Genomic DNA, 57,671 nt, shown 5'->3' on the forward strand with positions numbered 1-57,671 from the left:
AAAGTGCCGATTGAATCGGATGAGGCCAGCTTCTTTGACCTTGGCGGTCACTCACTGGCTGCCATCCATGCCATCGCACGGCTCAATCAGCATTTCGGTTTGAGCCTGCCGCCGACGTTGCTGTTTGATTTTGCCAGCATACGCCAGTTGAGCAGTGCGATTACCGCCTTCCGTGAGGGACAGTCTGAACAAGAGGTCATGGAACAGGCCTCACTGGATGAGGCTACCAGTCGCCAGGTGGATGCCATTCTGGAAGCAGTGAAGGAGAAGAAAGACGCACTGGACATGCCGGACTTCCCCCACGGGATGAAGATGCGGGAATCACCATTTGCCAGAAAATGGCTGGCCCCACTATTTGCGATCAGAAGCGGTTTCCTGCGTATCCTGTTGCAGAAGTTGATCCTGAAGCTGGAAGGCGGTTCTACGTTCAGTGTCACGATGCGCAAGCTCTATCGCCAGCACTACGACATCCATGTGGCTGATTTTTCCAGCGTGCCGTTTGAGCCGACTCGTCTGAAAAGAACAACCAGGATCGGCAAATACTGCACGATCTACCGCACAGTGAATTTCCAGAATGCCGATCACCCGCGGAATACACTGTCGACCCATGGTCTGTTCTACTCCAGGGGGCTGGGCTTCAGTACGGGCTATGAATTGGATCGAGTCACTATTGAGGTGGGCAATGATGTCTGGATCGGTGACGGAGCCAAGATACTCTATCCCACTAGAAAGATTGGTGACGGTGCCGTGATCGCCGCTGGCGCAGTGGTGGTGGAGGATGTACCGCCATATGCGATTGTGGCCGGTTATCCAGCCCAGGTGGTGCGCTATCGCTTTTCAAGGGAGACCATTGCCAAACTGGAATCCCTGAAGTGGTGGGAAATGTCCGACCGCAATCTCTTCCATGCCCGGGGTGAGTTTCTACGACCATTGGAAGGTGATCGGGTGCACTGACCAAGCCCCGGTGCCACTCACAGGGAGCTGGCGCCGGGTTTCCACAGCTGTACATTCGACTCAGAGGGCGAGGGTAAGAACAGATAGTCGATTCAGCCGGCCTAAAAAATTTGAAGGGGCAGTTGACGCCCAGATTATCCAAGTCCTGATTGGACTACGCTGAATGTCGCGAGGTTTCGTCACGGAGCCAGTGAGAGCGACCTCGCTTACCCATCAGTCGGTGTGCATTGATCAAGGCGAACAGGTTTACCCCACCGTAGACCAGTCTTTCCATCAGTGGCGGCCGCTGCAGAAAACGCTGGCTGAACTCTGGGCCGTCACCGATCTTTGTTTCACTGTTCTTGATTTCCAGGCTGCCGAGCTTGCTGCGGGTCTTGATACGGATCAGCCCGGCGAAATCCCGTGGCGACTTGACCAGGCTCTTGGCCGACTCGACCACGTGAATATTGTCGTAATTCAGTATCTGCCGTACAAAGCCGTCATCAGAGATCAGGTTGGGGAAGCGATCAAATTTTTCTCTGGCTGCTCGATTCAGTGCATAGACTCCCGAACCAAAGCCGTGCAATTGGAAGAAGATGGTCTTCTGCCACGCTTGGTAGTAGGTCCGTACTAGCCACTCACAGCCTTCTGTTTTGGGTACAGCGCGGGGGGCTACCACGGCCGGTCGGTCAGTATTCCGGCAGGCTTCAATCAGGGCTTCGACCGCGCTACTACTGATCACGACATCGGCATCGATATAGACCCGCGGATAACCAAGATCCGCATTTTCGGCCGCATTGAGCGCTGCCACCTTTGAGGCCTGCTCGAGCTCGATACAGCAAACTTCCGGAAAGTGGTAGCGGACAATTTCCGCAGTGCGATCAGAGCAGCCGTTGCATGCCACTGTGATTGTATAACCCTTTTTCTGAACACCAGGCATCAGAGCCCGGAGTAGCGTCGCGATCGATAACTCCTCGTTGTGCGCGGGAATGATCACTGCGGGAAGAATGTCCGACATATCAGAATTTCCAGCTGAGCTGTTGCTTGAAGAAGTTCCACCAGGCTTTACGCCGGTGATTGAAATCTCGGCGTAGTGGCGCCAGTAGAGAGAGCGCTGAGAGCCGCAGAAGCGTGCCAGCATTCAGCATCATGCGTGCGATTCGAAATGGCAGCGGTCGCCAGTGCTTGCGAAAATAAAGCAGCTTGGAATAGTAGAGGTGGCGAAGTTTTTTCTCGCTGGTCAGCGTAACACTACCTGCATGCGTGACGCGCGCAGCAGGAACAATCCGCGGCCTCGCACCGAGCAATCGCCCCCGGCGACATAAATCAATTTCTTCCGAGTAAAGAAAAAAGCGTTCATCAAAACCGCTGAGTCGGTGAAAGAGCGCACTGTCGATGAGAAAGAAGCAGCCGGAGACGGCATCGACCTGTGAACCATGCAGTAGTTTGCGCCGAGAATAGGACTCAAAGCCGGCAAAGCCGAATGGTCGCAGCGCGGCATCAAAAAAGAAGCTCCAGGCCGCGAGTCCCAGCAGAGAGGGCTCGCGCCATGCACTTTTGTCATCGGGGCTGCCATCCGGTCCATAGGTGATACCACCCCAGATTCCGCTCAGTGGGTATTTGCGGGTACCGGAGACCAATTCGGTCAGGCTGTCCGGATACAGGCGGACATCCGGATTGAGAAAAAGGATGAGATCGTCACCCTCGAGATGCCGAACACCGAGGTTACAGCCGGCTCCGAAGCCCAGATTACGACCCGATTCAATCAGCACATGCCGGACACCCTGGATACCGCGCAGCAACTCGACTGAATCATCAGCCGACGCATTATCGACAATGGTGAGGCTGAGTTTCTGCAGCGGATAATTACCAGCACGAATATCCCCAACCAGCTTCAGGATGTCGCGCCCGCAGTTGTAGCAGACGATAACGATATTGATCGGTGGCAGCATGGCTGCCTCCCTGCTTTCCATCAACCCGGGCTCCCGATGGGACCAGCCTGGTGTGGCATGGCAGGTGCTTGCCGTATGGCTGTGCGGCGCTTGGTTTCGGAAACAGCGACAGCACTACCCAGGAAAATAAAGAACAGGCACACCAGCTGGCCGAAATAAGAAACGGCCAGGAAGCTCATACAGTGTACAAACAGGGTGACGCCGACGCCCCATAGCAGCCAGTAGGCGGCCCGACTTCTGGTCTGCCGTAATTTGCGTCCGAGGCGCAGGAAGATACAGGTCAGCAAAGCAATGAATAGCAGCATTTGTAATAGGCCGCCGCTGACCCCTTCGAGTATGTACTGGTTAGTGATGTCCTGCAGGCCCCAACCCCAGTGCCCGGTGGACTCGGTCCCGAACGCCCACCACTCATTGAAGTGGTTGATCGATTGCTGGATGAGGTTGTAACGATGCCAACCGGTGGAACCATTGGAGAGATCGATTCTGGCGATCAAATGCCAGATTGGCATTTCCATAACCATGTGCAGACCGAGCATGGCGGCAAAGACGCCGGTGACCAATACTCGCAGATAATGGCGGAGCGGAAATAGGGCCATGCCGAAGATGCCGAACAACACCGCCATGATAGGGGTACTGGATGCCGTATTGACGACGATCAGGCCCATACAGAGGATGGAAAGCACCAGCGCGGGACGGCTGCCGGCGCGAGCAATCCAGAGTGCGCCGATACAGGGCAATAGGCTTGCCCAGAAGACACCGGCCATGATCGGGTGGGAGAAAGGTCCCTGTGCACGCATTCGACCATTTCGGATGATGGTTTCTTCTGGCACGCCGCCGAAAAAGCCAAACACATTGCGACCGGTGAATTGCTCCACCAGGAAGAAAGCCAGCATTGGGATTGCAATGAACGACAACCAAAGAAGGTAACGACGCAGGTCGGCCAATGAGCGGATATAAGTGCGGCCGATAAGATAAGCGCCAAAGGTGCCGATGGCATGGCCTGCTGCACCAATAATTCCACTTGAATCTCCGCTCAAGATTCCGCCTGCAATAATACCCCAGCATACCCACAGTCCGATCAGGAAATCTGGCATCCCAAAGCGCAGACCCCGTGTGTGCCCTCTAAAGGCCGCCAGAGCCAGAGTGGCAAGTATCACAATACGGATGAAAGTGAAGTCCAGGGTCAGTACGGCGATGCGCTGGGCACCCGGGAGTGCTACGGCAATGAAGATCAGCGGTAGCATTGCGTAGCGCCGCGGCAACAGAAAAAGCGCTACGAGGGCTGCAATCAAAGCCGCAATACCCAGTGGGTGCGCCATGGTCTGATCGGCCCAGAGGGCGCCGCCGAAGTGATCCGGCATCTGGCGTTCAAACATGGACATCGACCTCCTGTTTCGATTGGTCGCTCTGGCGGAGCTGAACCGGTGTCGAAACCCGTTGTGGTGTTATTTGGGGATGCGCTGTTGTTGGAGCAGGGTGTAACAGGCGTTTGCGGAAAATCCGCTTCACGGTCCCAAGTAGGGAATGCAACTTTTCGGCAATGCTCAGTTCGCTAAGCCAGAATCGCAGCAGGGCGAATCCTGAGTAGTTGGGTGTGCACGCCCCGAATAGTCGCAGCACGCTCAGGCGGGCCCAGAGGTTCCCACGGGCGCCGATCAGGTTTGGCTGGGAGCGGGGTAAGAGGCTCGGATCATCCCTGACTTCTTCCAGATAACCGGCATCGACTGCGGCCTGCAGCAGTTCGAGTCCACGCCGCGTGCGTGCCACGATCAGGGAGCTACCCATCTCGCCGGCCTCGATCTCACGATGCCATGGATCACCCACGGCGATATCGGCAAACTCACCGGTATGATCCGCACAGACATAGCAGCGCCACTGACGGTGCTTTTGCAGGAAATGCCAGGACTCGGCATAGGTCGTGCGGCTTGACTGTCTGTTGTTATGCTCATCGTCATAGCCGAGAGTCCATTGCCCCGGCCAGCCGTTGCCACGGTAACGAAGAGACTTGATGTGGGCGGCGCTGGGTGCGCCCTGGCGTTTTGCCAGTGCGAGCGTGGCCGCAGTGCTGGGCACGCCGGCACAAAAGAAGGCGATGGAGAGACCAATGTTGTCGCGCAGAGGGGGGGAGTTTTTCTGCGCACGTCGCAGCGCCGCCACATCACAGGGCTTGCCGATAAAGACACAGGGGCCGTCGGCAGCGAGGACCTGGTCCAGGCTGTCGCAGGGGCTCGATGGGGCATAGCGGGAACCGGTGGCAGCCAATAGCCCGGAGCGGTCACGGCTGAAGACCGTACGGTTTAGATAGGGATGCTCAGGGTCTGCCGCCGTGTGCAGAACGCCATGCATGGCACGTTGCTCCAGGCAGAAGAGGGCGAGTGCAGTGGCCGCACCGCCACTGGAGCCTGCGAAGCGAACAGCTGGATCCCCGGCGTGGCCCTCGATTACCCGGTATACCGGCCCCCAGGCCGGGCCCAAATCGGACAGGAGCTCCGTGTCCGTGACATCGTAGTCATGTTGCAGGCCCACCCCGGGGCAAGCTGCCATGGCAAGCCCCGTCTCTGGCGGTGCATTGGTCTGCACCACGGGGCGCCGGCCTTCCTCGATGAAATCAACCATTTTGAATCGCTGGGGCTCAAGCGAGGCACAGACACCACAGCCAGTACAGAGATGGCTGCGCCGCACTTCCTCAATGGTCTTTATCTTGCGCATTGGCGGCGGTCTACTCCGGCTGGGACATATTCGATCGATCTAAAAACGTGCAAAAAATTTTAGAGCGCTTGTAAAAAAACGTGACTGAATAGGTGAAGGGTGCAGGCGATCAGACGCCAAAATTTTCTGCTGCTGCAGGATGAAAGCCCACATTCGCTATTCCGACACACAGCACTGGGCGATTTCATCCATTTGCCTCGATGCCTTGTCGAGCACCTTCGGCAAGTGGTCATTAAGCGATTGGCGAACACTATCGCGGCGCTGAAAGGCGTCAAAAACCCGCTCAGATAGTTCGACGCTGTCGAGCTGTCGCGGATCGAAAACCTCTGCCCGCTGGCCACAGCTTTCGAAGACACCGATGGCTTTGTCACTATAGGAAATCGTGGTGGTGGGCACACCGCTGGACAGGGAAGCGATGGTGGCATGCATACGGGTGCCACAGAACCAGTCCATCTGTGAAATCACCCATTTGATGCCGGATTCATCGAGGTGATCCTCGAGCAAATAAACCCGCTCACGTTCAGCTGGTCTCAGGGTTGTTACCAGGTGCCGGCATGCATCCAGATCCGACTCGGGATGGCCGAACGGAGCGTGTACGTGTGGTACGAGCAGAATCCCAGCATCGGTCTCCCGCAGGAAGCGTTTTAACAATACCTGCACTGCGGCACGGTAGTCGGCCTTCAGGCCATAGCGCTGACTGGCTTCCCGGGGACTGTTATAGATCAGTCCACTGATATTGAGGCCAACCAGCTCGAAAGGGGACTCGGTCAGCCAGGAGCAGAACCCCGCGTTCAATCCTGCCGGTCGCCTGCTGGGTAGTAGGAAAGCGACGTCAACGCCGCATTTGTGTCGCGCCGGATCGAGGTCGCTGCCGAGCAATTCGGCCATGCGCTGGAAGCTATCCCGATCCCTTGCCCACGCACAGTGGCTCCGACGCAGAATGTCCTCTGCAATCTTACGCCGTGACCGAGAGCGAAATGGTCCATAAGTTTGGGGAAGCAGAATCAGTCGTCCCTTTTTCTCCAGCACCAGCTGCTTCGGGCGTGTGATCAGCGAAAACCGCTTTGCACCATAGAGGTCAGTAAAACTGTCACCACCGCTGATATCCAAAACGGCCTTCGAAGTGCTGAGTAACTCCATGCCGGGATTGGAAAGCCCGGGTAACAGCGTCGACAGCCGCATATGGGCCAAGCTCTCGGGTCGGTAAAAACGCCGGCTGTTGCTCAGGCCGCACAAATTGTAAGGCACTGTGTCGTGGCCAGCCTGATAAGATGCCTGTCTGAGTCCGCGTCCATTGTCAAAGATGCAGATTTCCGCTTCAGGAATCCGCTTGGCGATGCCCAGCATAGTTGAACGTGACAGGGCGTTTACGCCCAGATTGCCGGTATCTGGGGCGGCTCCGAGCAGGGAGATTCTCGTCATGTGGTGCAAACTCGTACCTATTCATCTGGCGGATATCGAAATCTCGGAAAACCTGTCGCGATGCACTAGCTCTCGAGCGGCTCCGGCTCATGGTGCTGTTCAATAAAGTCCGTTACGAATTGCGCCAGCTCAAGCTGGCGGGTGTTTTTTTGTGGCTTTTCGGGCGCTATCAGGCTGTGATGGGTATCAAGTCGCCGAATGAGTTCGGCGGCGTTGTGGGCGATATAAATTCCTGGTAGGCAGGCCATGCGCCGTGCGGTGCCGAATTGGTGATCACTGATGCACTCCCCCAACTGTTGATCACGTGGCATCATCAGCAGCGGCTTGCCGTACTCGAGTGCAGAGAGAACACTGCCCATACCCGCGTGAGACAGAATCAATGTGCAATCCCTGGCCAGAGCCCGATACTCGCTGCTGTCGAGGAATGGCTTTGCCTCGATGTGTCGCGGCCGATAGCGCCCTCTGCCGATCTGACCGACGATTCGTGCATTGGCGTTTTTCCCCGCCCAGTCATCCACAATCCTGACAAACCGATCAAACGGCGCCCGGGTGCCGGTGGTGAGCAAAATCAGGCTCATAGGATGGCGCCCCGGTATTCCACCCCGGATGCACGACCAATTTCTGGCCACTGTGACAGAGTTTTTGTCGCAACATGCCGCGCGAGTCGCCCACTCAGGGACAGGCGGTCGGTATTGGCGATACTATCGATCCACAGGGAACGCGCGCCCAGAAACCGTCCCCAAATTATGCAGGCGAGGCCGGGCAGGGAGCCTGTGGAGATGATCACTTCCGGACGCAGGCGAACAACTAGCCATGCAGAGGCGAGAAAGAGCCAGATAATATGAAGCGGGGCGCGGCGGTTTGCTGCGGGCAGGAAGTGATAATGATAGGGCTCGCCGATGCCGGGGTTTTCCCTGGTTGTGGAGGCAAAACTGGCCTGACAGCTCTGGAACGCGGGCGCCAACGTCGTTAATTGTTTCCAGTGTCCCCCTTGGGATGCCACAGCCAAGACTCTTCTGTCCATTTCATTCCCACCCTGAGAGTTATAGGAAGTTTTTCATTCTCTCTTGCGCCATCAAACCAATCGATCCGCGAAGCCACGAAACTATAGCTAAACTCTCTGTGCCGGGCGGAAACTCTGTCAGGTAATGCGTCGTTATTTTTCATTTCAAAACCAGTGGTAACAAGCCATCCCTTCACGATAACAATAGCGGGGCAATGTTCGCCCTGATTGCACGCCCCAATGGCGAACCCCACTGTCAGTACCATGGAGTAACCGTTGTCTCTACGGCTCAGTCTATTAAAGGGTGCGTCCGTGCTGACGTTGAGTCAGGCACTGGTGGCAGCCTGTACACTTTTGCGCAATATCATCATCGCCAGGCATATTGGTCTCGAAAATTTTGGTATCGCTACTACCTTCGCGCTCACCATTTCTCTCGTAGAAATGACCAGTAACCTGGCCCTGGACCGGGTCCTGGTGCAGGACCACGATGGCGCCAGCGATGATATGCTCGGCTCCGCACACTTTTTGCAATTTTTGAAGGGTTTGCTGATCTCCATCATATTGTTGGCGCTTGCCTACCCGATCGCACATCTATTTGGCGCGCAAGACAAGGTGTGGGCGTTCCAGTTATTGGCGATCGTGCCGGTGCTGCACGGGATGATGAATTTTGACTATGTCGTGCGACAGCGGAATCTTGAGTTTGTGCCAACGGCACTTTTCGACACCATACCGCAGCTGCTGACTCTCATCGTCGCCTTTGGTGCCTCGCTGATGTTCGAAGATTATCGAGTGATGCTGGCCGTGATTCTGCTGCAGGCAGTCATGCAAGTTATGCTGTCTCACCTGCTGGCACGTCGGCCTTATCGCTGGGTCCTGCGCTGGCCGCTGGCGAAGAGAAAGTTGACCTTCGGCTGGCCGCTACTGGCTAACGGTTTTCTGATGTTTGGAATTTTTCAGGGTGATCGCGCCATCATCGGCAGCCTGTACAACATGGAGACCCTGGCCTGGTACAGTGTTGCATTCTCGCTGTGCATGCTGCCCACCCTGATATTTGCAAAATTAAGTGCCTACCTATTGATGCCGGTGCTTTCCCGAAGTCGCGATGATGCCGCGCTCTTTTACCGCTGCTCGGAATTCGCGTTGATCGGCTGTTTCGGATTTGCTGTGCTGGTGGTGGTCTTCTTCGGTGTGGGCGGGCACGGACTGATCCGCCTCAGTTTTGGAGAGCAGTACCTACAGGCTGTGAGTGTTATCACCTGGCTGGCTGTCATGCAGGCATTGCGTGTTATACGCATTGCCCCCTCGATCATTGCCAATAGCCAGGCGCATACAAAAAACGCGATGATTGCAAATATCTTCCGCTGTATCAGTCTCGGTTTCGCTGTGATGTTTGGTCTCAACGGCGCCCCGGTAACATGGATTGCAGCGACCGGAATCGGCGGGGAAATGATCGCCCTTGCTGTATCGGTTTATCTCGTGCAAATCGGTAGCGGCAAGGCACGGTTTGTACGTGCTCTGGCCCAGTTAATGATGTTGAGTGGCGTGCTGTGTTATGCCTTTGTCGCCCTAATCCCCAATCTGCTCCCTCATCCTGACAGCACTGTCGTATTTGGACTATTACAGATCGCAGTGGCCGGCTTCGCCGCACTGCTTGCCGCTATGCTATTGGCAGTTGCCCAGTCATCCGTGCGCAAGGAAATAGTGACACTCATACGCAGTCGCAGGAAGGGCGGTAGCTTCACCAATGGCCTCGGGAGTAGACAAGGAACCTAGTTCCCAATACTCATGGAAACCAAAAAAAGGTGATTTCCATGGACTATCCAAAACAATTTGCGCTGGCATCACGTCCGTTGAATCAGTTGCCGGGCTGGAAGCATTGCCAGCTCCGAGACTGGTGGCTTTCCGTTGCTCGCGATGTTCCCATATTGAAAGTCTTTAACGAGCGCGGCGCGCTGATCAGCATGATTATTGGCTGGGCGATTTTCCGTGGCCGATTGTTGCACGACGGCGATTCGATCACATCGCAGCTGACCAGACACGGAGCCCCGGACATCTTTGATGAACTGTGTGGACGGTTTGTCTGTTTCAGTATTCTCGGAGAAGAAGTTCTGGTCCGGCCCGATCCAGCGGCCATGATGGGCGTGGTTTATAACGCTGGTCAGCAGTTACTCGCTTCTTCACCAACCATTTTGTCACTCTTCGATGAGCAGGAGCCAGACCCAGAAGTCCGGCGGGCACTGTCCGGAGGTAAAGGTGAAGTCTGGTTTCCAATGGGCCTGACTCCCTATCTGGGGGTCAAGAGACTCTTGCCCAACCATACGCTGCCATTGAACAGCTGGGCGGCAAAGCGAGTATTTCCTCTGCCTGGTGGTGAAGGCCGTCACGGCAACAAGAAAGTAAACCCTGAAGAGGCAGTTGCCCGTCTGGGGGACATCATCCGCCGTAACATCAAGGCACTGCTGGACGATGGGCACTGCATTGCCCAGCTCACCGGCGGTCGCGATTCCAGAATCGTCCTAGCCGCGTGTCGGGATTGGCACCAGCAGATGCAGTTTCAAACCGTGGTGCTTGATCAATATTCCTGTCGCCTCGATTGTCATATCGCTGCAGATATTGCTGATCATTTTGACCTGAACTATCGGCAGTTGCCATTCATCAAGCCATCAAAAGAGGAGCTGGGAGCCTGGCTCCACCGGGTTGGGTATTGTGTTGAGGATACCGTGGCTGCCATGTGCGCCACTGCCCGTATCCACGACAGTCACAGTCATGAGCTGACAGGCACTTGCGGTGAAGCTCTGCGCGCACCCTACTGGTACTCAAGGGATGCAAAACTTGATGTCTTATCTGCCGAGGGTTTACTGGAGCGGATGGGAATCGTTGCTAACCCCTATACGGTCTCCCTGGCGGAGAAGTGGCTCGCGAGCTTTCCTGCGGGTATGAGCGTTGGCAATATCCTAGAGTTCGCTTACGCAGAGATCCGCGCGGCAGGCTGGGCCGGACCGACGCTATACGGGCATGAACTCTCCCTGCCGTCTATCAGCCCGTTCAATAGTGGAGAGTACTATCGTGAGATCCTCGCAATTTGCGAAGGCTACCGCGGTGCCAAGAAAGTGATTCCAGCCTTGATGGATTACCTGTGGCCTGAGCTCCGGGAAATTCCTTTTAACCGCGCCCGGGGGCTTGGGAAATTTCGTTTTCTGCGGCAAGAAATTCGTCTAAGCATGCCAATCCATGTTCGCGACAGGATCAAACGGCTGATTCAGCCAATTGGCTTGTACAAAAACCCGCTGCGTCGATACCTTACCTAATGCCATAAAGACAGAGTGTTTCTGGCGATGATAGTATCCTAACTGCATTGGTTTTCTTATCGTTTTATAAACGGCATTTCTCGACTTCTCTGCCTGGGGAACACGAAAAGTATCACTATCTATTTCCGTATAATCGGTCGTCTGAGGAAACCATATTTACTCACCGTACCGGTGAAAACTGGTGCTAGAAGCGGAAGATTGTTCAGTCTCTGTTAGCTGCCGGGGAGGGAGCCTCGCTCATGGGGCATTAACAGAGCGTCTGCTACACCAATTCATTATCATCTGTCAATTTCTCTATTTCTATGCCGCGGCGCAGTCACGAGATAGCAACTCAATGCAGTCTCCGAAAAAGGCTTGCAGTCAATGTGCTGGAGAGTGGTGCCCTCGATCAATGGGCGGGTGAAACCGCAGGGACGATCGCCTGCCAGTAGCAGTTCAACTTCGGTGGGTGGCAGGGATAAGCCCAGACCAGTCAGCTTCATCATTGCTTCTTTAGCGGTCCAGAAGTCGTAAAACCTCCTGCGTCGTTCCATGCCACTGCTTTCATCTAGGTGGCAGCGCTCGGTCTCTGTAAAGACCATGGATAACAGTGAGCCAAAACAGAAGGCCTCCTGATGCACCTCCAGATCGATACCTACCGAGCGCGAGTGCGAGAGCGCACAGACCGCCAGGCCTTCGGAATGGGAAATGTTGAACGAGAGGCTGCTACCAGCCAGATAGGGTCTACCGTGGGAGCCAAAGGAGAACTCGAGCTGCCCGGGTTCGCGATTTAGTTGCAGGGCCAGAATCCGGCGAAGACAGCCGCGTCCGCGTATATAACGCTCGCGATCCCGCTCACAAACAAAGGCGCGCGCCCGCTCGCGCTCCTCTTTACAGAGGTAGCTTCTCGCCTCAGCAAGGGTGATGTCGGAGTCATCATCCAGGTGAAAACAGAACAGCCTGACTGGCCGATTTATGTCTTCTTCAACCGCTGGAGCCTGCTTTATTGGCAGGCTGGATGCTGCACGGGGGCGCAACAGTGCAGGGCTTTCCATGAGAACCTCCGCAAGATGGCGCCGGATTGCCGGGCCCATTTACGCGATGATGAAAAGGAGCACCGGTTACAGACTGAAAACACCGGCTTCAGGGACTGGGAGCAAGGATAGTCGGCTATGCTGGAACTACACTGAGTAAACGGGGGATTTTCCGCCGAGTGCTGTAGTGTTTTCTATCGGGGGTGTTCTATTCAACTTCCAAGCTTGTGGCTCTGGCGCCTGCTACTACTTGCCGCCTTTGCTCTTAGTTTTGGCTTTGGTTTGCGTGGTCGGCCTCTTCCTCTGCTGTTTCCGCATTTTGATTTACTACTGCATTTTGCAGCTTTCTACACGCTTGGCGTGCTGGCGATACTTGCCCTTCGGGTTCGCAGTTGGCTTAAGATCGTGCGCATTCTTTTATTACTGTTTTTTTTTGCGGCACTCATAGAGTGGCTACAGGCTTTGTGGCTGCCGCAGCGCACCCCATCTTTAATCGACCTTGTTGCCGGTGTATTGGGCGCCCTCGCTGCCTGCTTAACGGTCGTTCTGTGGTGCCGGCTGTCACGATAAACAGAACTGGAGCAGAATTGTGACAGAGTTAACAAGGTAGTCTTGAGATCCCTCATTCCTGTGCCATTCTCTGTGCGCAAAAGATGTGCAGCCTGATTGTTCTTTGAGCGCGGGCGACTCTGATGCATCAGCAGTGGAGGTAGGGAGTAGCCCAGGGAGGTCGGGGCGTTGCAACAGGGATGGATACGTTCGCACCAGAGTGATCTGGCAGCGGTTTACCGTTTGATTGACGGTGTCTTGATTCTCGCGGTACTGGGCATCTGCCTTGCAGTGGCAGGTGAGCCAATCAGTGGAAACTGGGCAGCAGCGGGGTTGTTGGCAGTGATGGCATTTGTTGTCATGGCTGAGCCAGCAGAGCTTTACAGGTCATGGCGGATCGACAGTTTTCGCGCGATGCTGACCACGACGGCTCTCGCCTGGGTTTCTGTCTGCGTGCTGCTATTACTGGTTGGTTATTTTTCACGGCTCGGGCATGAATACTCGCGGCTGGTTGTCGGCTCCTGGTTCCTGGCGACGTTGGTACTTTTGGGAAGCTGGCGTTTTGCGATGCGACGGGTACTGCAGTACCTCCGTGTCCACGATCGCAATACCCGCTCCGCGGCCATTCTTGGTATCACGCCTACCGGGCTCCAACTGGCCCGTGATCTGGAGCAGCATCCGGAACTGGGTCTTCGCCTGCAGGGCTTCTACCGCATCCCCGGTATCGCCTCAGTAGAAACGTCGCTTGCCGGGGCGGCCTCGCTGATGACAGGGCCTGCGGGAGACCTGGAGGACGCGCTGGCGGCCGCGCGGTCTGGTGAGCTGGATCTGGTCTACATTGCCCTGCCCATCAGCGAGGCCAAGCGGATCGATGAGTTGCTGGCAGCCTTCGGCGATACGACCGCGACCGTACACTTACTGCCGGATATTTTCGGCGCAAACCTCCTGCAATCCCGTTGGCACAGGATCGGTAGTAGTGCCGTGCTCAGTATCTACGACACGCCGATCCAGGGTATTAACGGGTGGCTCAAACGGCTGGAGGACGTAATCATCGCCTCGCTGGCGCTGGTCATGCTCTCACCGCTGATGCTCCTGATTGCCATCGGCGTCAAGCTTTCTTCGAAAGGTCCGATCATTTTCCGCCAGCGGCGGTATGGCTTCTGTGGCAATACCATCGAGGTATGGAAATTCCGCTCCATGACGACGCAGGAAAACGGCGCGGAAGTCGTTCAGGCTACCCGTAACGATCCCAGAGTCACTCGATTCGGCGCTTTCCTGCGCCGCACATCGCTGGATGAATTGCCACAATTCATCAACGTTCTTCGGGGAGAAATGTCCATCGTTGGTCCGCGGCCCCACGCTGTTGCACACAACGAGCAGTACCGGAGTCTGGTCAGTGGTTACATGTTGCGACACAAAGTCAAGCCTGGGATTACTGGCTGGGCACAAGTGAACGGATGGCGTGGTGAGACGGATACACTGGAAAAAATGAGCAAGCGGGTGGAATACGATCTCGACTATATCCGTCGCTGGTCGCTGTTCTTTGATTGCTACATCGTTTTGATGACAGTGTTTAAAGGTTTTACTTCGAAGAACGCCTACTGAGTTTGCCGCCAAAAAATTAAAACTTTTCACTAAATCCAACAGCAGAAATTCAGCAGCCACCTAGACTTAGGGCTCCCAGAAAAATGGTACGGGCGTAAAAGCTTGTCGAGAAATTCGGTACTCGGTCATGGGTAGTCAGATAATTTTCTTTCCGGTTAAACAACCGGTAAATTCCTTGCCGCTGCTTTTTACTCTGACGGCGGCATTGGCGATAGCACCGTTCGCCAATGCCCAGCCGATCAACTTGCCAGCCGGTATTGCCTTTACTCCCTCGATCGGAGTCGACCTGCGTTACGACGACAATATCGATAGCTCTCCGGTCAATGAGGTAGAGAGTTGGCTGATGGTGGCCACTCCCCGTTTTCTGCTCGAGGCGGAAACGGGTATATCCACGTACAGCGTCCAGTACAGCCTGTCTCGCGGGGATTATCTGGACGCAGACCGGGATAGCTATACCGACCAGGAATTGCTGGCCGACGCAAGCTGGGACCTGCATCCACGTCACGGTGTGGAGGTAAACCTGGTCTTCCGGGATATCCAGGAAGAATTCAATGACCGCGTGGCGCCGGATCTGGAAAGTCTGATCTTCGAGCGCGACCGCTATATCGAAAAGGACTTCAGCGCTACCTACACTTTTGGTGCTGAGGGCGCGCGGGCCGGACTTGAGCTGACAGCCGGCCACAACGACCGCAACTATATAGACGAAATCCGCGCCCAGGATCGCAGGGGTACCTACGGTTCGGGTCTGTTCAGTTTCAATATCGCTGGTGCGACCAACCTGCTGGCGAGGCTAGATGCTCGCGATATCGACTTTCGCCGCTTGCCAGAGCTGCCGGACCTGGACAGTCGAGAGGTGAACTATCTCGTCGGTGCGGAGCGTGAGACAGCTGTACTTACCCTGAGCCTGCTGGCCGGGCTCGGTACTCGCACTTTCAGTGACCCGACTGTGGAGGACTTCTCCCGTCCACGCTGGGAATTTTTCGGCGCATGGCGGCCACTGGAAATCACCGAGCTGACGTTCACTGCCGACCGCGTGGCATTGGAGTCGCGTGGTCTGGCTACTTTGATTGATGCGCGCAGCGCATCGATCGGCTGGACTCATGACTGGACCGAAACCATTTCCACACAGCTATCGTTCCGCTACACCGATGCGGATTTCGAGGGCACGGACCTCACCGAAAACATTCGCCGCGGCTTCGGCACAGTCAATTATCAGTTTCTCGAATGGCTGACGTTGCGTGCCGGTGTCAATGCACTGGATCAGAGTGCCACTGACCCGGTCTTCGCCTTTGACCGCAATCAGGCATTTATTGGATTTGAGGCTTCCCTGTAGTAGGCCGCGTACTACCTATTGGAGTGTTACCCACCATGAAGCGATCTGAGTTACAGCTACCTAACCCCCGTTACCTGCTCCTCGCAGCAGCACTGTGCCTGGCGCCATTGCCCTTAATGGCGGAAACGGACAGTAAAGCCCCGCTGAAAATCGCCAATTACCAGCTGGACTCCGGGGACCGTATCGCCATCCGTGTTTTTGGCGAGGAAGATCTATCCATGGAGATGTATCTCGGTGACAGCGGCGTAATCAATTACCCCTTTATTGGCGAGATAGACGTCACCGGGCTCAATACCTCGGAGCTGGAAAGAAAGATCGTAGCCGGGTTGCGGGGCGACTACCTGATCAATCCCAGTGTGGAAGTCACCATCGTCGAATATCGACCCTTCTTTATCAACGGGGAAGTGACTAGCCCGGGGAGCTATACCTTCCATCCCGGGTTGACAATCAACAAGGCCGTGGCGATGGCGAGCGGGTTCACCCCTCGCGCCTCGGAACAGAAGATCACGGTCGAACGGGGCCAGGGTGAGAAAAAACGTACGTTCAAGGCAGAGCTGGATACGCGACTGCTTCCTGGCGATATCGTGACTGTTGAACAAGGAATTTTCTGAGGGCGCAAGGATGAACAAGAAAAACCCATTCGAAGGTGAAGATCTGATGGACGAGGGTGGGCTGGATCTGCGCCGCTACTGGCAGGCGATATTGTCCCGCAAGTGGATGATCCTGGGCCTCACTGCGACGATTACTGTCGTTGCGATGCTGGTCGTTGCCGGCATGCCCTCCCGCTACCAGGCCACTGCCACGCTGATGTTTGAGCTGGACCAGGGAAACCTGGTCTCGGTGGAGGAGCTCTACGATACGGGCACTCAACGTCGGGAGTACATTCTTACCCAGACGGAAATGCTTCAGTCGAGAGATCTTGCGGAGCGGGTGATCCGCAAGCTCGATCTGTTGAACAACGAAGAATTTGATCCGAGCCTGCGGGAAGTGAGTTCCGGCATTTGGGGCTGGTTACCCTTCGTTGGTAAAAACCAAAGCGTCGATAGTGTCGAGCGCTCCCGCATAGAGCAGGTCACCAGTGCCTTCCTCAAGCGCCTGAGTGTGGCACCCAAGCGGAGCACACATCTGGTGGATATCAGTTTCACTGCCCGCTCCCCAGAGCTGGCTGCGGATATTGCCAACGCTGTCGGCGCCGAGTATATCGCCAGCCAGTCAGAGGCCCGTGCTCAGTTCACCAACCGCGCCAGTTCCTGGCTGAATGAGCGCTTAGACACGCTGCGGGTGAAGCTGGAGCAATCCGAGGCCGAGTTGCTGGCCTTCCGTGAACAGGAAGACCTGGTGGATATCAGTGGTGTACTCAGTCTCGCTGAACAAGATCTCAATGAGGCCACCACTCAGTTGCAGGAAATGCGCCGTGAATTGCGCCAGGTGGGAAGCATTCACGAGCAGGTGGAAGCCCTAGAGGGCAATGAGCTGGCACTGGCCAACCTGCCTGACGTACTGAACAACCCAATGATCCAGGAGATCAAGCGCAACGAGGCACAGGCCAGTCGTAATGTGGCCGAGGTATCGCGCCGTTACGGACCCAAGCACCCGATCATGATCGCGGCGAATAATGAGCTGACCATGGTTCGTGACCAGCTGCGCAGCGAAGTGCGCAACCTCGCCGATGCGATCGACAGCCGCTATCAGACGGCCCAGGCCCGTGTGCGTGCCCAGGAGCAGGAGGTCGCTCGGGCGAAAGAAAACTATCAGCAGGTATCCCGTAAAGCGGTACGTCATGGAGAGCTTCAGCAGCAGGCCGAAATTAATCGCCAGCTCTTCAATACCTTCCTGACCCGGGTGAACGAAACTCGCGAGGCCTCTGGCTTCGATATGGCGCCGGCCCGGCTAGCGGATCCCGCCGTGGCACCGAACGAGCCATCCGAGCCCAACAAGCGGGTGATCGTGTCTGCAGTGCTGGCACTGGCGCTGATGCTGTCCGTTGGTCTCGCTTTTGTACTGGATTTCCTGCGCGTTGGTGTGCGCAACCCGGAAGATGTCGAGGTCTATTTGCACCAGCGGCTGATGGGTCTGCTGCCTGATGTACAGAAAGTCAGTGGCCAGCGTCTTGATCTGCGTGCCTTCTTCGATCCGGATCAGTACACCTTCGCCGAATCCGTGCGCACCCTGCGCACCGGTATTGTACTGTCGCAATTCGGGGGCAAAGAAGGCAAGGACTCCAAAGGACAGGTACTCGCAGTGACCTCGTCGGTACCAGGCGAGGGCAAGACAACGGTTGCGGAGAATTTGGCCTTCGCGCTCGGTCAGGTGGAAAAAGTCCTTCTGGTCGATGCCGACCTGCGCAAACCAGTGGTGGGAATCGACTTCGGTGTCGATCGGGAGCAACCCGGCCTCACGGATATGATCGAGGGCACCGCTGCCATCGACGACTGCATTCATCGGGACGAGAACGGCGGTATCGATATCATCCCCGCCGGCCGCCTGTGTGATGACCCACAGAAGCTACTGGTCTCACCGCGGTTCGACGAGATGATCAAGGTCCTCGCCCGCAGCTACGATCGCGTCATTATCGATACGCCGCCGGTGCAGGCGGTGAGCGACGCGCTCATCATCGCCCGCTCCGCCAGTTCGGTACTGTTCGTGGTCAAGCACGATGACGTCAACAAGCGGGTTGTGATCAAGGGCCTGTCGCGTCTGGAGCAGACCGGTGCGCCGGTGGCCGGTGTGGTATTGAACCACGTGGATACCAGCAAGAATGCCGCCTACGCGGAGGAGTACTACGGCTACGACTATGGCCGCCAGCCCGGTGGCAAGAGCGAAGCCCGCCGGGCGCCCAGCGTAGAACTGGAACAGGTCGTGGAGTCCAGCGAGGAGAAAACCTAGGCGTGTTCGACCTGCACTGCCATCTACTGCCCGATGTCGATGATGGTGCCGATACCGAGGCGACGGCGCTGGCGCTCGCGCGTGCCGCCGTCGCCGACGGTATTACCCACGCAGTGCTTACACCCCATATACACCCGGGCCGCTACGAAAATTCCCTGGCCAGCCTTGCCCCCGCATTTGATCAATTCAGAGCTTCGCTGGAGCGTGAGTTCAGCGATCAAGAACAATCTCTTAAGATCGCTCTCGGCGCCGAGGTTCGCCTCACCGACGAGTTGCCGGCACTGCTGGAGCAAGGGGCGATCCCCTTTATCGGTGAGTGGCAGGGAGACCGGGTCATCTTGCTGGAGCTACCTCACAGCCATGTGCCGCCGGGTACGGATCAGCTGGTCCAGTGGCTTGGTAAACAGGGCATTCGCCCCCTCATCGCCCATCCCGAACGTAATCGTGATGTGCTGCGCAACCTCGCGCGGCTGGGGCCGTTGGTGCAGGCGGGCTGCCTGTTCCAGGTGACCGCGGGTGCGGTGGCAGGGGATTTTGGCCCGGGGGCCGAAACCCGCGCGCGTCAAATGCTTGAGAAGGATCTGGTCACTGTACTGGCCACCGACGCCCATCATATGGAGCGCCGGCCGCCGGTGATGTCCCGCGGTCGCGATGCCGCTGCGGCGATCGTTGGCGAGGGACGGGCCTGGGAGCTGGTAGTGGATAACCCGCGGAGTCTGAGCGCTCCCAATTTTATCGAGCGCGCTGTCGACAACCCGGCCTGAAGCCGATCAGCGGCCGCTCAACTTTTCGTTTCCCGCCGCCGGCAGCAACTCGGCGAAATTCTCTCCCACTGGATAACTCCCCGATGACCAACCCAGCCGCACGATGACGGTGTTGGTGGAAGGGGAAATCATCACGACCTGCTTGCGGTTGCCCTGCATAAAGTAAGTGTCCGCCGGCAGTTCCGGATAGCGCAGCGCGTCGCTGCCACTGTTCAGCCAGAACTGGTAACCGTAACGGGGCTCGTTATCGCTCGCGTTGGGCGTGGCGGCGCGCTGTACCCACTCTTCGGTCAGCAGCCGCTGGCCATTCAGCTCACCACGGTTCAGCATCAGCTGGCCCAGGCGCGCCCAGTCACGCGCGGAGGCATAGATGTAGGAGCTGCCCACAAATACACCGCTCGGGTCCACCTCGAAGACGGTATGTGCCATGCCCAGTGGCTGCAGCAATTCCCGCTGGAAGAAATCGACACTGGCCTGCACGTCACCGCCAAGCTGTTCATGCAGCCAGCGGGCAATCAGGTTGGTGGTGCCGGAGGAGTAAGAGAAGTGGCTGCCCGGGGTGTGCGCCGCCGGGCTGACCAGCGCGACGTCAGAGGCGCTGTGCGCGCTGAACAGCATATGCGTGGCATCGCTGCCGGGTGCATAGGTCTCGTCGAAGGCGAGGCCCGAAGACATCTGCAACAGTTGCTCCAGGGTGATGTCCCGGCGGGCGTCCTCCCGCCACTCGGGGAACAGCGTCGTCGACGTACGGTCACCCTGGCCGAGGGCCTCCAGTCGCCCCTGCATCATCGCGGTCAGGCTCTTGCCCATGGACCAGCCCAGCAGCGGCGTCTGCGGGTGAATACCCTCGGCATAGGCTTCGGCCTCCAGTGCCCCGTCCTGCACGACCAGCAGGGCGCGGGTCTCGAGTCCGGCGGCATTGTCCCTGGCCAGCATGGCACCCAGCTGTTGTTGCAGGTCAGGGTCAATGGCGGGAGTACCGGTGCCTTTCGGCCAGGGCGCGTCAGAGGTTTTGATTGTCTCCATGGTCACCCCGTCCAGGGGCGCGGTGTCGCCGATTTCCAGCGCGCAGCCGAGACCCTCGCGATAGCGGGCACTCACTTCACCGAGCCCCACCAGGTCCGCCGTCACCCGGCGCGCGTCGTCGTCATACTGCAGGTCCAGCAGGCGGTTCGCCGGAGAGTAGGAGGCCAGGTCCTCGACGATCAGGTTCGGTGCAAATCCGGACACATAGCGCCCGGAACACGCCAGTTTGGCCCCCATGCCGGTCGCCACCCGCACGGCACTGCCGAGCTGGGTGACGGAGAAGCCCAGCAGGGAGGGCGCCATCAGTGTTACCGCCAGCGCCAGGGCAGCAACCGTGCCGAGTAGGATCTTGATTGTGGTTTTCATGGTTGAACACTCGTTCTCTGGCCCGCGCTGTTAGGTGGCGGATATTTATTATCCAGTGGATTCTATCGGCTGGCGGGGAACGGCGCTGGTCTCTTTGGGCCATGCGACGGGCAGGGGCAGCAACGGGGGAGCGGGCGATTAGCTGGCCGGGATTGCGAAAACAGTAATAAAGGCGAGTACGGCCGCCACGAGACTGAAGAAGAGCTGCTGTCCCCTCGAGTGGCTGACACTAATGGCGACCAGGCATTGCAGCAGGTAATAGAAAGCAAAGGCTCGGGACGCGAGTGCGACGATCTCCAGGGTATTGGCCATCCAGGCCAGTGCGATCGCGCCTCCACCCACCAGCACGGTACCAAAGCGGAGCTTTAACTGGTGATGGGTCACTTCCTCGAGATTGCCGGTAGCGGCGAGGGTATCGGCGACTGCGGCGGAGAACTGGCTCAGCGCGGCGGCGATGACCAGCGGTGCTACCAGGAGCCCTGAAGCCGCTGCGGCCAGATGAATCAGGCTGTTGTCATTGAAGTGGCCGTTGAGGGTGTGGATCAATGGCAGCGCGGCTGTCACGAAGACCAGGTATACAGCGGTAGAGAGCCATTGAGACAGACGCGACGCCTGTACACGCGCTTTGGCAGTGAACTCGTCGCCGAGATAACGGGTTGTTTCGAAGCCCTGCACCACGATCAGGGTCCCGGCGACAATCGTCGCTACCTCCCATGGTGTATGTTCGGCGGCCTTGAACAGGGTAATGCCCCGGGAAGATTGCCACGCCTGCAGGTCGTACAAGCCGAAGCCCACGATCAGCATTACGATAATGACCAGCGTGACGCCGAGCGCCCAGCCCTCCAGCATCGATAGTGCACCGAGCCCCCTGGTGAGGCCTATGGCCATAATCACCACAATGACCGCTGTCGTCAGCAGGCTTTCGTTAAAGTCGGTGTCCAGATGGACGCTGCCAAGCACGAAGGCGGAGAGGATGTGCAGGTAGAGGCAGACAGAGATCACGTAAGCCATGACCAGCGCCAGGTCGGAACAGCGTTCAAACGCCAGGGTCGATTCCTTTGGCTTCCCGGCTAGCGCTGGTTCCGCCGTGCGGATATTAAAGCGGATGACCGCTCCAACACAGAAAGCCACGGCGCAGACAATCGCCATCGCAATCGGGGCATATGGGCCTACCGCACCGGCCAGAATCGGCACTATAACCAGGAAACCGCTGCCGAAGATGGAGGCCAGCGGCGTCACCGTCGCCCGGAACAGTGCCTCCGGGTCACCGCTGCTGTGAACCGTAGGTCTTCGCTTCACTGGTCGATATCCCGAATTGAGGGACTGATTACTTAAGCATTGTCCAATGCCTGAAAGCCCGCAAACTGGGCACTGGCCGTCATCAAATGTGACTGGATGGTGCAAGATCGTCCGCTGCACCGGTTGACATTAGTTGCACGTGTAACTAAGTTCGTTGCACCTGAAACTAACTGGCTGCCCCAAGCAGGCGGTCTATAGAAAGAAATACAACGGAGGATCACATGGCCGATTTGTTTGAGAACCCGATGGGCCTCAACGGCTTTGAATTCGTAGAGTTCACCGCACCGGAGAAGGGCATCCTGGAACATGTCTTCGACGCCATGGGCTTCACCAAGGTGGCCCGTCACCGCTCCAAGGATGTTGAGCTGTGGCGTCAGGGTGATATCAACTTCATCACCAACTACGAGCCCAAGAGCCACGCCGACTACTACGCGCAGGAGCATGGCCCCTCTGCCTGTGGCCTGGCCTTCCGCGTAAAAGATGCCAAGTTCGCCTACGAAGAGGCGCTGAAGAAGGGCGCGCAGCCGGTAGATGTGCACACCGGCCCGATGGAACTGCGCCTGCCGGCCATCAAGGGTATCGGCGGTGCCACCCTGTACCTGATCGACCGTTACGAAGACGGTAGCTCCATCTACGACATCGACTTCGAGTGGATCGAGGGCGTTGACCGCCACCCCGAAGGCTGCGGCTTCCACACCCTGGACCACCTGACCCACAACGTTTATCGCGGCCGCATGGACTACTGGGCCAAGTACTACGAAGACCTGTTCAACTTCCGCGAGATTCGCTATTTCGACATCAAGGGCGAGTACACCGGCCTGCTGTCCAAGGCCATGACTGCGCCGGATGGCAAGATCCGCATCCCGCTGAACGAAGAGGCAGCCGGTGGCGGCGGCCAGATCGAAGAATTCCTGATGAAGTACAACGGCGAGGGTATCCAGCATATCGCCTTTGCCTGTGACGACCTGCTCAAGTGCTGGGATCGTCTGAAAGAGCGCGGTATGGAGTTCATGACCGCTCCGCCGGAAACCTACTACGAAATGCTGGAAGAGCGTCTGCCGGGCCACGGTGAGCCCACCGGTGAGCTGAAGTCCCGCGGCATCCTCCTGGACGGCAACACCGAGGGCGGCCAGCCGCGCCTGCTGCTGCAGATTTTCTCCGCCAACATGCTCGGCCCGGTGTTCTTCGAGTTCATCCAGCGCAAAGAAGATGAAGGCTTCGGCGAGGGCAACTTCAAGGCGCTGTTCGAGTCCATCGAGCGCGACCAGCTGAAGCGTGGCGTGATCGGTGACAAAGGCAAAGAAGAGAAGCCGGAGGCCTGATATGGGCATCAAGCGCATTCATCACGTGGCCTACCGCTGCCGCGATGCCAAGGAGACCGTGGAGTTTTACCGCGATCTCCTCGGCATGGATTTCCAGCTGGCTATTGCCGAAGACAAGGTGCCCTCCACCGGGGCGCCGGATCCGTACATGCACGTGTTTCTCGATGCGGGGCAGGGCAATGTGCTGGCCTTTTTCGAGCTGCCCAACTCCCCGGACATGGGCCGCGATGAGAACACGCCGCAGTGGGTGCAGCATATTGCCCTCGAAGTCGAGAGCATGGATGAGCTGATGGCCATGAAGCAGAAGCTCGAGGACGCGGGTATTGATGTGCTCGGTCCCACCAACCACACGATCTTCAAGTCCATCTACTTCTTCGACCCCAACGGGCATCGTATCGAGCTGGCGGCCAATACCGCCGAGCCCGGTATGCACAAGGAGTTGAAGCGGGTGGCGGAAGACATGCTGGAAGAGTGGTCCCGCACCAAGAAGGCACCGCGTCATGCTGCCTGGATGCACGGTGAAGAAGAGTTCAAAGCTCTAGACCCCTAAACCCAAAGATTGAAAGCGAGAGGAAGGCACAGTGAAGTTAGCCAGCCTTAAATCCGGCCGCGACGGCCAACTGGTGGTGGTCAGCGACGACCTCACCCGAATGGCGTCCGCAGCCGACATTGCCCCGACCCTGCAGAATGCACTGGATAACTGGGCCGAAGTTTCCAGCAAGCTGGAAGCCCTGCATGCAAAGTTGCAGAGAGGCGAAATCGAAGGCGAAGCCTTCGACCAGGCCAATTGTCACAGCCCGCTGCCCCGTGCCTACCACTGGGCAGATGGCAGTGCTTATGTGAATCACGTGGAGCTGGTGCGCAAAGCACGCAACGCCGAAATGCCGGAAACTTTCTGGACCGACCCGCTGATGTACCAGGGTGGCTCCGATACTTTCCTGGCGCCGCGTGAGCCGGTAAAAATGCCGCAGAGCGAAGGTTTCGGTATCGACTTCGAGGCCGAAATTGCCGTCATCACCGACGACGTGCCCATGGGGGTGTCCCCGGAGGAAGCCCTCAAGCACATCAAGCTGATCATGCTGGTGAACGATGTGTCCCTGCGTGGCCTGATCCCCGGTGAGCTGGCCAAAGGCTTCGGCTTCTATCAGTCCAAGCCGTCCAGCGCGTTCTCGCCGGTCTGTGTCACACCGGAACAGCTGGGTGATAGCTGGAAGGAAGGCAAGCTGCACCTGCCACTGACCTCCGAGTTGAACGGCAAGACCTTTGGCAAGCCGAACGCCGGCGTGGACATGACTTTCCACTTCGGCCAGCTGGTGGCCCACGCGGCCAAGACCCGTCCCCTGGGAGCGGGCACTATCATCGGCTCCGGCACGGTGTCCAACAAATTGGATGGTGGCCCAGGCAAGCCAGTGGATGACGGCGGTGTCGGCTACAGCTGTATCGCCGAGATCCGCATGATCGAAACCATCCAGAACGGCAAGCCGAGCACCTCCTTTATGGACTTCGGTGATCGTATCGCCATCGAGATGTACGATGACGAGGGCAAGTCGATCTTCGGTCGCATCGAGCAGGTTGTCGAAAAATCATAAAAATCACTCGATAAGAAGAAGGCCACCCAAGCGGGTGGCCTTTTTTGTTTCACTACTCCTCTTCTACACCCGCGACCTTCGCCGGTTGTTATCTCTTTACCTGCTGCCGGCGCCTTTCCTGACTAATCACCCACTTTCCACTTCCTTCGGCAGGAGCTGAATATCACGCCGGAGGTCCGGAGGCTCAGTGCTCCAGTGCTTCTGTGGGCTAGAGTTAGCGGAGAAGTGCGCTTCGATTAGCCTGCCCTGGTAGCGAGCGGGCGTACGTTTCTCCGTAATCTGGTAATGCAAAGGAATAGCTGTCGTGAAAAGTACCTGCTTCGCCTTGATGGCCGCTCTGCTTCTGTTCGCCTGCTCAGAGAAACAGGATACGGATTCGACGGCCACGGGCGATTCGGCACAGAAAACAGTGAGCTCTGCAGTCACTGAGCACCGGGAAGCCGAAACCGAGCAGATCATTGCCTCAAGCAAGAGAGAGTCGGCGGAGCAGAATAGCAATTCCGCCCAAGACAAAAAGCCGGCCAATCGCCAATCAGGCGGCAAGCCCAACATACTGGTGATCTGGGGTGACGATGTCGGCATGTGGAACATTAGCGCCTATCACCGAGGCATGATGGGAGGGAGTACCCCAAATATCGATCGTATTGCCAAAGACGGCATGATGTTTATGGATCACTATGCCCAGGCATCATGCACCGCGGGGCGGGCCGCATTTATCACCGGCCAGTATCCCATCCGCACCGGCTTGAGCACCGTTGGCCTGCCGGGCGCGAAAGAGGGAATCATGAAGAAAGATCCTACCCTCGCGGAGATGCTCAAAGCCAAGGGTTATGTCACCGGCCAGTTTGGCAAAAATCATCTTGGTGACCGGGATGAACATTTACCAACCAATCACGGTTTTGACGAGTTCTTCGGGATTCTCTATCACCTGAATGCGGGCGAATATCCGGAGCAGTATGACTTCCCCAAAGATGAAGCCATACAGGAAAAGCTAAAACTGAAAATGCGCGGTGTCATTCACTCCCGGGCAATGCCAGATGGGTCGCAGAAGATTGAAGATCTCGGACCTTGGGGGCGGGAGCGGCAGCGTAACCTTGATCAGGAAGTGCTCGAACAGTCCAAGCGTTTTATCAGTGACGCGGTTAAATCTGGCAAACCCTTCTTCGTCTGGCACAACACCACACGCATGCACTATCGCACTAACCTGAATGAGGAATATGCCGGTAAAAGTGGTTATGGGATCTATGCAGACGGAATGATGGAGCTGGATGATGACGTTGGCGAGCTACTGGACCTCCTCGACGAGCTTGGTGTTGCCGACAATACCATCGTCATGTTTTCAACCGATAATGGTGCAGCCTCCAATTCTTGGCCAGATGGCGGCAACCATCCGTTCCATGGTGAAAAGGGTGTTGGCGGCTGGGAGGGCGGATTCCGGGTCCCCATGCTGGTGAAGTGGCCTGGGCATATTCCCGAGGGGGCCTATACCGGGGAATTCATGACCATGGAGGATTGGGTGCCGACATTCATGTCCTGGCTGGGTGACAAAGACATTAAGAAGGAACTGCTGACCGGTAAAAAAATCGGCGGGCAGAGCTACAAGGTGCACTTGGATGGTTACGATCAGAGTGATCTGTTACTCAACCTGGGCAAGTCAAAACGTAAGGAATTTTACTATTTTACCGAAGCGACTTTCCACGGTATGCGCTATGGCGACTGGAAATTACTATTTATCCGGCAGGACCACTGGTTCCGTGCCCCGCAAAATGCCCTCACTACCCCATACATCATCAATCTGAAACTCGACCCCTTTGAGCGTTTTACCGAATCCCGAGGTTACGATGAATGGGCTGAAAACCGTAGCTGGATACTCGGGCAGGCAGGTCCGAAGATCGCTGAGTTTGTCCAGTCTTTCAAAGAATTTCCCCCCAGCCAGAAGAGTATGGAGTTGCAAGTGGATGCGGTGAGCGAAACCATCAATTCGCAGGCGATGAGTCGTTAACCTGGCTTTCTGCCGGATTTCTGTTGCTACTTTAAGTGATAGCTCTCTGCCTACAGTCGGCGCATCGACAGCAATGGCATCTGCCTTCTCACCTTTTCCAGTTTTACCACTTGCAGGTTTGCTGTGATTACCGCTTCGCCTTCCCCGGCTTCGGCGAGCACCTCTCCCCAGGGATCGATGATCACTGAGTGCCCCCAGGTGCGCCTTTTGGGTGAATGCACACCGCCCTGGTTGGCGCCGATCACGAAGCAACCATTCTCGATTGCACGTGCACGTAACAGCGTCAACCAGTGCGCCTGCCCGGTGGTATGGGTAAACGCTGACGGCACCACGAGAACTTCTGCACCGGCTACAGCCAGATTGCGGTAGAGCTCGGGAAAGCGCAGGTCGAAACAGACACTCAGCCCCAACTGCCCCCAGGGTGTTGGAGTGACCAGGGTTTCCTCCCCGGGCTCGATACTCGCAGACTCACGGTAACTGCCCGCCGCGTCTTCTACCTCCACATCGAACAGGTGAATCTTGTCGTACCGGGCGCGGAGTTTGCCCTGAGCGTCATAAACCAGGCAGGCCGAGCGACTGCGCCGGCCCTCAGTCGCCGAGCCATCCGGCCGCTGCGATAGTGGCACTGAACCCGCTACGATCCAGATGCCCAGCTCCGCGGTCCAGTGCTGCAGCGCGCTTTGAATAGGCTGACGTTCAGGACAGGCTTCGCCCTCGCCGGCAAAGGTCTCGGCGACCGAAAAACTACCTCGATCTGACATGTGGGCAAAGTTTTCCGGCAACAGGGCAATTTTTACTCCGCGACTGACAGCGTCACACAGCAGTGAGTGAGCACTTGTCAGGTTATCGCTGACCGATTCGCTGCTCACCATCTGTATGGCAGCAATGCAGACGTCTTTCATGGTTGGCTTCCTTCAGCCTGATCACGACTGTGGCATTTTTATTTTGACCGTACCTGTCATCGGTATGTCCGGCAAGAGTCGCAAAAAGAGGTGTTGTCTGAAATCATGGCAGGTCAATTGAATGCCTCGACCCGGCGCCTCCTGATTGTTTTGTTTGGTTTGCCACTGGTGAGGAGTGCCGATGGATCAAAGTTTATAGAAAAAAGGGTAGGTGAGTGATGGCAAGTCTGATTTTGAAAAATGACCGCCTCACTGTCGCAGTGCGCGAAAAAGGGGCAGAGTTGTTCAGCTTGGTGGATCATGTTCGCCAGCGGGAACTGATGTGGCGGGGTGATCCGGATGTCTGGGCCGGCACGGCGCCGATTTTGTTTCCTGTGGTGGGTCGCCTGAAGGGCGGCGGCTACCATCACGATGGCCACTGGTATGCCATGCGCAAACACGGCTTTGCCAAAACGCGGGATTTTTCACTTGTCAGTGCCGATGAGCATTCTTTGACGCTGGTGTTGCAGGCCGATGAACTGACCCGGGCCCAATACCCATTTGAGTTTTTGCTGCAGGTCACTTTCAGGCTGGAGGAGAGCGGCCTGTCGGTGCGCTATGGGGTAGAGAATCGCGGTGAAGGGGGGATGCCATTTTCCCTCGGCTCCCATCCCGCCTTCGCCCTGCCGGGCGAAACCATGGAGGCCTCGGACAGTTACCTGGAATTCGAGTGCGAGGAGCAGGGCGGGTGCTACTGCCTGGAGGGTGATCTGTTGAGTGAGAATGCTGGGCCTTCGCCCATAGTGGGGCGGCGCCTGAGCCTTGGGCGGGAGACCTTCGCCAGGGATGCGCTGATCTTAAAAGATATCCGTTCGCGCAAAGTCGGTCTGTTCGCAAGAGGTGAACGGCTGCTGGAATTCGATACTGGCGGCGCGGCCCATCTTGGTGTGTGGGCAAAACCGAACGCACCCTACGTCTGTATCGAGCCGTGGTTGAGCACAGACGATTCACCTTCCGCACCTGCCGATCTAGCGGACAAGCCCGGATTTATCACATTGCAGCCCGACGAGGTTTTCGAAACCGGTTACCGGATCCACTGCGCCTGATCAGGTCGAGGGTAACGCTGCGCGACAACTGCTAGGAGTGTTCACTCGCTACCGCTTGTGCTTTCTGCAGGAGGGGAGCTGAAGTGGCTTCGGCAAACCACTGAGTTACCACCTCGGTACGAGTGATCGCCGTGCCGACGGTGACAGCCCAGGCGCCCAGTTGTCGCGCTTTAGCGCAGTCTTGCGGGGTGTTGAAACGACCCTCGGCCATGACCCGCGGATAGCTCTGTGCCAGCAGCTGGAGGAGTTCGAAATCCGGCTCGGCTGGCACAGGGCCGCCGGTATAGCCGGACAGCGTCGAACCGACAATGTCGGCACCGAGGCGGTAAGCGTTCGCCGCATCGGCCATGCAACTGCAGTCCGCCATCGCGACCCTGCCGTGACCATGAATCGCATCGACTAGTGCGTTGAGAGGTGCAGGCCTTGGGCGGGCGGTAGCATCCACGGCGATGATGTCTGCCCCGGCCAGAGCCAGCGCTTCGACATCAGAGAGAAAAGGGGTGATGCGCACCGGGCTGTCCGGCAAATCCCGCTTCACGATGCCGATAATCAGCGCCTGTGGCAGTGCCTCCCGCACCCGGGCCACGCGGGGGGCGCCTTCGATACGCAGACCATCGGCTCCTCCAGCGATGGCCGCGCTAGCCAGCCGCATCACGGTTTCGTCGTTATCCATGGGACCGTTGTCCACCGGCTGGCAGGAGACGATCAGGCCGTTTTGCACCCTTCTATCCAGTGCGTCCAGAGCTTCCGTGCGTGCTGTCATGATTCGTAAACCGTGGCCAGGCGGGTGCCGTTGCGCTGCACCAGCACGTTGAAGCGGTAGCGGTCTGCGCGGTACAGACTTTTGGCCAGCTCGATAATACGACCTTCCTCATCGTACACGGTGCGCTCCGCCAGTAACGCCGGGCTGAAAGCGGGAATCTGCAGTAAGTCCGCCTCCTCTTCATCGACAACCGTGGCACTAATCTCCTGGCTGGCCTGATCCACCACCATCTCGTACTGGTCGTGAAGCAGGCTGTAGAGGGAACCACTGCTGAGTTGCTGGATGGCCAGCTCCGGGAACGTGGCTTTTGGCAGGTAGACCCGCTCGATGGCCACCGGCTCCCCGTCAGCCAGGCGCAGCCGGCGTACCAGGAACAGCTCCGCGCCGGGAGCGACGTTCATCTTGCTGGCGAGCTTCACGTCCGCCTGAACCACATCATTGAACAGCAGCCGGTTGGAGGGGGTGAGGCCCAGCTGCTGCATCTCCTCACTGAAGGACATCAGCTTGAGTTGGCTGGCGAGCGGCTGTGCCTTGACGAAGATCCCCGCGCCCTGGCGGATTTCCACCCTGTGCAGTGTTTCCAGGTGCTTCAATGCCCTGCGCAGGGTGTCGCGGGATACGCCCAGTTGCTCACTGAGCTCGCGCTCACCCGGCAGGCGGGTGCCCGGGGCCTGCTGGTCGATGATGTCCAGCAGCTGGCGATGCAGCTGCTGTTGTTTGCGGGTCATCCCCATCTGAAAGTCCTGAATGCCGGGATATTGGCATGCTAATTGGCCGATAGTGACGAAAATACTATACCAATTGGTTTGATTTTCAAATTCGGATTGGTTTACAGTCGGGGTGATAAGAAGGGATAAGACCAATAATGCAATTGATCCTCGGCCCAGTCACCAGGCTGATCGCGGTCGGCATCGCAGCACTGTTCAGTGCCTGTGTCAGTGCCGCCACCCAGATCCAGTTCTGGACCATGCAGCTCTCCCCCTTTCACGATGAATACGTGAACGGGCTGATCGCCGAATTCGAGCGACAGAACCCGGACGTGCGCGTGAAGTGGGTGGACGTGCCGTGGAAGGAAATGGAAAAGAAGGTGCTCGCCTCCGTGGCCGCGCGCACCGCCCCCGACCTGGTCAACCTCAACCCGCAGTTTGCCGCCAAGCTGGCCCAGTACGGAGCACTGGCAGATCCGGAGCGCTTCCTGAGCCCGGAAGAGATCAGCGCCTATCTGCCGAATATCTGGCAGGCGAATAAATACCGCGGACAGAGCTTTGCCATCCCCTGGTACCTCTCCACCACCGTGACCATTTTCAATCGCGAGCTGCTGGAACAGGCCGGCGCCAGGGTGCCGTCAGACCACATCGAACTGCTGGATACCGCCAAACGCATTCGCAACACGCTGGACAAGTACGCTTACTTCCCGGCGATGGACGGCAGTCATCCGATGGAAAGCCTGGTGGCCATGGGGGCACAGCTGGTGGATGAAGGTCGGGGTGCGGTTGGGTTTGATAATGAGGCCGGCCAGGCGTTTTTCCGTTACTACCGCGATCTCTATCAGCAGGGCCTGATCCCGCGCAATGTGCTGACCGAAGGGCATCGTAAGGCCGTCGACCTGTTCCAGTCGGGCGAGGTGGCCATGATCACCACCGGCATGCAGTTCCTGAACAATATCCGCATCAACTCCCCCGACCTTTTTAAAAAAATCGGCATTGCGCCGCAGCTTAAGGTTAAGGATGCACCCTTCAACGTGGCGGTGATGAATCTGGCTGTGCCAGCACTATCCAAAAACAAGGAAGCCGCATTCCGTTTTGCCACCTTCGTCACTAATCACGAAAACCAGATGGCACTGGCTCACCGCGTGCCGCTGATGCCATCCACCGCCGAGAGCTATCGCGATCCGTTCTTCAGCGAACTTGGCCCAGAGCCCGGCATCGTCGATCGCGCCCGCCTGCTGTCGGCGCAGCAGATTCTTGAGGGTGGCGTGCTGGTGCCGCCGCTGCCCAACTACAGCAAGCTGAAAACCAGTTTTGTCTACAACCTGCAGTCCGCCATGCTGGGGAGATTGAGCGTGGATGAAGCGCTTGATGAAACCGCGCAGACCTGGGCACTTTTTCTGGGAGGTTCCGATGAATGAGTGCGTGCTCGCCGCTGACCTGGGCGGCACCAAGATTCGCACCGCGGCCTTTATGGCTGGTGAGGCGCATTTTGTTAGTGACCGACCAACGGATCTCAGCGCGGGTCGCGACGGCGTGATGGCGGCGCTGCGCGCTGCCATTGCGGATTGCCGGGAGCAGGCATCCACCAATGGTTGGGCGCCGGTCGCAGTAGGCGTGTCCTGTGCCGGCGTGATTGATCCACAGCAGGGTTTGGTCGTCGATGCGACTGCAGCCATCCCCGGCTGGAAGGGCACCCGGGTCGCCGAATTGCTGGAGCAGGAGCTTGGACTGCCCGTCGCGGTGGAGAATGACGTAAAGGCTGCGCTGCTTGGGGAACTGTGCCGATCACCCGTGTATCGCGAGGGCACCACGGTCATGTTGGCGCTGGGCACTGGCCTCGGCGGTGCCATCGCCATCGATGGGGAAATACTGTCGGGTGCTTCTCAGGTGGCGGGCCATTTCGGCCGCACGCGCCTGCCCAGCCCCTGGCAGAGCGGCAAGACGCTCGCACTGGAAGACCTGGTTTCCGGCACTGGCCTGGCAAATATCGCCAACCACCTCGCCGGTGCGAACAGCTTCGACAACGGTCGCGATGTGCTGTCTGCACTGCGCCGCGGTGAGGCGCCCGGCCGTGCGGCCTGCGAGCGTTTCTGTGATTTCCTCCTTCTCGCATTGGAAAATATCTACTGGTCACTGAACCCGGATCGGGTACTGATCGGCGGTGGTCTGGTCGCCGCGCGGGAAGACTGGTGGCATCTGCTGGAGCAAAAGCAGGCTGCCGCAGGCTTGCCGCTGTTGCTGGAGCCAGCGGGGCTTGGCAACGATGCCGGCATTTACGGTGCCGCCGCGCTCGCCCACACCCACGCAAATACCGGAGTGGTGTGATGCAAAAGAGTCCGGGGCTGACCCCGTATCTGTTTCTTATCCCGGCTTGCGCCATTATTGGTGGCTTCGTGCTGTATCCGATGCTGCACGCCATTGCCGCCAGCCTCACCGATTACAACATGATCACCGAATCCCGGTTTGTGGGTGCGGACAACTATCGCAAACTGATCAAAGATCCCTTTTTCTGGAACAGTCTCGGCAACACGCTGCTCTACCTGATTGTTGTGGTGCCATTCCTGGTGATTGCACCGATTTTCCTCGCGCTGCTGGTCAATAAGTCACTGGCCGGAATCAAAGTCTTTCGGGCGATCTTCTACCTGCCGGTGATCACCTCGCTGGTGGTGACCGGCCTGATCTGGAAGTGGGTCTATGAAGAGCAGGGCATCCTGAACTATTTCCTGCTCTCGACCGGTATTACCGATAATCCGGTGGCGTTCCTGACCGATCCTGCCAACGCGCTCTTCTCCGTGATGGCAGTGACCATCTGGACCGGGCTCGGCTATTACATGGTGATCTATCTGGCCGGCCTGCAGTCCATTCCCAAGCACCTGTATGAGGCGGCGGAAGTGGAGGGGATTTCCAAGTGGCAGCAGACGATACACATCACCATACCGTTGCTGAAGCCGTCGATTGCCATTGTCGCAGTCATGTCCTCAATCGCCGCGATGAAAGTGTTCGAGGAAGTCTATGTCATGACCCAGGGTGGACCGCTCGATGCCACCAAGACCCTGGTGTATTTCATTTACCAGAGCGCCTTCGAGGAGTTTGAAATGGGCTATGCGTCGGCGGCCGGCGTGGTGCTGTTCCTCCTGACGCTGGGTCTGTCGATGATCAACCTGTTCGTACTGAGGAAGCGCTGATGAAAAGTTCCTGGCTTTCCATCGCCCTGCGCTACCTGGCGCTCGCGGCAGTCGCCATGCTGACCATGGGGCCGTTCCTGTGGCTGTTGTCCACGGCGTTGAAATCCGGCAGCGAGAATATTTTCCAGTACCCGCCATCGCTGCTGCCAGCGCAGCCGACGTTGGAGAACTTCTGGCGTGTCATCGAAACGCAGCCGTTTCTCCTCTACCTGAAAAACAGCGTGCTGGTGGCGGGTTTGGCAGTGGGCGCCAACCTGATCTTTGCCTCCCTGGCAGCCTACCCATTGGCGCGCATGGATTTTCGCGGCAAGAACCTGATCTTCATGCTGTTACTCAGCTCTATGATGATCCCGTTCCAGTTACTGATGATCCCGGTCTACAACATTGCCATTAACCTGGGGCTACAGAACTCTTACCTGGGATTGGTGTTGCCCCATGCCTGCACGGCGTTTGGGGTGTTCCTGATGCGGCAGGCTTTCCTCGGCATTCCCCGTGCGCTGGAAGAGTCCGCCATGATCGAGGGCCTTTCCCGCCTGCAGATCTGGTGGCATGTATTGTTGCCATTGGTGAAGCCGTCACTGGCGACCCTGGCCGTCTTCAGCTTTATCGGCGTCTGGGGTGATTTCCTGTGGCCGCTCATCATTCTCGACGATCCGGGCTACTACACGTTGCCGCTGGGTGTTAACCGCCTGGCCAATACCTTTTCCATGGACTGGCGGCTGGTGGCGGCCGGGGCAGTCTTTTCCATCTTGCCGATCCTGGCCGTATTTATCTTCAGCCAGAAATACTTTATTGAGGGCGCCATGCGTGGTGCGGTGAAGGGATGACGAGAGACGTTGCTGTCGTAGTCCAGACCCACTGGGATCGGGAGTGGTATTACCCGCACCAGACATTCCTTGGGCGTCTGCTGCAGGTCATGGAGCAGGTGGTCGAGCAGCTGGACAGTGGTCAGTTGGTCTCGTTCCTGTTTGATGGCCAGGTGTCGGCAATCGAGGATTTCTATCGCGAGGCTGAGCCGGCACTGGCCGAGCGTGTGCGCCATTATGTCAGCGAGCGGCGCATCATCATCGGGCCCTGGTACATCATGGCCGATGAGTTTCTCTGCAGTGGCGAATCGCTGATTCGCAACCTGGAGCTGGGCATTCGTCGGGCCAATGGGCATGGCCACTGCCAGTCCGTGGGCTACCTCCCGGATACGTTCGGCCATGTTTCGCAGATGCCCCAATTGCTAGGTGGTTTTGGCATCGACAATGCCGTTGCATGGCGCGGTATCGATGCGGGACATTCCGAATTGCTGTGGCAATCTCCGGATGGCAGTGAAGTTTTTACTGTCTTCCTGACAGAGGGCTACTACCAGCATCCGTTCAATACGGAAGACTGGCAGGGCAACCTCACCGCGTATCTGGAAAAAATTGAGGGGCGCAGTAAGGGACGGCAGCTATTGCTGACCCAGGGCGGAGACCATCTGCTCAGCGATTCGCGACTGCAGGCACGCATCGACCAGTTCAATACCGAGCAGGACGCCTACAGACTGCAGCAGACAACGCTGGCGGATTACATTGCGCAGCTACAGGAGCAAACCGGCGCTTGCGATCGTATCGAGGGTGAACTGCGCGGAAACAGCGGCGCATTCGTACTGCCGGATGTGCTCTCCACCCGCCAGTACCTCAAGCAGCAAAATCAGCAACTGGAAGATAGGCTCACGGGACTCATAGAGCCGCTGCTCGCGGTAATGCCAGCCGATCGTTATCCCGCGCGCTATCTGGAGCAGACCTGGCAGTTATTGATCGAGCAGCATGCCCACGATTCGATTTGTGGCTGTAGTGTCGATTCAGTGCATCGGGAAATGGAATCCCGTTTTGAGCAGCTGCACCAGCGCCTGGATCATCTGCGCCAGCTCGCGCAAACCCGTATGGGAATGATCAATCAGCAACTGGCCGATGCCCGTGAGCGGAGCTTGCCCAGCCCATTCGCCGACGACAGTGAATTCACGCTCTTTAATCCCTCGCCGAAGCCGAGCTCCAGCTGGTCGATTCACTCACTGTTTCTCGCCGGTGATCGTGCGGATGCACTAAAGGTCACGGATAAGCAGGGTAAGCCACAGGAAGCGTGCATCCTGGACAGCCAGCCCGCGCAGGAATTCCACTCACCCCTGGATGACTTCCCGGATATGGTGCATGGCTATCGCTACACTGTTGCGATCAAGGGCAGCCTACCGGGCCTTGGAATGTTGCCGTGCATTGCAGAGAAACAGGATACAAAGAGCGCTGCCGGCACCTCGGTCGTTCAGTCCCCTGAAGACCAATCCCCGCTGCTTCAGAACGAGTTTTACCGTATCTCTTTGGAGGGTGATCGCGAACTGGTCATCGAGGACAAGGGCAGCGGCCGACGCCATGTCGACATGCTGGCGCTGGTCAGTGAAATTGATACCGGTGATACCTATAACTTCTCACCGCTGGATTCCCGGCGCTACCGTGCCATGGTCGAAACAGTTGCCAGTGCACAGCTCCCCGGAGGGATTGGCGAACTCCGTCTGCAGCTGCGGTTGCCGCAGCCAGCCGGTCTGTCGCCGGACCGGCAGGATACTTCCGAGAAGGAAGTCACCAGCACCGGCACATTGACACTCCGCCTGTTGCCAGACGATGAATTTATCCACTGTGCATTGGTGTGGGAAAACCATGCCGGCGACCAGCGCCTGAGGCTGCACATTCCCTTGCAGGAGGCAGTCGCCAGCACTGCTGCGGATTCGGCCTTTGACTGGATTGAGCGACCAAAACAATACGCAGTCACCATGCAGGCCCAGGGCCAGCAGGAAGCGCCGGTGTCCGTCATACCGACTCAGAGCGCCATCAGTGCGGGGGCGGTCGGTTTCGTGCACCGGGGGCTGCAGGAGTTCGAAGTGATCGAGGGCGAGGGGCAAGACCTGCTCGGTATCACCCTGATCCGCAGCGTCGGCTGGCTGTCACGGCGTGACCTGAAAACCCGTGGCCTGGGTGCAGGTCCTGACTTGGAAACGCCCGAAGCGCAGTGCCTTCGTGAACACCAGTTTGAATTCGCCTTTACCTTGCGTGCGCCGACACCAGTGGAATTGTTGAACCGCGCCGCCGGTTTCCGTAAACCCGTGACGGCGCTGCGCGGCCATCCCAGTGTACAGCTGGTTCAGGTACAGCTGGCAAACAAGGATCTACAGGTTTCCAGCGTGCGCCACACCGAGCACGGCCTGGAGATCCGCCTGTGGAACCCGACTGCAAAATCGATTGATGCCAGCTTCGACCGGCCGGTAGTCCGCACGGACCTGGCGGGTGCCGTACTGAAACATTCGTTAACTGTCAGGCCGAAACAGATCGCTACGTTTGTCGTTAGCGACGCAGCGAAGGAGGACCGTCATGCCTGACCAGCCAGCAAAAAGAATCCTGGCGCTGCCGGTCGATGGTCGGCCGGTAACGCGGGAACAGGTGCAGCTTCTCGCTGAGGTTGCCGGCTGTGAGCTTTCCTGCCCGGCGGTGGAGGAACTCGGCTATTTCCGCGAACCGGCCAGCCGCGACCATCTGGCCGCATGGGTTTCTGAACGGGCGGAAGCGGCCGATGGTTTTATCTTTTCCATCGACATGCTCGTATACGGCGGGCTGGTGCCATCGCGCTTTATCGACGACAGCGAGTCTTCCCTGCTCGAACGACTGGAACTTCTCAAACAGCTGAAACGCGGCTACCCGGACCGGCCGCTTTACGCTTTTTGCGCGACCATGCGCCTGTCCAACAATAATGAGAACGAAGAAGAGAAGCTCTACTGGGCGGATTATGGCGAGCTGATCTGGCGCTGGTCTTACCACAGTGATCGCTTCGATTGCCTTGGCAATTCCGAAGACCGGAACTGGGCGGAGATGGCGCGGGCAATGATCCCGGAGCAGATCCGCCAGGATTACCTCACCACCCGCGCGCGTAACTTTGCCGTGACCTGCCGCGTGCTGGAACTGGTCGAGGCGGGGGTGATCGATCGGCTTATCCTGCCCCAGGATGATACTGCCGAGTACGGTTTCAATATTGCCGAGCGCAGAAAACTGCAGGCCATGGTGGATAAGCGCGGCCTCGGTGAACGCGTGCTGATTTATCCTGGCGCGGACGAGGTGATCTATACCCTGCTGGTCCACCAGCTGCAGCATCTGGGCGTGATTCCCCCGCTCAAGGTAGCGCTGCATCCGCACCAGCCTGATGTAATCCAGACGATGGTGGCCCGATACGAGGATCGTACGCTGCTGGAATCGATTCACTGCCAGATCGCCGCGGCCGGCGCGGCGCTGGTGCCGAACACTGTGGCTGCCGATGCTGTGATTGCGGTGCATACCAGTGGCTCTCAGCAGGGTGATTGGGCCATGGAGCAACCACTACCGGACCCGGTTGCAGCCGACAGCGACTGGCTCTCCTCCCTGAAGAAAAACGACAAGCCGCTGGCGCTGCTGGATCTTGCTTATGCCAACGGCGGTGATCCACAGCTGATACAGGCTTTACCCCGACCGCTGCGTTCGTTGACTGCCTATGCGGGCTGGAATACTGCCAGCAACAGTATCGGCAGTCTGGTGGCGCAGCTGTGTGTCGCAGTGAATGGTGGCTCGACAGAAAACAATCGCCATCTGCTGGCGATCCGGTTGCTGGATGACTTTCTCTACCAGGCGGATTTCCGCCAGCGGTTGCGCCGCCAGGTCCCGGAAGCGGCGGCGGATCCCGATCGTTTATTGGCAACCCTGGAGACGCTCTATCTGGAAGAGGCGCGCGAGTGGCTGCAAGAACAGGGCTTCGACGATATACAGGTCGACAGTCTGTATCTGCCCTGGCGACGCAGTTTCGAGATCGGCCTGCGCACGCGAATCGGTTCTTCGTGTGAGGCTGAGGTGAACGCATGAACAGCGTGAACGTCGAAGCAGCAGTGATCGGTGCCAGCCTCGGCGGTGTGTTGGCAGCCTATCAGCTGTGTAAGCGCGGCGTGCGCACACTGCTGGCCAGCGAGTTTGACTGGATTGGCGGCCAGCTCACCAGCCAGGGAGTGCCGCCAGATGAGCACTCGTATATCGAATCCTTCGGGGCCAGCGACAGCTACTACCGTTTTCGTCAGGCGATTCGAGAGTATTACCTGGCGAATGAGCAGTTCCACGATAACGGCACCATGACCGAAGGCTGCAACCCGGGTGATGGCTGGGTCAGCCGACTGTGTTTTGAGCCCGCCGTCGCCGAGCGCTACCTGCGCGACTTGCTGCAGCCGCATATTGCCAGCGGCTTGCTGCGCCTGCAGGAACATTGCCGACCGATCGACACAGGTCGCTCTGGTCGCAATATCGCGTGGGTGGAACTGGAACATCAAAGCGGTGAGCGGCTGCGCGTACACGCCCATTACTTTCTCGATGCCACCGACACCGGCGAGCTGCTGGCACAGGCGGATTTGCCCTACCGACTCGGCAAGGAGTCCCGCGCGGCGTTCAACGAACGCCAGGCACCCGAGCAGGCCAGCATGGCGGACCAGCAGCCGGTGACCTTCGTCTTCGCCCTGCAGAAAACCGACCCGGCGCAGTCGACAGCGATTCCCAAACCGGAAGCCTATGACTTCTGGAAAAACTACATCGTGCCCCACTACGGCTATCCGCTGTTCAGCGACCACCTGCCGGGCCATGAGGGTTATTCCTCGGTGCAGCTGCCTCTGTTCGGAGACGGAGAGACCCTGGACTTGTGGCGCTACCGGCGCGTTGTCGCCGCCCACAACTGGGATGATGGGCGGGCGGATATCAGCCTGATCAACTGGGCACAGAACGACTATGCCCTGGCACCACTATTAGATGGGCCAACGACACAGGCACAGGTAGTGGCAGAGGCCCGCGAGCTGTCATTCTGCCTCGCCCACTGGCTGCAGACCGAGGCACCGCGATCCTGGATCGGTGAGGAAGGGCAGGGCTTCCCGGAGCTGTCACTGGCAACCACGGCTTTGGGTACCGAAGACGGACTGGCACAGCAGGTCTATGTGCGCGAATCCCGCCGCATCGTCGGCCTGCAAACCCTGACCCAGTCCGAACTCGAACTGGATCCGGCAAAAAAGTGGGACCCGGCGTGCTGCGATCACAGTGTCGGCATCGGTCTGTACAACATGGATATCCATCCCACCTGTGAATCGGGCATGGGCTCCAATGCCCGCGTGCGTCCGTTCGAATTGCCGCTGGAAATTTTCATCCCCGCCGATGCCGACAACCTGCTGCCCGCCTGCAAGAACCTGAGCGTTACCCATCTGGTCAATGCGGCGACCCGCGTGCACCCGATTGAATGGCTGGTGGGTGAGGTGGCCGGTTTGCTGGCGGCGTTCTGCATCCGGCAAGAACTGAAACCCGGCACCCTGGCAGCCCGGGAGCACGCTGTGGTGGATTTCCAGCGCAGCCTCACAGAGAGCGGCATTCCCCTTCACTGGCCCGACAACCCGGCAATCACCGCTGTGGACTGAGTAGAGAGAGTTATCGATGGCAGAGTTACAACTTCAGGCGGTCAAGAAGCGCTTCGGCAGCATCCAGACCATTCATGGCGTGGACCTGCAGATACAGCCGGGGGAGTTCGTGGTGTTCGTCGGTCCCTCCGGCTGCGGTAAATCCACCCTGCTACGGATGATCGCCGGGCTGGAAACCGTGACCGAAGGCAGCATCCATATCGCCCGCCGCGATGTGACCAGTCTGGCGCCGAGCAAGCGTCGGGTGTCCATGGTATTCCAGTCGTATGCGCTGTATCCGCACATGACCGCCGAGCAGAACCTCAGCTTCGGCATGCGCATGCGCAAGGTACCGAAGGAGACCATTCAGGAAAAAGTCGGCCGCGCCAGCGAGATCCTGCAACTGGAGCCCTACCTGAAGCGGAAGCCCGGCGAATTGTCCGGCGGCCAGTGCCAGCGCGTGGCCATCGGTCGCGCTCTGGTACAGGACCCGGATGTCTTCCTGTTCGATGAACCGCTGTCCAACCTGGACGCGGAACTGCGGGTAAAGATGCGCACCGAGATCGCCGACCTGCACCAGCGTCTCGGTGCCACTATGATCTACGTCACCCACGACCAGACCGAGGCCATGACCCTGGCCAACCGCATCGTAGTGTTGCGGGATGGCCGGGTGGAGCAGGTGGGTGAACCCATGGCCCTGTATACCAACCCGGCCAATCAGTTCGTGGCCGGGTTTATCGGCTCACCAAAAATGAATTTCCTCCCGGTGCAGGCTACCGGTATGGAGGATCAAAAAACGAAAGTTGCCGTTAGCGGCGAGAGTGGCGAGAGCGGCAAGGTGGAACTGGCGGTTCCGTGCGGCACAGAACCAGCGGCCGGCGATGAACTGACCCTGGGCATTCGCCCGGAGCACATCACCGTCGACGACAGCAGCGAACTGCGGGCACAGGTGCGTTCGGTGGAGCAACTGGGTTCCATCAGTTACCTGTACTGTACCCTCGGTGGTCAGTCACTCTGCGTGCAGAGTCATGGACAATTACTGCCACGCCCCGGTTACGAAGTGGGCCTCGCCTTTGTCCCGGAAAAGCTCTACCTGTTCGATGCTGATGAGCAAACCATCTCGACCCTGAAGCCGATGGCGGAGCACTGATATGCGTAAGCTGGTCCTGTTATGCCTGTGGATGCTGCTCGCGCAAATCGCTTGCGCGGCGAATTCGGAGAGTGCACATGAGGAACCCCTACCCGAGGCGGTGCGCGGGGTCTGGCTCACCAATGTGGCCAGCGATGCGCTTTACAGCCGCGAAGGTATCGAAGAAGCGGTGGCGCTCTGTGATGAACTGGGTATCAACACCATCTTTGTGGTGACCTGGAACAAGGGGCAGACACTCTACCCATCGGCAGTCATGGAAAATTTCACTGGGGTCGCGATGGACCCAGCGCTGGATCCCGCTTCCATTGGTCGTGATCCGCTGCAGGAAGTGATCGATGCGGCTCGCCCTCGCGGTATCAAGGTGATCGCCTGGTTCGAATTCGGCTTTTCTTCCTCCCACAGTACCAACGGCGGCGAGATCGGCCGGCTGAAACCGCACTGGAAATCCCTCAACGCCGGGGGCGAGCTGGTGACCAAAAATGGCTTCGACTGGCTCAACGCGCTGGATACCGAAGTACAGGAATTCATGACTTCGCTGGTGCTGGAGGTGGCGCAGCGTTATGACGTCGATGGCATCCAGGGCGATGACCGCCTGCCGGCGATGCCTTCCGAGGGCGGTTATAACCCGGCCGTGATCGCTCACTACCAGCGCGAACACAATGGCGCAAAGCCGCCGACTGATAGTCAGGAGCCGGCCTGGGTCGACTGGCGGGCGGATATCCTCAGCGACTACGCGCAAGATCTTTATCGACAGGTCAAAGCCGTGCGGCCAGACCTGATCGTGTCTTTTTCACCTTCCATCTTTCCCTGGTCCAAGCGGGAATACCTGCAGGACTGGCCCGCCTGGTTGCAGGCCGGCAATGTGGACCTGCTGGTGCCGCAGGTCTATCGCCACAACCTTGCCGATTACGAAGCCGCACTGCAGCAGACGCTGGCGCAGGTACCGGAAGAGCAGCGAGAAATATTTGTCCCCGGTGTGCTGATTAAGGTCGGTGACCAGTTACCCAGCCGCGAGTTGTTCGAGGGCATGCTGGCTGCCAACCGCCGCGCGGGCCTGCTCGGCGAAGTGTTCTTCTTCTACGAGGGGCTGCCGCAATTCCGGGAATCCATTCAGGCTTCCTACCAGGCACAACCGGTGCGCTTTCCCGAATACCTGCAGGGAGAAGAGTAGCGATGTTGAAAGTCGTCTGCTTTGGCGAGGCGCTGGTCGATCTCCTGTCGGATCGGGTGGCCGGTAATGCCAGTACGGGTAGTGCCGAGAGCGGGGTGGAACAGTTCCGCAAGTTTCCCGGTGGTGCGCCAGCCAATGCCGCAGTGGCGGTGGCGAAGCTCGGCGGCGAGGCCTATTTCGCCGGCATGCTGGGGGAGGACCTGTTCGGGCGCTTTTTGTTTGACGCGCTACGATCCGAGGGGGTCAAGACCGACTATGTGCGCTTTACCAATGAAGCAAAAACTGCGCTGGCTTTTGTCTCCCTCGATGAGAGCGGCGAGCGCAGTTTTGAATTTTACCGTCCGCCTGCGGCGGACCTGTGCTTTCGCCCCGAGCATTTCCATCAAGACACCTTCTCCGGTCAGGGCATTCTGCATTTGTGCTCCAACAGCCTGACGGATGGCGAGATCGCCGCTACCACCCTGCAAGCGGCAAAGACCGCCCAGGCTCAGGGCTGGCTGGTGAGCGTCGATGTAAACCTGCGCCACAACTTGTGGCCGGCGGGTTCGGCCAGTCGCGGACGGGTGCTGGAATTGGTGGCACTGGCGGATATCGTCAAGATGAGCCGCGAAGAGCGGGACTTCCTCACCAATGGGAAAGATTTCCACAGCCAGTTGCTGCAACAGCGTCCACAACTGCTATTGGTCACCGATGGCCCGCAGCCTCTGCAGTGGATCAGTGCCGTCGGTCAGGGCACAGTGGTACCGCCCCGGACCGATACGGTGGACACCACCGCCGCCGGCGATGCCTTTATCGGTGGCTTGATCTATCAGCTGGCACAACAACGTGTGACGCCGACCGAACTCTCCGGCTGGCTGCATACAGAAATATTCCAGCAGGCTCTGCACTTTGCCTGCGCCTGCGGCGCCCATGCAGCATCGAAAGCGGGTGCATTTCCCTCATTGCCCAATCAGCAATCGCTCAACGCCTTCCTCTCTGCAAGGAGCCACCATGCCTGATACTCCAAACTTCCGCAGCGCCGAGTTTCTGAAGCAGCACGTCGACAGCATTCTGGCCTTCTACCAGCCCCATGTGACTGATGGGCGGCTGGGTGGCTTTCATCAGAACTACCTCGATGATGGCACCGTGTTTGATCCGGGCTTCAAACACCTGGTCAGCTCCACCCGTATGATCTTCAACTACTGCGGCGCCTATCGACATTCCGGCAACGAGGAAGATTTGCAGCGCGCACGGCATGGCCTCGAATACCTGCGCAACCAGCACTGGGACGCGCAGCGCCAGGGCTACAACTGGTTGCTGAACAACAATGCCCCTGTGGACCAGACCAACCACTGCTATGGCCTCGCCTTTGTGATGCTGGCACTGGCCAGCTGCGTGGAGCTGAATCTGGACGGCACCAGGGAGGATCTCTACAAAACCTGGGATCTGCTCAATCAGCATTTCTGGCAGGCCGATGCCGGACTCTATGCCGACGAAGCCACACCGGACTGGCAGACGGTCAGCCCCTATCGGGGGCAGAACGCTAACATGCACTGCTGCGAGGCCTTGCTGGCTGCTTACAAGGCGACGGGTGACAAGCAGTTCCTCGATCGCGCTTACACCCTGGCCCGGACCGTTGCTGTCACTCTGGCGGACAAGGCCGAGGGGCTGATCTGGGAGCACTTCACCGAAACCCTGGAGATCGACTGGGACTACAACAAAGACGACCCGAAAAATCTCTACCGGCCCTGGGGCTTCCAGCCCGGCCACCAGACCGAGTGGAGTAAGTTACTGCTCACTCTGCACCGTTATCGGCCGGAGCCGTGGATGCTGGAGCGGGCCCGCAACCTGTTCGACCGTGCGCTGGAAGTTTGCTGGGATGGTGAACACGGCGGTATCGCCTACGGCCATGCGCCGGACGGCAGCATCTGTGATGCCGATAAATATTTCTGGGTGCAGGCAGAGAGCTTTGCCGCCGCGGCATTGCTGGCAGAGGCCACCGGCGAGGAAATGTACTGGCAGTGGTACGACCGTATCTGGGATTACTGCTGGGCACACTTTATCGATCACGAGCACGGTGCCTGGTACCGCGTCCTCGATCGGCAGAATCGCAAATACTCCAATGAAAAGAGCATCGCCGGCGGTAAGTGTGACTACCACACACTGGGTGCCTGCTGGGAGCTACTGGAGCTGTTAAAGCGCCGCTGATTGGCAAACAAGAACAGGCGAAAAAGAAAAACCGCACCGGGTTCTCACCCCGTGCGGTTTTTTTATCGGTGGGTGCCAGTGCTATCTCACCCAATCACGAACGATGTCCAATCGTCGCTTTTTCACACGGTTGTCACAGTCCCAGTAACCATGCGGCCCACGAGCGTTACTCCGAACTTATTCACAACTCTATCCAAGGATTGTGTGAGTAACCGAATATCCACAATTCTCATTCGCAGTTGGTATTCACTTACCGGCAGAAAAGGTTGAATCAGAGATCGTCGCGGGAGATGCGCTGGTCTCGCGGCGGCGGGCGATAATTTTCCATCAGTTTCAGTAGCTTGGCGGGGTCGTCTGCCTCCAGCAGCATGGCCCGGTACTGGGGTTGCAGCAGCTGCTCCGTCACACAGTGATCGAGGAAGGTGGCCAGGTGCTGGTAGTACCCGGCTACATCGAGTAATCCACAGGGTTTCTGGTGAAAACCGAGTTGTCCCCAGGTGAGGATCTCGAATAGCTCCTCGAGGGTGCCAAGACCGCCGGGCAGGGCGATAAAGCCGTCGGAGAGCGCCTCCATCATCGCCTTGCGCTCGTGCATCGAGGTCACCACCCGCATCTCGGTGACGTTGGGGTGCGGCACTTCCCGTACCGCCAGCGCCTCCGGGATTACCCCGATTACACGGCCGCCCTGGGCCAGCACTGCATCGGCCAGCGCACCCATGATGCCGATACTGGCACCTCCATAAACCAGGCCGATATCCCGCGCCACCAGTTCCGCCGCCAGCGCCTCGGCCGCCTGCAGGAATTCGGTCCGGCGCCCGGGACTGGAGCCGCAGTAGACACAGATATTCTTCATCCCAACTCCTGATTGATGGCGATATGGAGCAGATACTCCGGAGTAACCGCTCTAATTCTAGTGCCGATTGCAGTCGGGGTGTGTGAGGATGACTGTGTAGGAGAGGGGCGCCCCGAACACGGCATTGGGAGCCTGGCCGGATCGGGGAGCTGTTGAGAATGCGATTCGAGTCGTCAGTCTGCGAAATCGCTCTTCCGCGCCTCGCGGCAGTAGGCGATGACGGCGTCTACCTGTTCCTCTGCCAGGCCGAGATAGCTGGTGCTATCGAACAGTTCGTCGAGTTCCGTGGGGGTGAAGTGCTGGGCAATATCAGAGGCGCCCTCGATCGCTTCGCGCAGGCTAATGTCCTCAGCCATGGCTTCTACCGCCAGCTCGTGCAGCCTGCTGTTGGCGGTGGTCTTGCCGATTTTGTCTGCCAGTGCAAAGGTGACCCGCTGGGAGAGGATCATGCCGCGGGTTTTCTCCAGGTTCTCGGCCATGGCAGCCTGGTTGATCTTGAGGTTGCCGAGCAGGCCCATGGCGGCGTTGAGCATGTCTTCCGTTTCGATGGAAATCTCCGCGAGCAACCGGTTGGTGCGCGAGGTGTTGTCCCGTTCGAATACGTTGATCATGTCATCGGCAATGATCTCCGCCGTCCGTGGAATACTGCGTGAATAGAAGACCAGGGCTTCCGATTTGCTCGGGTTTTTCTTGTGCGGCATGGTGCTGCTGCCAACAGCCGTTTTCTTGCGGACTTCTTCTGTTTCGCCGATATCGGTCATCTGCAGCAGGAACAACTCGTTGCCGATGCGACCGTAAGACTTGCTGATCAGAGCCAGAGTAAAGGCGTACTCGGCAAGTATGTCCCGGGCACCATGCCAGTCGTCGGGGTAGGGCCGCTGCAGGCCGAGGTGTTTGGCAAACGCACGCTCGACTTCAATCCCCTGCTCACCGAGGCCTACGTAGCTACCCACGGCACCTTTGAGGATACCCGAGCGCAGCAGCCGGCCGTGCATATCCTTGAGGCGTTCGATATTACGGCGGTTTTCCCCCAGCCAGGTGCTTACCTTCTTACCAAAGGTAATAGGCAGTGCATGCTGGCCCAGTGTACGGCCCACCATCACCGTACCTTTATGCTCCTGCGCCAGCCGCATCATGATTTCTTCCAGCGCGCGCAGCTGGCTGATCAGGGCGCGAGTGGATTCCTCCAGCTGCAGCACCAGGGCGGTATCGTAGATATCCACCGTGGTCGCACCGAAATGCATGTATTCCGCGGCTTCGGGTTTAAGAGCGCGCTGCCACACGTTCAGCAGTGCCACCATACGGTGACGGACCACATCGTATTCCCGCGCCAGATCTTCCTGCGACACATAGTCCGTGCTGGCTTTTGCTTCGAGTTCCTTCGCCGCCCAGTCCGGGATAATGCCCAGCTCGGCCTGGGCAGAAGCCAGCGCAGCCTCGATATCGAGCACTTTCTGGGTTTTGCTTTCCGCGGAAAAAATATCACTGACCGTTGGTGGTGTGTCAGTGGTACTGGCGAGCGCGGTAGCGCTGCCAAGCCAGGCCAGGGTGCTGGCGGCAAGGAGTTTGCGGATAGCTGGCATCGTGAATTCCTTTCCTGAGAATGGAGATATCTTCATCGGAAGTGAAAACTGCTTGCCGGGCCAGTGCGAAACTGTGTCGCCCGACAAGCAGTCCCGACGGCTATTGGCCGAGGATCTGCGGTGCCCACACCAGAGCCACAACGGACAGCAAAGCGAGGCCGAACAGGTTCAGGGCCACGCCGGCGCGCACCATCTGCGGGATGGTCAGCATGCCGGAGGCATAGACGATCGCATTGGGCGGCGTTGCCACCGGCAGCATGAACGCGCAGCTCGCCGCCAGGGTGACCGGCACACACAGCAGCAGGGGAGAGATGTCCGCCTGTACGGCAATCGCCGCCACTGCGGGCAGGAAAGTCGCAGTCGTCGCCAGGTTACTGGTGAGTTCGGTGAGGAAAATCACCAGCGCGGTCGCTGCGATAACGAGCGCGACAACGCCGATCGCGGACAACAGGGACAGACTCTCGCCCAGCCAGGTTGCCAGCCCGGAAGCGGAGACCTGTGAAGCCAGGCTGAGACCACCACCGAACAGGATCAGCACGCCCCAGGGCAGTCGACCGACATCGTGCCAGCTCATCAACTGTTCCTGCTTACTGTCACCGCTGGGTACCAGGAACAGCAGCACTGCGGCAGCCATGGCAATACCCGCATCGGACAGTCCCTCAACGCCCAGTGCTGCGGACAGCGGGCGGCGTACCATCCACGCCAGAACCACGAGCGCGAAGATGATCGCCACACGGGCTTCCGGTTTGCTCAGCGGCCCCAGCTCTTTTTTCAGATCCTGGAGGTGCGTTTTGACTTCCTCGCTCTCGGGAATATCGACCCGATACACCCAACGGGTAAGCAGCAGCCAGCCGGCGGGGAGAAGAATCGCGGCAACGGGAACGCCGATCAGCATCCAGCGCGCGAAGCCGATCTCGATGCCATAGTTCTCGGCCAGGAATGCAGCCAACAGGGCATTCGGCGGTGTACCCACCAGCGTCGCCAGGCCACCGATGGTCGCGGCGTAGGCGAGGGCCAGCAACATGGCGGTCTGGAAGTGAGACTTGGCACGCTCGGACAGGCCCTGCACGTTTTCAACGATGATGGCCGTCACCGAGATGGCAATGGGAAACAGCATCATGGTGGTGGATGTGTTGGTCATCCACATGGACAACAGCGCAGCGACCAGCATAAAGCCGCCGATCATGCGCTTACCATCGGTGCCCGTGCGGCTGAGAATCATCAGCGCGATCCGTTTGTGCAGATTCCACCGTTCCACCGCCAGCGCCAGTACAAAGGCACCCATAAACAGGTAGATGATGGGGTTGGCGTAAGGGGCGGTGGCCTCTTTCATGCTGCTGATGCCCACCAGCTGGAAGGTGGCAATGGGCAGCAGCGCCGTCACCGGTACCGGAACGGCTTCCGTCGCCCACCAGGCCGCCATCCACATGCCGATGGCGGCGACCTTCCAGGCCACCGGGTTCATGGTGGTCTGCACATCGGCTAGCATCATCATCACGGCGAACAGCGCCGGGCCAAGCAGCAGGCCGATGGTCTGGTAGCCGGGTCGCCCGACCTCGATGGAGGTATCTACCTGTGCTCCGGCCAGGTTTGGTGTCGTACTCATCTAAATTACCTCGGGAATGTACGCGGAGTGGCAGGGCCGGTATCCCGCAGTGTTGCACCGCAGGATACCAGCCTTTCGGAGCTGGGCCTTAGAAGCTGGACTTCAGGCTCAGGTAGTAATAGCGGCCGTAGTCATTGTGGGCATCGGAGAAGTAACCGAAGTAGCGGTCTGCCAGCGGCGCACGCTCGTCGGTCAGGTTCTTCACACCGAAGCGCACACGGTTGCTCGCGCCCGCGTAGTCGAAGCGGTAGTCGACGGTAGCGTCGTAAGTGGTCATTGATGGGATGATGTAGCGAGTACCATCTTCCAGAGTCAGGGAATCCTGGTAGAACTCACCGACCTGGAAACCACTCAGGGAGGCACCGAACTGGTCGTAACGCCAGGTCAGCTGCAGGGAGTGACGCTCTTCCTGGTTACCGTCTTTACCAATCAGGTCGGCAAAACCGGCTACCGGGAAGTTGGCCGGGATGTCGCCGTTCTGCTGTGCCTGTACCAGCACCGCAGCATCGCCACCGGCATCCTGTTCGAATTCGGTGGTAAAGGAGCCGTTGTACTTCAGGCCGAACTCACCGATGTCGGTATACAGGTCGTAGTAGATGCCCACGTCGTAACCGGCCAGGGTGCGGGTGTCCAGGTTGGCATAGCGGTCATTGACGGAATCGACGGTGCCCGCGGCACAGATACCGGCTGCTTCATAGAAGCCCGCCTCGTCGGGATCGATCTCTCCGCGATTCACCGCCGAATTGCCTACGGTGTCGCAGTTGCCAGTGCCGTTCTGCAGGCGGTAATAGAGATCCAGCAGGGTGTGGTTCTCTTCACCGAACAGGCCGATGGTGTCTTCTTTCTCGATGGTCCAGTAGTCCACGGTCACGGTCAGGCTATCCAGCGGAGTGAACGCAAAGCCCAGGGAGGTGTTGGTGGACTGCTCGGCTTCCAGCTCGTCACTGCCCTCGGCGATACGCTGGATGGAGTAGGTGCAGTCGAGGACATCCTGGTCCGGATCGCCGCCGTTTTCGGCTGCGTAGACACACGCCCAGTCGGTGGTGCTGCTGTTACGGGCGATGATTTCCTCGTTGATGGTGACCAGGTTCGGCGCACGGAAGGCCTCGGACCAGGAACCACGCAGCAGCAGCTGCTCTACCGGACGGTAACCGAACGCGACTTTACCAACGGTGGCATCACCGAAATCGGAGAAGTCCTCGTGGCGCAGTGCCAGCTGCAGATCGAAGTTATCGAATACCGGTACCTGCACCTCACCGAACAGGGAAGCCACGGAGCGCTCGCCGCTGTTGTCCGGCGTCGGGCTGGAGTTCACCACGTCGGACACGAACGGGTAGGTATCGCCTTCAGCGTCGATGAACTGGATGGTGCCGTCGAGGCGATCATCGCGGTCGTCGACGAAAGATTCCTCGCGGTACTCGAAGCCCGCCAGTGCCGCGACGGAACCGGCCGGCAGATCGAACAGCGCATTGTTGGAGAACTTCACGTCGAAGCTCTTCAGCTCGCTCTCGCTGTCACGACGCACGCTGATCAGGGCGCGCTCGATGTTGCTGTCGTTACCGGCGCTCAGCGGGTTGTAGGCGTCGAGGGAGGTATCGTTGAGCGCTTCCTGCATCAGGGTGTTGGAGACGCGGTTGCGGGTCACATCAGACTTCTCGTCCTTGTTCCACAGCAGCGCGGTTTCCCAGTCCCAGTCGCCATAGGTGCCACGCAGGCCCTGCAGCAGGCGGAAGTTGTCGCCGTCGTTCTCGACGATGCGCGGCAGCTCGGCAAAGCGATAGTTATCCAGCGTGAAGTCAACGCCGTACGGGTTGTAGGGGTTGTCGGCGGAGAAGATCAGCTCGGAAGTGGAGAAAGATGCAGTCGGGTGACGGCGCATGTTGGTGGAGGAGCTGTAGAGGCCGATTTCGGAGAAGCTCTCCATGCCGTTGGCCAGCTCGTGGTTCACGAATACGAACAGGTTGCTGCGCTCCAGCTCGGAGCTCACATCGCGGAATTCATTGAGGTTATAGCGCTCGGTGCCCTGGCCATCCACCGCGCCGCAGACAAATTCGTTGATCTCGTATTCACAGCGCTCGTCGCCTACCGGGTAGGTTTCCAGTTCGCCACGGCTGTCGGTGATGCCGTCGATGCTGCCGCTTACCATATCCAGCTGCGGGTAGAGGGAGTTGGCGCTGTCGTTGCGGAAGGCGGTGTCGTCGTACCAGGGGGAGTCTTCAGAGATCAGGTCGCGCAGGTCGGAATTGGCCCAGCGCGGATCTTCGGAAGCGGACACGCGGTCGCGCTGGTAGTGGCTGAAGAAGGCGCTCACATTGGTGCGGCCTTCATTGAAGGTTTCGCCCCACTCGATCGCCAGCTTTTGGGTGTCGCGCTCGAAGTTGTCGTACTCGGTGTGCTTGACCGAAACGCTGAAGCCGTCGAAGTCGTCCTTCAGCACATTGTTCACAACACCGGCCACGGCGTCGGCACCGTAGATCGCCGAGGCACCATCGCGCAGCACTTCCACGCGCTGCAGGCCAGCGGTAGGCAGGACGTTGGAGTTGGCAGTGACTACCGGCACGAAGCTGCCACCGACTTCTTCAGTCTGGTAGGCCGCGGCATTCACCACCCGGCGGCCGTTCAGCAGTACCAGGGTGTTACCGGTACCCAGGTTGCGCAGGTTGAAAGCGCCGATGTCACCGCGGGCAGAGTTTACGCCGCCGCTGATGTTCTCGGCTTCGTTGAAGAAGTTCTGGCCGTTTTCCGGGATCAGGGCCAGCAGCTCCTCACCGGAATCCACGCCCATATTCTCGATATCTTCGGCATCGACGACGGAAACCGCCAGCGCCTCGTTGATCTGCGCACCCTTGATCTGGGTACCGACCACGGTCACCTGTTCGATGGATTCTTGCTTGGCGTCTTCAGCTTGGGCGGCTGCAGCTGTAGCGGCAGTCTGTTCCTGAATGGCCAGTGCCAGTGGGCTCAACAGCATGCCGGAAAGCAGCATCATGGATCGCTTCATGGAGTTCTCCCTCATCGCGTAAATGCTCATTTCTTGAGCAAAATTATTGTTAGAGTCGGTCTTATAGATTTACTTCTAACAAGCTCAACGCATGAATCCGGGAAATCCCCTACGCGGGAATGAAATTATTCGCCGTTGGGCAAAAAGTGCTCGATGCCGTGGGGGGCGGAATAGGGAGCGGGCTCCGGTGGGGCTTCTGCGGGACCTCGCATGGCCAACACCAGGCCAACGGCGATCAGCACCAGCGCAACGACAGATTGCCAATGGTTGCCATGGGGGTGGGAAGGGTTGGCAGGTGGTGCCGGGGTTTCCTGTGGAGGAGCGGCGTGGGGGAAGATCATCACCCTGGGGGCATCGATCTGCGCGCGCACACCGCCGAGCGTGGATACGCGCGCATAGAGCAGCGACAGCTCCTCGAACGCCCAGCGGTGCAGCGGATCTTCATCCAGCCACACGGATAGCCGTTGCCGTTCATCAAGGCTGACATGGTCGGCATCGAGGCGAGCGAGCCAGGCGGACGCCTGCTCCATTACATCATCTGGGATGCCAATGCAGAGCCATTCATCCAGCTGCAAGCTTTGGCTCCTCGGTGGTTTGCGGCTGAATTTCTGGCGCCGGCGCATTTCTGCTGGCGACCAGGTGCTCGCGACACAAGCGCATGCCGCGGGCGAGATGGTTTTCCACCGTCTTGGTGGAGATGTTCAGAATTCGTGCAATTTCTTCGTGCGAGTGGCCGTCAATTTTCCGCATGACAAAGACCTGGCGGCACTTGGGCGGCAGCGCATTGATCGCGTCCACCAGCGCTCCCTGCTCCTCTTCACGACTGACCTGGCGCTCGATTGTGTCGGGCTGGGTCGTGTGCTGTAGCGTGATGGAAGCGGTCATGCCGTGCTGCTCGACCACCTTTTGGTGGCGCAGGTGGCTGATGGCCAGGTTGCGGGCAACGCGGAACAGGAAGGGACGTGGCTCAATGGCTTTGTCCTCTTTCAGGGCCAGGAACAGCTTGAGATAGGCCTCCTGCAACACTTCTTCTGCCTGCGCGGGCTCGAGCATCCGGCATAGGCTGGCCAGCAACTGCTCGCGCGTCTTTTCATAGAGCGCATTGAGCCTGTGCTCGGGGTCCGGTTCCTTGCGGATGAAGCCCGAGGTAAAAAAGCTGAAGTTGAGTTTTGAGAAGATACTGTTCGACATGAGCGCCCTTTCATTGTTGTTGTAGGTGCGCGCACCAGCGCTGAACGCGGGATAGTAGCATGTCTGTCACAGGCAGCTGTACCTCACTCTGTGGCCGAATTAGCGTAGCCCGGTCATTATCACTGTTTATAAAATCGCCAGATTGCTCTGCATAATCCGTATCGTCGGATAGATTGGAAGCGGTTAAAGCTTCGCCATCGCTACCGTTACAGCACAACTCTTGGTTACAGTGAGCCCGACCACAACTCCGGCCACAAAGATGGAAACACGAGAAGAATGAACATGAAGTACACGATGGCACTGATCGCAGGACTCTCACTCGCCGGCTGTGCCGCACAGGCAGAATTACCGCCACGAGCAATCGTCGAGCCCTCACTGATTTATCAAGCCATCGAGATCGAACAGGCCCTGGATGCCAGGGAAGGACAGGTCATCGAGGAGGGCGCACCCTGGTTCAAGGTGGTACCTGGCAGTATTCCGGTCATCATTACCGCCCCGCATGCCACTCGCCCGCTGCGCAATGGCAACCGCCGTTTTGCCGATGGCGGTGGCACCGCGGCGCTGGCCCTGTCCGTGGCCAGCCTTACCGGTGCCCATGTGATCTACACCACCGAGGAGGGCCCCTCGGATCCCAATTACTACGATGACAACGCCTTCAAGCAGGAGCTGGCACGGCTGATCCGTGAGGTGCAACCCCGCTATGTACTGGATATTCACGGCAGCCACCCCTACCGGCCCTACGATATCGATCTGGGCACCATGCAGGGCCGCTCTCTGCTCGGGGATGAGGAGGTGCAGTTCGAGCTTATTAGCGCCTTAAGGAATGAGGGGATTTTAAATATCTCCTCCAATCGCTTCGGTGCCTCCAAAAACCAGACCATCACCAAGTTTGCGTCTGGTCTCGGCGTACCGACGATTCAGGTGGAGGTGAATACCACTTACCTCTCGCCTTCCGAGGGCAACCTGGAGGCGCAGCGCTTTTCCAAACTGGTTCAGGCCATGGTCCGCTACGTTGAAAGTGAACAGCCAGGCAATGTGAAATAGCGGTACCTCAATCGCGACTCTGGTCATGGTATGGTTGGTCGGTTAACTGAATAACTAGTCACAACCGACCCGGCTCCGGCCCTGTCGGCAAGGAGTGCATACCATGGCAAGGCTCGCGAAGTTGCTGCCCGCTCTATCCGTCATTCTTTTATTGCTGGTTCCCCAGGCCTGGGCCGCCAGCGCCTCTGAAACCCTGCAGCAGGTCATCGACGATCATTGGCAGTACAGCCTGAAAGAAGACCCCATCATGGCCGGCCGCATGGGGGTGGCGGATTACAACGATCGCATGCCCGGCGTCGCGCCGGAAGACCGCGTCCGGCGGTTGAAAGCGGAAAAAGGCTTCCTCGCCCAGCTGCAGGCCATCGATGCCGACCAGCTCACCGACGCGGAGCGCATCAACCGCGACCTGCTCAGCTGGGTACTGAAGGACTCCATCGAGGCCAACGAGCTCTACCTGGACCGCATCCCCCTCAATACCTTCTACAGCTTCTTTGCCCACGCCCTGCAGGCCAACGACGGCCTGAACATGAACTCGGTCAAAGCGTACGAAGATTACATCGCCCGCATTCGCGCGTTCGGCCGCTTTTTTGACGAGAACATCGCCAATATGCGCCAGGGCATCAAAGACGGCTTCGTGTTGCCGAAGATCGTGGTGGAAGGTATCGCGCCCACGGTGCGCGCACAGGTCTACGAGGACCCCACAAAGAGCAGCCTGTACGAACCGTTCGCCAAGATGCCGGATAGCATCCCTGCAAAAGAACAGCCGCGCTTGCGCGCGGAAGGCAAACAGGCAATCCAGCAAATAGCCATGCCGGCCTTCGCCCGCGTCGCCGACTTTATGGAAGGCGATTACCTGCAGGCCGCCACCGACACCATCGCTGCCGAACAGCTGCCCGGTGGCAAGGCATACTACCGTCACGGCATCCGCCGCTACGTCACCCTGGATATGGACCCGGCCGAGATCCACAAGATCGGCCTTGCGGAAGTGAAGCGTATCCGCGCCGAGATGGAAGAGCTGATCAAAGAGAGTGGTTTCGATGGCAGCTTCGAGGAATTCACCGAGTTCTTGCGCACGGATCCTCAGTTCTACGCCAAGACCCCGGAAGAGCTATTGAAGGAAGCCGCCTACATCTCCAAGAAGATCGACTACCGCCTGCCGCAACTGTTCGGCAAGCTGCCGCGCCTGCCCTACGGTGTGGTGCCGGTGCCGGACGAGATCGCCCCCAACTACACCACCGCCTCCTACAACCCGGCCGCTATCGGCGGCACCCGCGGCGGCGCCTATTGGGTCAATACCTACGCCCTGGACCAGCGCCCGCTGTACGAACTGCCGGCGCTCACCCTGCACGAAGCCGTGCCCGGCCACCACCTGCAGGGCGCACTCAGCCAGGAACTCCAAAACGTACCGGAATTCCGCAAGGGCCTGTACCTCAGCGCCTTCGGTGAAGGCTGGGCGCTGTACTCCGAGCGCCTGGGCAAGGAGGTGGACGGCATCTACACCACCCCCTACGAACACTTCGGCCGCCTCAGCTACGAAATGTGGCGCGCCGCCCGCCTGGTGATCGACACCGGCATCCACTCCCAGGGCTGGACCCGCCAGCAGGCACTGGACTTCCTCTCCGAAAACACCTCTCTGTCAGATGCCAACGTGCGCGCCGAAGTAGACCGCTACATCTCCTGGCCGGGCCAGGCGCTGTCTTACAAGATGGGGGAGATCAAGATTCGGGAGTTACGAGCCAAGGCTGAGAAAGAGCTTGGGGATCAGTTTGATCTGCGTGAATTCCATGATGCGGTTTTGGCGAATGGGGCTTTGCCCATATCGATGCTAGAGCAGCAAATAGAACAATTCGTTGCGGGAGCTGTGAAGCAATAGAAGGCGGATTTACTCTCAATATTGAAAATTTACCAAACTCCGTGTCAGAAATTAGCAAATGCGAAGAAGACCATTAGGGCAAGTTGATGAACTCAAATAAAAAGCCAGAAGAAGCCTCCATGGTGCTGAGACCCAAAGCAAGGATACTTAAAACTTTGGGTGAAGAGCTAATCAGTAGCGAGACAGTCGCATTAATTGAACTAGTAAAAAATGCATACGATGCTGACGCGAGAAATGTATTAATTAGATTTGAAGGTGAGCTAAAAAAAGGGGAGGGGGCCATATCTGTCATTGACGATGGACATGGCATGGACGATAACACAATTCAAAATTCTTGGATGGTGATCGCTACTGACAAAAAAAAGACACAGCGGAAAAGTAAAAGTGGTAACAGAAGACTTTTAGGGGAAAAAGGGGTAGGTAGATTTTCTGCCGCAAGAATAGCTGAAGAGCTTGACTTGATTACGCGGCCAACTGAAAGCGATACAGAGTTCTACGCCTTTTTTGATTGGCGGCAGTTTGATAATCCAGATCTCTTCTTGGATGAAATTGAGTTTCTAATGGAAGAACGGGCGCCAGAAACTATCGTTAATTCCTGGCCGCTTGAGGGTTATTTGGATGGTGATGAAGTATTTAAAGGTCAAGGCACTGTTGTTCGGATGAACTCTCTAAAACATACGTGGGAGAGTAAAGATTTAAAAGAGCTCCAAAGAGGATTGTCTAGGCTGATCTCACCTTTTAATAGCATAAGTGATTTTAATATCTATATTGAGATGCCTGATGCTTATGGCGAGTTTAGTTCACAAGTTGAACCACCAGAAATAATTAAGTATCCGCACTACATTGTGAATGGAAGTGTAGATAGCAAGGGAAAATATAGATTTGACGTAACCGTAGAGGCGAAGGGAAAAAAAGAGTCATTTGAAGGCTATTTTATTAGCCGATATCGTGATGGGGTTTGGGAAGTATTTTCCTTGGAAACAGAAGCAGACCTCCAACACAGTAATGACAAACTTAGATATCTAGAGTGCGGACAGTTGAACTTTAAACTTCGGGTCTGGGACAGGGACGAACTTGATAATGTGATGCAAAAAATAGGAGTTGGCGTGCGAAGTGTAAGGAAGGACTTGGATGCTATTGCAGGTATCAATATTTACAGAGATGGATTCCGAGTTTTACCTTACGGAGAACCAAACAATGACTGGTTACGTTTGGACTTAAGGCGTGTTCAAAATCCAACCAGAAATTTATCAAATAACCAAATCACGGGATATATATCTATTACAGCAGATGGAAATCCTGGGCTCCACGACAGAAGTAATCGTGAAGGGTTAGACCAAAATACAGCATATTCTGATTTGGCTAATATTATGCACTTTGTTCTCACGAAGCTTGAGACAATAAGATATATTGAAAAGAGGTCGTCTAAAAACCAGAAAAATATTGAGAAACCTGGGCAGGGAAATCTATTTTCATCTCCCGACTTTGGTTCAATTAAGAAAGTATTAGTCGATGAGCAAGCCAAGCCTGGGGAAGCAATTGGTCTTATAAATAAGGTCGAGTCTGATTGGAATAGAAAGGTACAAACTTTTAAGAGTGTTATTTCACAGTATCATGCGTTAGCTACTTTAGGCGGCATAGTAGATAAGGTCTTGCATGATGGAAGACAGCCACTCGCGACCATACAAACTGAAGCGGGCCTGGGAAAAGAAATTACCGAGGAGCTAATTGGTTCATTGCCTGATATTAGTCCAGGGCAAATTTCTGATTTTAAATCAGTAGATATTGGACTTGGCAGGATAATTGATCAGGCTAATATTCTCCGTGATGTT

General features: G+C 57.8%; 47 protein-coding genes (2 of these 47 running past the window's edge). 28 read left to right on the forward strand and 19 right to left on the reverse strand.

The annotated features are described in order from the left end of the window. Window positions 1–954, forward strand: partial view of a non-ribosomal peptide synthetase gene (locus tag AUP74_RS04995; protein WP_069946610.1) — the final stretch only. The gene continues 5,058 nt to the left of window position 1, outside the view; only the last 954 of its 6,012 coding nucleotides appear in the window; the start codon falls outside the window, past its left edge; the stop codon is at window positions 952–954. A gap of 154 nt (window positions 955–1,108) precedes the next feature. Here AUP74_RS04995 and AUP74_RS05000 read toward each other — a convergent pair whose 3' ends face one another. The 7 genes from AUP74_RS05000 to AUP74_RS05030 all read right to left on the reverse strand — a co-directional run bounded on the left by AUP74_RS05000 (window position 1,109) and on the right by AUP74_RS05030 (window position 8,040). After that, window positions 1,109–1,951 carry a glycosyltransferase gene (locus AUP74_RS05000; RefSeq protein ID WP_069946611.1) on the reverse strand — a complete coding sequence of 281 codons (843 nt, stop codon included), beginning with the start codon at window positions 1,949–1,951 and terminating at the stop codon, window positions 1,109–1,111. A gap of 1 nt (window position 1,952) precedes the next feature. After that, window positions 1,953–2,906, reverse strand: coding sequence for a glycosyltransferase family 2 protein (locus AUP74_RS05005; RefSeq protein WP_069946612.1), 954 nt, complete (start codon window positions 2,904–2,906; stop codon window positions 1,953–1,955). After that, the gene (locus AUP74_RS05010; protein WP_226999896.1) at window positions 2,906–4,261 is read right to left on the reverse strand and encodes an O-antigen ligase family protein; all 1,356 of its coding nucleotides are present in this window, start codon (window positions 4,259–4,261) and stop codon (window positions 2,906–2,908) included. The genes AUP74_RS05005 and AUP74_RS05010 overlap by 1 nt, the downstream gene beginning before the upstream one ends. After that, window positions 4,254–5,594 (reverse strand): Coenzyme F420 hydrogenase/dehydrogenase, beta subunit C-terminal domain, encoded by a 1,341-nt coding sequence (locus AUP74_RS05015; protein ID WP_069946614.1) that lies wholly within the window; start codon window positions 5,592–5,594, stop codon window positions 4,254–4,256. Before AUP74_RS05015 ends, AUP74_RS05010 begins: the two co-directional genes overlap by 8 nt. Window positions 5,595–5,750: 156 nt before the next feature. After that, entirely contained in the window at window positions 5,751–7,016 is a 1,266-nt protein-coding gene (locus tag AUP74_RS05020) for a polysaccharide pyruvyl transferase family protein (RefSeq protein ID WP_083260824.1), read from the reverse strand. A gap of 65 nt (window positions 7,017–7,081) precedes the next feature. Continuing rightward, a complete protein-coding gene (locus AUP74_RS05025; protein ID WP_069946616.1) occupies window positions 7,082–7,594 on the reverse strand; it encodes a glycosyltransferase in 513 nt (170 codons plus the stop codon). Beyond that, window positions 7,591–8,040 carry a glycosyltransferase family protein gene (locus tag AUP74_RS05030; protein WP_069946617.1) on the reverse strand — a complete coding sequence of 150 codons (450 nt, stop codon included), beginning with the start codon at window positions 8,038–8,040 and terminating at the stop codon, window positions 7,591–7,593. Before AUP74_RS05030 ends, AUP74_RS05025 begins: the two co-directional genes overlap by 4 nt. 255 nt (window positions 8,041–8,295) lie before the next feature. Between AUP74_RS05030 and AUP74_RS05035 the strand changes: the two genes are divergently transcribed. Both AUP74_RS05035 and AUP74_RS05040 read left to right on the forward strand, forming a co-directional pair. Further along, window positions 8,296–9,792, forward strand: a complete 1,497-nt coding sequence (locus tag AUP74_RS05035) for an oligosaccharide flippase family protein (RefSeq protein ID WP_083260825.1) — start codon at window positions 8,296–8,298, stop codon at window positions 9,790–9,792. A gap of 38 nt (window positions 9,793–9,830) precedes the next feature. Continuing rightward, window positions 9,831–11,327: a hypothetical protein gene (locus AUP74_RS05040; protein ID WP_069946619.1), complete on the forward strand. Its 1,497-nt coding sequence runs from the start codon at window positions 9,831–9,833 to the stop codon at window positions 11,325–11,327. 278 nt (window positions 11,328–11,605) lie between these two features. On the opposite strand, the gene AUP74_RS16985 is transcribed toward AUP74_RS05040, so the two are convergent. Then, window positions 11,606–12,361, reverse strand: coding sequence for a 4'-phosphopantetheinyl transferase family protein (locus AUP74_RS16985; protein ID WP_158514541.1), 756 nt, complete (start codon window positions 12,359–12,361; stop codon window positions 11,606–11,608). Window positions 12,362–12,565: 204 nt separating this feature from the next. Here AUP74_RS16985 and AUP74_RS17160 point away from each other — a divergent pair, with 204 nt between their 5' ends. From AUP74_RS17160 to AUP74_RS05070, 6 genes are all read left to right on the forward strand, one after another. After that, on the forward strand, window positions 12,566–12,910 hold the full coding sequence (locus tag AUP74_RS17160) for a VanZ family protein (RefSeq protein WP_145924320.1): 345 nt from the start codon (window positions 12,566–12,568) through the stop codon (window positions 12,908–12,910). 222 nt (window positions 12,911–13,132) lie between these two features. Continuing rightward, window positions 13,133–14,494: an undecaprenyl-phosphate glucose phosphotransferase gene (locus AUP74_RS05050; RefSeq protein ID WP_226999897.1), complete on the forward strand. Its 1,362-nt coding sequence runs from the start codon at window positions 13,133–13,135 to the stop codon at window positions 14,492–14,494. A gap of 175 nt (window positions 14,495–14,669) precedes the next feature. Beyond that, window positions 14,670–15,827 (forward strand): outer membrane beta-barrel protein, encoded by a 1,158-nt coding sequence (locus tag AUP74_RS05055; protein ID WP_158514542.1) that lies wholly within the window; start codon window positions 14,670–14,672, stop codon window positions 15,825–15,827. A gap of 35 nt (window positions 15,828–15,862) precedes the next feature. Continuing rightward, window positions 15,863–16,438 (forward strand): polysaccharide biosynthesis/export family protein, encoded by a 576-nt coding sequence (locus AUP74_RS05060; RefSeq protein WP_226999898.1) that lies wholly within the window; start codon window positions 15,863–15,865, stop codon window positions 16,436–16,438. A 10-nt stretch (window positions 16,439–16,448) separates the two neighbouring features. After that, window positions 16,449–18,713, forward strand: coding sequence for a GumC family protein (locus tag AUP74_RS05065; protein WP_083260827.1), 2,265 nt, complete (start codon window positions 16,449–16,451; stop codon window positions 18,711–18,713). A 2-nt stretch (window positions 18,714–18,715) separates the two neighbouring features. Next, a complete protein-coding gene (locus AUP74_RS05070; RefSeq protein ID WP_069946623.1) occupies window positions 18,716–19,477 on the forward strand; it encodes a tyrosine-protein phosphatase in 762 nt (253 codons plus the stop codon). Window positions 19,478–19,483: 6 nt separating this feature from the next. Here the strand turns inward: AUP74_RS05070 and AUP74_RS05075 are convergent, their stop codons facing one another. Beyond that, window positions 19,484–20,869 carry a serine hydrolase domain-containing protein gene (locus AUP74_RS05075; RefSeq protein ID WP_069946624.1) on the reverse strand — a complete coding sequence of 462 codons (1,386 nt, stop codon included), beginning with the start codon at window positions 20,867–20,869 and terminating at the stop codon, window positions 19,484–19,486. 138 nt (window positions 20,870–21,007) lie between these two features. Further along, window positions 21,008–22,168: a hypothetical protein gene (locus AUP74_RS05080; RefSeq protein WP_145924321.1), complete on the reverse strand. Its 1,161-nt coding sequence runs from the start codon at window positions 22,166–22,168 to the stop codon at window positions 21,008–21,010. 221 nt (window positions 22,169–22,389) lie between these two features. On the opposite strand from AUP74_RS05080, the gene hppD reads away from it, so the two are divergent. From hppD to AUP74_RS05100, 4 genes are all read left to right on the forward strand, one after another. Next, window positions 22,390–23,490: a 4-hydroxyphenylpyruvate dioxygenase gene (hppD, locus tag AUP74_RS05085; RefSeq protein WP_069946626.1), complete on the forward strand. Its 1,101-nt coding sequence runs from the start codon at window positions 22,390–22,392 to the stop codon at window positions 23,488–23,490. Window position 23,491: 1 nt separating this feature from the next. Further along, complete coding sequence (locus AUP74_RS05090) at window positions 23,492–24,040, forward strand: VOC family protein (RefSeq protein WP_069946627.1); 549 nt, start codon at window positions 23,492–23,494, stop codon at window positions 24,038–24,040. A 31-nt stretch (window positions 24,041–24,071) separates the two neighbouring features. Next, a complete protein-coding gene (locus AUP74_RS05095) occupies window positions 24,072–25,079 on the forward strand; it encodes a fumarylacetoacetate hydrolase family protein (RefSeq protein ID WP_069946628.1) in 1,008 nt (335 codons plus the stop codon). Window positions 25,080–25,383: 304 nt separating this feature from the next. Further along, window positions 25,384–27,081, forward strand: a complete 1,698-nt coding sequence (locus AUP74_RS05100; protein ID WP_226999899.1) for an arylsulfatase — start codon at window positions 25,384–25,386, stop codon at window positions 27,079–27,081. 50 nt (window positions 27,082–27,131) lie between these two features. On the opposite strand, the gene AUP74_RS05105 is transcribed toward AUP74_RS05100, so the two are convergent. Continuing rightward, window positions 27,132–27,983, reverse strand: coding sequence for a carbon-nitrogen hydrolase family protein (locus AUP74_RS05105; RefSeq protein WP_069946629.1), 852 nt, complete (start codon window positions 27,981–27,983; stop codon window positions 27,132–27,134). Window positions 27,984–28,201: 218 nt separating this feature from the next. Between AUP74_RS05105 and AUP74_RS05110 the strand changes: the two genes are divergently transcribed. Then, window positions 28,202–29,068: an aldose 1-epimerase family protein gene (locus AUP74_RS05110; protein WP_069946630.1), complete on the forward strand. Its 867-nt coding sequence runs from the start codon at window positions 28,202–28,204 to the stop codon at window positions 29,066–29,068. Between the two features lie 31 nt (window positions 29,069–29,099). Here AUP74_RS05110 and AUP74_RS05115 read toward each other — a convergent pair whose 3' ends face one another. Together AUP74_RS05115 and AUP74_RS05120 are read right to left on the reverse strand one after the other, a co-directional pair. Then, window positions 29,100–29,831: an N-acetylmannosamine-6-phosphate 2-epimerase gene (locus AUP74_RS05115; protein WP_069946631.1), complete on the reverse strand. Its 732-nt coding sequence runs from the start codon at window positions 29,829–29,831 to the stop codon at window positions 29,100–29,102. Next, window positions 29,828–30,559 carry a GntR family transcriptional regulator gene (locus AUP74_RS05120; protein WP_158514543.1) on the reverse strand — a complete coding sequence of 244 codons (732 nt, stop codon included), beginning with the start codon at window positions 30,557–30,559 and terminating at the stop codon, window positions 29,828–29,830. The genes AUP74_RS05115 and AUP74_RS05120 overlap by 4 nt, the downstream gene beginning before the upstream one ends. A gap of 137 nt (window positions 30,560–30,696) precedes the next feature. Here AUP74_RS05120 and AUP74_RS05125 point away from each other — a divergent pair, with 137 nt between their 5' ends. Genes AUP74_RS05125 through AUP74_RS05175 form a run of 11 tightly spaced genes read left to right on the forward strand, consistent with a single transcriptional unit; the run spans window position 30,697 to window position 44,688 of the window. Continuing rightward, window positions 30,697–31,959 carry an ABC transporter substrate-binding protein gene (locus AUP74_RS05125; protein WP_069946633.1) on the forward strand — a complete coding sequence of 421 codons (1,263 nt, stop codon included), beginning with the start codon at window positions 30,697–30,699 and terminating at the stop codon, window positions 31,957–31,959. Continuing rightward, window positions 31,952–32,866, forward strand: coding sequence for an ROK family protein (locus AUP74_RS05130; RefSeq protein ID WP_069946634.1), 915 nt, complete (start codon window positions 31,952–31,954; stop codon window positions 32,864–32,866). The genes AUP74_RS05125 and AUP74_RS05130 overlap by 8 nt, the downstream gene beginning before the upstream one ends. After that, window positions 32,866–33,726 carry a carbohydrate ABC transporter permease gene (locus AUP74_RS05135; RefSeq protein ID WP_069946635.1) on the forward strand — a complete coding sequence of 287 codons (861 nt, stop codon included), beginning with the start codon at window positions 32,866–32,868 and terminating at the stop codon, window positions 33,724–33,726. The genes AUP74_RS05130 and AUP74_RS05135 overlap by 1 nt, the downstream gene beginning before the upstream one ends. Further along, on the forward strand, window positions 33,726–34,553 hold the full coding sequence (locus AUP74_RS05140) for a carbohydrate ABC transporter permease (protein WP_069946636.1): 828 nt from the start codon (window positions 33,726–33,728) through the stop codon (window positions 34,551–34,553). The genes AUP74_RS05135 and AUP74_RS05140 overlap by 1 nt, the downstream gene beginning before the upstream one ends. Then, a complete protein-coding gene (locus AUP74_RS05145) occupies window positions 34,550–37,120 on the forward strand; it encodes a glycoside hydrolase family 38 N-terminal domain-containing protein (protein WP_083260829.1) in 2,571 nt (856 codons plus the stop codon). Before AUP74_RS05140 ends, AUP74_RS05145 begins: the two co-directional genes overlap by 4 nt. Further along, entirely contained in the window at window positions 37,113–38,624 is a 1,512-nt protein-coding gene (locus AUP74_RS05150) for a DUF4127 family protein (RefSeq protein ID WP_069946638.1), read from the forward strand. The genes AUP74_RS05145 and AUP74_RS05150 overlap by 8 nt, the downstream gene beginning before the upstream one ends. After that, a complete protein-coding gene (locus AUP74_RS05155) occupies window positions 38,621–40,201 on the forward strand; it encodes an FAD-dependent oxidoreductase (protein ID WP_083260830.1) in 1,581 nt (526 codons plus the stop codon). Before AUP74_RS05150 ends, AUP74_RS05155 begins: the two co-directional genes overlap by 4 nt. 16 nt (window positions 40,202–40,217) lie before the next feature. Next, entirely contained in the window at window positions 40,218–41,330 is a 1,113-nt protein-coding gene (locus AUP74_RS05160; RefSeq protein WP_069946639.1) for an ABC transporter ATP-binding protein, read from the forward strand. Window position 41,331: 1 nt separating this feature from the next. Further along, window positions 41,332–42,501 (forward strand): glycoside hydrolase family 10-like protein, encoded by a 1,170-nt coding sequence (locus tag AUP74_RS05165; protein ID WP_069946640.1) that lies wholly within the window; start codon window positions 41,332–41,334, stop codon window positions 42,499–42,501. A gap of 2 nt (window positions 42,502–42,503) precedes the next feature. Continuing rightward, window positions 42,504–43,499: a carbohydrate kinase family protein gene (locus tag AUP74_RS05170; RefSeq protein ID WP_069946641.1), complete on the forward strand. Its 996-nt coding sequence runs from the start codon at window positions 42,504–42,506 to the stop codon at window positions 43,497–43,499. Beyond that, on the forward strand, window positions 43,492–44,688 hold the full coding sequence (locus AUP74_RS05175) for an AGE family epimerase/isomerase (protein ID WP_069946642.1): 1,197 nt from the start codon (window positions 43,492–43,494) through the stop codon (window positions 44,686–44,688). Before AUP74_RS05170 ends, AUP74_RS05175 begins: the two co-directional genes overlap by 8 nt. A 271-nt stretch (window positions 44,689–44,959) precedes the next feature. On the opposite strand, the gene AUP74_RS05180 is transcribed toward AUP74_RS05175, so the two are convergent. The 6 genes from AUP74_RS05180 to AUP74_RS05205 form a co-directional block, all read right to left on the reverse strand. Next, complete coding sequence (locus tag AUP74_RS05180; RefSeq protein WP_069946643.1) at window positions 44,960–45,541, reverse strand: LOG family protein; 582 nt, start codon at window positions 45,539–45,541, stop codon at window positions 44,960–44,962. A gap of 173 nt (window positions 45,542–45,714) precedes the next feature. Further along, the gene (locus tag AUP74_RS05185; protein WP_069946644.1) at window positions 45,715–47,124 is read right to left on the reverse strand and encodes a lyase family protein; all 1,410 of its coding nucleotides are present in this window, start codon (window positions 47,122–47,124) and stop codon (window positions 45,715–45,717) included. Window positions 47,125–47,224: 100 nt separating this feature from the next. Beyond that, on the reverse strand, window positions 47,225–48,730 hold the full coding sequence (locus tag AUP74_RS05190) for an SLC13 family permease (protein WP_145924322.1): 1,506 nt from the start codon (window positions 48,728–48,730) through the stop codon (window positions 47,225–47,227). 88 nt (window positions 48,731–48,818) lie between these two features. Beyond that, the gene (locus AUP74_RS05195) at window positions 48,819–51,731 is read right to left on the reverse strand and encodes a TonB-dependent receptor domain-containing protein (RefSeq protein WP_145924323.1); all 2,913 of its coding nucleotides are present in this window, start codon (window positions 51,729–51,731) and stop codon (window positions 48,819–48,821) included. 125 nt (window positions 51,732–51,856) lie between these two features. Then, window positions 51,857–52,306 (reverse strand): FecR/PupR family sigma factor regulator, encoded by a 450-nt coding sequence (locus AUP74_RS05200; RefSeq protein WP_069946645.1) that lies wholly within the window; start codon window positions 52,304–52,306, stop codon window positions 51,857–51,859. Further along, window positions 52,293–52,922 carry an RNA polymerase sigma factor gene (locus AUP74_RS05205; RefSeq protein WP_069946646.1) on the reverse strand — a complete coding sequence of 210 codons (630 nt, stop codon included), beginning with the start codon at window positions 52,920–52,922 and terminating at the stop codon, window positions 52,293–52,295. The genes AUP74_RS05200 and AUP74_RS05205 overlap by 14 nt, the downstream gene beginning before the upstream one ends. Before the next feature lie 282 nt (window positions 52,923–53,204). On the opposite strand from AUP74_RS05205, the gene AUP74_RS05210 reads away from it, so the two are divergent. The 3 genes from AUP74_RS05210 to AUP74_RS05220 all read left to right on the forward strand — a co-directional run. Continuing rightward, window positions 53,205–53,966, forward strand: a complete 762-nt coding sequence (locus AUP74_RS05210; RefSeq protein WP_226999900.1) for a hypothetical protein — start codon at window positions 53,205–53,207, stop codon at window positions 53,964–53,966. Window positions 53,967–54,069: 103 nt separating this feature from the next. Beyond that, a complete protein-coding gene (locus AUP74_RS05215) occupies window positions 54,070–55,839 on the forward strand; it encodes a DUF885 domain-containing protein (protein ID WP_069946648.1) in 1,770 nt (589 codons plus the stop codon). A gap of 86 nt (window positions 55,840–55,925) precedes the next feature. Next, window positions 55,926–57,671, forward strand: partial view of a sensor histidine kinase gene (locus AUP74_RS05220; RefSeq protein ID WP_069946649.1) — the 5' portion only. 501 nt of this gene lie beyond the right edge of the window; only the first 1,746 of its 2,247 coding nucleotides appear in the window; its start codon is at window positions 55,926–55,928; its stop codon lies off the right edge, out of view.

Origin of the sequence: Microbulbifer aggregans (assembly GCF_001750105.1) — a bacterium.
Classification (GTDB): domain Bacteria; phylum Pseudomonadota; class Gammaproteobacteria; order Pseudomonadales; family Cellvibrionaceae; genus Microbulbifer; species Microbulbifer aggregans.

Bases quoted from the DNA above. Each gene is read 5' to 3' on its own strand.
- AUP74_RS05000 (WP_069946611.1), bottom strand. From the start codon at position 1,951: ATGTCGGACATTCTTCCCGCAGTGATCATTCCCGCGCACAACGAGGAG.
- AUP74_RS05005 (WP_069946612.1), bottom strand. From the start codon at position 2,906: ATGGAAAGCAGGGAGGCAGCCATGCTGCCACCGATCAATATCGTTATC.
- AUP74_RS05010 (WP_226999896.1), bottom strand. From the start codon at position 4,261: ATGTTTGAACGCCAGATGCCGGATCACTTCGGCGGCGCCCTCTGGGCC.
- AUP74_RS05015 (WP_069946614.1), bottom strand. From the start codon at position 5,594: ATGCGCAAGATAAAGACCATTGAGGAAGTGCGGCGCAGCCATCTCTGT.
- AUP74_RS05020 (WP_083260824.1), bottom strand. From the start codon at position 7,016: ATGACGAGAATCTCCCTGCTCGGAGCCGCCCCAGATACCGGCAATCTG.
- AUP74_RS05025 (WP_069946616.1), bottom strand. From the start codon at position 7,594: ATGAGCCTGATTTTGCTCACCACCGGCACCCGGGCGCCGTTTGATCGG.
- AUP74_RS05030 (WP_069946617.1), bottom strand. From the start codon at position 8,040: ATGGACAGAAGAGTCTTGGCTGTGGCATCCCAAGGGGGACACTGGAAA.
- AUP74_RS05040 (WP_069946619.1), top strand. From the start codon at position 9,831: ATGGACTATCCAAAACAATTTGCGCTGGCATCACGTCCGTTGAATCAG.
- AUP74_RS16985 (WP_158514541.1), bottom strand. From the start codon at position 12,361: ATGGAAAGCCCTGCACTGTTGCGCCCCCGTGCAGCATCCAGCCTGCCA.
- AUP74_RS05060 (WP_226999898.1), top strand. From the start codon at position 15,863: ATGAAGCGATCTGAGTTACAGCTACCTAACCCCCGTTACCTGCTCCTC.
- AUP74_RS05065 (WP_083260827.1), top strand. From the start codon at position 16,449: ATGAACAAGAAAAACCCATTCGAAGGTGAAGATCTGATGGACGAGGGT.
- AUP74_RS05075 (WP_069946624.1), bottom strand. From the start codon at position 20,869: ATGAAAACCACAATCAAGATCCTACTCGGCACGGTTGCTGCCCTGGCG.
- hppD (WP_069946626.1), top strand. From the start codon at position 22,390: ATGGCCGATTTGTTTGAGAACCCGATGGGCCTCAACGGCTTTGAATTC.
- AUP74_RS05090 (WP_069946627.1), top strand. From the start codon at position 23,492: ATGGGCATCAAGCGCATTCATCACGTGGCCTACCGCTGCCGCGATGCC.
- AUP74_RS05105 (WP_069946629.1), bottom strand. From the start codon at position 27,983: ATGAAAGACGTCTGCATTGCTGCCATACAGATGGTGAGCAGCGAATCG.
- AUP74_RS05110 (WP_069946630.1), top strand. From the start codon at position 28,202: ATGGCAAGTCTGATTTTGAAAAATGACCGCCTCACTGTCGCAGTGCGC.
- AUP74_RS05115 (WP_069946631.1), bottom strand. From the start codon at position 29,831: ATGACAGCACGCACGGAAGCTCTGGACGCACTGGATAGAAGGGTGCAA.
- AUP74_RS05120 (WP_158514543.1), bottom strand. From the start codon at position 30,559: ATGACCCGCAAACAACAGCAGCTGCATCGCCAGCTGCTGGACATCATC.
- AUP74_RS05125 (WP_069946633.1), top strand. From the start codon at position 30,697: ATGCAATTGATCCTCGGCCCAGTCACCAGGCTGATCGCGGTCGGCATC.
- AUP74_RS05130 (WP_069946634.1), top strand. From the start codon at position 31,952: ATGAATGAGTGCGTGCTCGCCGCTGACCTGGGCGGCACCAAGATTCGC.
- AUP74_RS05135 (WP_069946635.1), top strand. From the start codon at position 32,866: ATGCAAAAGAGTCCGGGGCTGACCCCGTATCTGTTTCTTATCCCGGCT.
- AUP74_RS05140 (WP_069946636.1), top strand. From the start codon at position 33,726: ATGAAAAGTTCCTGGCTTTCCATCGCCCTGCGCTACCTGGCGCTCGCG.
- AUP74_RS05145 (WP_083260829.1), top strand. From the start codon at position 34,550: ATGACGAGAGACGTTGCTGTCGTAGTCCAGACCCACTGGGATCGGGAG.
- AUP74_RS05150 (WP_069946638.1), top strand. From the start codon at position 37,113: ATGCCTGACCAGCCAGCAAAAAGAATCCTGGCGCTGCCGGTCGATGGT.
- AUP74_RS05155 (WP_083260830.1), top strand. From the start codon at position 38,621: ATGAACAGCGTGAACGTCGAAGCAGCAGTGATCGGTGCCAGCCTCGGC.
- AUP74_RS05160 (WP_069946639.1), top strand. From the start codon at position 40,218: ATGGCAGAGTTACAACTTCAGGCGGTCAAGAAGCGCTTCGGCAGCATC.
- AUP74_RS05165 (WP_069946640.1), top strand. From the start codon at position 41,332: ATGCGTAAGCTGGTCCTGTTATGCCTGTGGATGCTGCTCGCGCAAATC.
- AUP74_RS05170 (WP_069946641.1), top strand. From the start codon at position 42,504: ATGTTGAAAGTCGTCTGCTTTGGCGAGGCGCTGGTCGATCTCCTGTCG.
- AUP74_RS05175 (WP_069946642.1), top strand. From the start codon at position 43,492: ATGCCTGATACTCCAAACTTCCGCAGCGCCGAGTTTCTGAAGCAGCAC.
- AUP74_RS05180 (WP_069946643.1), bottom strand. From the start codon at position 45,541: ATGAAGAATATCTGTGTCTACTGCGGCTCCAGTCCCGGGCGCCGGACC.
- AUP74_RS05185 (WP_069946644.1), bottom strand. From the start codon at position 47,124: ATGCCAGCTATCCGCAAACTCCTTGCCGCCAGCACCCTGGCCTGGCTT.
- AUP74_RS05190 (WP_145924322.1), bottom strand. From the start codon at position 48,730: ATGAGTACGACACCAAACCTGGCCGGAGCACAGGTAGATACCTCCATC.
- AUP74_RS05195 (WP_145924323.1), bottom strand. From the start codon at position 51,731: ATGAAGCGATCCATGATGCTGCTTTCCGGCATGCTGTTGAGCCCACTG.
- AUP74_RS05205 (WP_069946646.1), bottom strand. From the start codon at position 52,922: ATGTCGAACAGTATCTTCTCAAAACTCAACTTCAGCTTTTTTACCTCG.
- AUP74_RS05210 (WP_226999900.1), top strand. From the start codon at position 53,205: ATGAAGTACACGATGGCACTGATCGCAGGACTCTCACTCGCCGGCTGT.
- AUP74_RS05215 (WP_069946648.1), top strand. From the start codon at position 54,070: ATGGCAAGGCTCGCGAAGTTGCTGCCCGCTCTATCCGTCATTCTTTTA.